The 56,512-nt window shown below is 72.4% G+C and carries 56 protein-coding genes (1 of these 56 running past the window's edge); 24 read left to right on the forward strand and 32 right to left on the reverse strand.

From position 1 onward, the window contains the following. Positions 1–223 precede the first annotated feature (223 nt). The 3 genes from ASG04_RS17685 (at position 224) to ASG04_RS02720 (ending at position 7,948) form a co-directional block, all read left to right on the forward strand. Complete coding sequence (locus tag ASG04_RS17685) at positions 224–385, forward strand: hypothetical protein (RefSeq protein ID WP_181436929.1); 162 nt, start codon at positions 224–226, stop codon at positions 383–385. A 202-nt stretch (positions 386–587) separates the two neighbouring features. After that, positions 588–6,155, forward strand: coding sequence for a glutamate synthase-related protein (locus ASG04_RS02715; protein ID WP_156463485.1), 5,568 nt, complete (start codon positions 588–590; stop codon positions 6,153–6,155). Continuing rightward, on the forward strand, positions 6,152–7,948 hold the full coding sequence (locus ASG04_RS02720) for a sulfite reductase subunit alpha (protein WP_082517745.1): 1,797 nt from the start codon (positions 6,152–6,154) through the stop codon (positions 7,946–7,948). Before ASG04_RS02715 ends, ASG04_RS02720 begins: the two co-directional genes overlap by 4 nt. 227 nt (positions 7,949–8,175) lie before the next feature. Here the strand turns inward: ASG04_RS02720 and ASG04_RS02725 are convergent, their stop codons facing one another. From ASG04_RS02725 to mvk, 6 genes are all read right to left on the reverse strand, one after another. Next, positions 8,176–8,547, reverse strand: a complete 372-nt coding sequence (locus ASG04_RS02725) for a hypothetical protein (protein ID WP_056119803.1) — start codon at positions 8,545–8,547, stop codon at positions 8,176–8,178. A gap of 113 nt (positions 8,548–8,660) precedes the next feature. Further along, entirely contained in the window at positions 8,661–9,824 is a 1,164-nt protein-coding gene (locus ASG04_RS02730; RefSeq protein ID WP_056119806.1) for a hydroxymethylglutaryl-CoA synthase, read from the reverse strand. Then, on the reverse strand, positions 9,821–10,912 hold the full coding sequence (locus tag ASG04_RS02735) for a hydroxymethylglutaryl-CoA reductase (RefSeq protein WP_082517746.1): 1,092 nt from the start codon (positions 10,910–10,912) through the stop codon (positions 9,821–9,823). The genes ASG04_RS02730 and ASG04_RS02735 overlap by 4 nt, the downstream gene beginning before the upstream one ends. Beyond that, positions 10,909–11,988: a phosphomevalonate kinase gene (locus ASG04_RS02740; protein WP_056119809.1), complete on the reverse strand. Its 1,080-nt coding sequence runs from the start codon at positions 11,986–11,988 to the stop codon at positions 10,909–10,911. The genes ASG04_RS02735 and ASG04_RS02740 overlap by 4 nt, the downstream gene beginning before the upstream one ends. Beyond that, the gene (gene mvaD, locus ASG04_RS02745; RefSeq protein WP_056119812.1) at positions 11,985–12,989 is read right to left on the reverse strand and encodes a diphosphomevalonate decarboxylase; all 1,005 of its coding nucleotides are present in this window, start codon (positions 12,987–12,989) and stop codon (positions 11,985–11,987) included. Before mvaD ends, ASG04_RS02740 begins: the two co-directional genes overlap by 4 nt. Then, the gene (mvk, locus tag ASG04_RS02750) at positions 12,989–13,966 is read right to left on the reverse strand and encodes a mevalonate kinase (protein ID WP_056119815.1); all 978 of its coding nucleotides are present in this window, start codon (positions 13,964–13,966) and stop codon (positions 12,989–12,991) included. The genes mvaD and mvk overlap by 1 nt, the downstream gene beginning before the upstream one ends. Before the next feature lie 77 nt (positions 13,967–14,043). On the opposite strand from mvk, the gene ASG04_RS02755 reads away from it, so the two are divergent. The 4 genes from ASG04_RS02755 (at position 14,044) to ASG04_RS02770 (ending at position 16,773) form a co-directional block, all read left to right on the forward strand. Continuing rightward, the gene (locus ASG04_RS02755) at positions 14,044–14,796 is read left to right on the forward strand and encodes an alpha/beta fold hydrolase (protein ID WP_056119817.1); all 753 of its coding nucleotides are present in this window, start codon (positions 14,044–14,046) and stop codon (positions 14,794–14,796) included. Positions 14,797–14,873: 77 nt separating this feature from the next. Further along, entirely contained in the window at positions 14,874–15,329 is a 456-nt protein-coding gene (locus ASG04_RS02760) for a MarR family winged helix-turn-helix transcriptional regulator (protein WP_200938380.1), read from the forward strand. A gap of 25 nt (positions 15,330–15,354) precedes the next feature. Beyond that, on the forward strand, positions 15,355–15,777 hold the full coding sequence (locus tag ASG04_RS02765; RefSeq protein WP_056119820.1) for an organic hydroperoxide resistance protein: 423 nt from the start codon (positions 15,355–15,357) through the stop codon (positions 15,775–15,777). Positions 15,778–15,798: 21 nt separating this feature from the next. Beyond that, positions 15,799–16,773 (forward strand): zinc-binding dehydrogenase, encoded by a 975-nt coding sequence (locus ASG04_RS02770; protein WP_056120273.1) that lies wholly within the window; start codon positions 15,799–15,801, stop codon positions 16,771–16,773. Between the two features lie 228 nt (positions 16,774–17,001). On the opposite strand, the gene ASG04_RS02775 is transcribed toward ASG04_RS02770, so the two are convergent. From ASG04_RS02775 to ASG04_RS02785, 3 genes are all read right to left on the reverse strand, one after another. Further along, entirely contained in the window at positions 17,002–17,466 is a 465-nt protein-coding gene (locus ASG04_RS02775) for a MarR family winged helix-turn-helix transcriptional regulator (protein ID WP_056119823.1), read from the reverse strand. A 96-nt stretch (positions 17,467–17,562) separates the two neighbouring features. Next, positions 17,563–19,020 carry a sugar porter family MFS transporter gene (locus ASG04_RS02780; protein ID WP_056119826.1) on the reverse strand — a complete coding sequence of 486 codons (1,458 nt, stop codon included), beginning with the start codon at positions 19,018–19,020 and terminating at the stop codon, positions 17,563–17,565. A gap of 183 nt (positions 19,021–19,203) precedes the next feature. Then, the gene (locus ASG04_RS02785; RefSeq protein WP_056119829.1) at positions 19,204–19,677 is read right to left on the reverse strand and encodes a hypothetical protein; all 474 of its coding nucleotides are present in this window, start codon (positions 19,675–19,677) and stop codon (positions 19,204–19,206) included. Here ASG04_RS02785 and ASG04_RS17760 point away from each other — a divergent pair. After that, the gene (locus ASG04_RS17760; protein ID WP_235515409.1) at positions 19,676–19,852 is read left to right on the forward strand and encodes a hypothetical protein; all 177 of its coding nucleotides are present in this window, start codon (positions 19,676–19,678) and stop codon (positions 19,850–19,852) included. The genes ASG04_RS02785 and ASG04_RS17760 overlap by 2 nt on opposite strands. A 23-nt stretch (positions 19,853–19,875) precedes the next feature. On the opposite strand, the gene ASG04_RS02790 is transcribed toward ASG04_RS17760, so the two are convergent. The 4 genes from ASG04_RS02790 to ASG04_RS02805 are packed head-to-tail and all read right to left on the reverse strand — an operon-like array spanning position 19,876 to position 25,569. Then, complete coding sequence (locus ASG04_RS02790) at positions 19,876–20,775, reverse strand: NmrA family NAD(P)-binding protein (protein WP_056119832.1); 900 nt, start codon at positions 20,773–20,775, stop codon at positions 19,876–19,878. A gap of 35 nt (positions 20,776–20,810) precedes the next feature. Then, entirely contained in the window at positions 20,811–21,779 is a 969-nt protein-coding gene (locus ASG04_RS02795; protein WP_056120277.1) for an NAD-dependent epimerase/dehydratase family protein, read from the reverse strand. A 5-nt stretch (positions 21,780–21,784) separates the two neighbouring features. Continuing rightward, positions 21,785–24,487: an alpha/beta fold hydrolase gene (locus ASG04_RS02800; RefSeq protein ID WP_056120279.1), complete on the reverse strand. Its 2,703-nt coding sequence runs from the start codon at positions 24,485–24,487 to the stop codon at positions 21,785–21,787. 8 nt (positions 24,488–24,495) lie between these two features. Next, positions 24,496–25,569, reverse strand: coding sequence for a 3-oxoacyl-ACP synthase III (locus ASG04_RS02805; protein WP_056120283.1), 1,074 nt, complete (start codon positions 25,567–25,569; stop codon positions 24,496–24,498). A 181-nt stretch (positions 25,570–25,750) separates the two neighbouring features. On the opposite strand from ASG04_RS02805, the gene ASG04_RS02810 reads away from it, so the two are divergent. Beyond that, positions 25,751–26,656, forward strand: a complete 906-nt coding sequence (locus tag ASG04_RS02810; RefSeq protein WP_156463486.1) for a LysM domain-containing protein — start codon at positions 25,751–25,753, stop codon at positions 26,654–26,656. A 130-nt stretch (positions 26,657–26,786) separates the two neighbouring features. On the opposite strand, the gene pgi is transcribed toward ASG04_RS02810, so the two are convergent. Continuing rightward, the gene (gene pgi / locus ASG04_RS02815; protein ID WP_056119835.1) at positions 26,787–28,505 is read right to left on the reverse strand and encodes a glucose-6-phosphate isomerase; all 1,719 of its coding nucleotides are present in this window, start codon (positions 28,503–28,505) and stop codon (positions 26,787–26,789) included. A gap of 182 nt (positions 28,506–28,687) precedes the next feature. Next, a complete protein-coding gene (locus ASG04_RS02820; RefSeq protein WP_235515410.1) occupies positions 28,688–29,680 on the reverse strand; it encodes a nitronate monooxygenase in 993 nt (330 codons plus the stop codon). Positions 29,681–29,863: 183 nt separating this feature from the next. Between ASG04_RS02820 and ASG04_RS02825 the strand changes: the two genes are divergently transcribed. Together ASG04_RS02825 and ASG04_RS02830 are read left to right on the forward strand one after the other, a co-directional pair. Then, complete coding sequence (locus tag ASG04_RS02825; protein ID WP_056119841.1) at positions 29,864–30,403, forward strand: RNA polymerase sigma factor; 540 nt, start codon at positions 29,864–29,866, stop codon at positions 30,401–30,403. Continuing rightward, on the forward strand, positions 30,393–31,211 hold the full coding sequence (locus ASG04_RS02830) for a hypothetical protein (protein ID WP_156463487.1): 819 nt from the start codon (positions 30,393–30,395) through the stop codon (positions 31,209–31,211). Before ASG04_RS02825 ends, ASG04_RS02830 begins: the two co-directional genes overlap by 11 nt. Before the next feature lie 16 nt (positions 31,212–31,227). Here ASG04_RS02830 and rimK read toward each other — a convergent pair whose 3' ends face one another. Continuing rightward, positions 31,228–32,418 (reverse strand): 30S ribosomal protein S6--L-glutamate ligase, encoded by a 1,191-nt coding sequence (gene rimK / locus ASG04_RS02835; protein ID WP_056119847.1) that lies wholly within the window; start codon positions 32,416–32,418, stop codon positions 31,228–31,230. Between the two features lie 94 nt (positions 32,419–32,512). Here rimK and ASG04_RS02840 point away from each other — a divergent pair, with 94 nt between their 5' ends. The 5 genes from ASG04_RS02840 to ASG04_RS02860 all read left to right on the forward strand — a co-directional run bounded on the left by ASG04_RS02840 (position 32,513) and on the right by ASG04_RS02860 (position 35,551). Then, on the forward strand, positions 32,513–32,995 hold the full coding sequence (locus ASG04_RS02840; RefSeq protein WP_056119850.1) for an ATP-dependent zinc protease: 483 nt from the start codon (positions 32,513–32,515) through the stop codon (positions 32,993–32,995). 88 nt (positions 32,996–33,083) lie between these two features. Further along, positions 33,084–33,623, forward strand: a complete 540-nt coding sequence (locus ASG04_RS02845; RefSeq protein ID WP_056119852.1) for an RNA polymerase sigma factor — start codon at positions 33,084–33,086, stop codon at positions 33,621–33,623. After that, a complete protein-coding gene (locus tag ASG04_RS02850; protein WP_156463488.1) occupies positions 33,613–34,452 on the forward strand; it encodes a hypothetical protein in 840 nt (279 codons plus the stop codon). Before ASG04_RS02845 ends, ASG04_RS02850 begins: the two co-directional genes overlap by 11 nt. Positions 34,453–34,627: 175 nt before the next feature. Beyond that, positions 34,628–34,975 (forward strand): YciI family protein, encoded by a 348-nt coding sequence (locus ASG04_RS02855; RefSeq protein WP_082517747.1) that lies wholly within the window; start codon positions 34,628–34,630, stop codon positions 34,973–34,975. A gap of 141 nt (positions 34,976–35,116) precedes the next feature. Continuing rightward, entirely contained in the window at positions 35,117–35,551 is a 435-nt protein-coding gene (locus ASG04_RS02860) for a phage holin family protein (RefSeq protein WP_056119858.1), read from the forward strand. A gap of 4 nt (positions 35,552–35,555) precedes the next feature. Here the strand turns inward: ASG04_RS02860 and ASG04_RS02865 are convergent, their stop codons facing one another. From ASG04_RS02865 to ASG04_RS02895, 7 genes are all read right to left on the reverse strand, one after another. Beyond that, a complete protein-coding gene (locus tag ASG04_RS02865) occupies positions 35,556–35,888 on the reverse strand; it encodes a hypothetical protein (protein WP_056119863.1) in 333 nt (110 codons plus the stop codon). Positions 35,889–35,895: 7 nt separating this feature from the next. Then, positions 35,896–36,462: a VanZ family protein gene (locus tag ASG04_RS02870; RefSeq protein ID WP_056119865.1), complete on the reverse strand. Its 567-nt coding sequence runs from the start codon at positions 36,460–36,462 to the stop codon at positions 35,896–35,898. Next, positions 36,459–37,298, reverse strand: a complete 840-nt coding sequence (locus ASG04_RS02875) for an alpha/beta fold hydrolase (RefSeq protein ID WP_082517748.1) — start codon at positions 37,296–37,298, stop codon at positions 36,459–36,461. Before ASG04_RS02875 ends, ASG04_RS02870 begins: the two co-directional genes overlap by 4 nt. Positions 37,299–37,307: 9 nt before the next feature. Next, positions 37,308–37,535 (reverse strand): helix-turn-helix domain-containing protein, encoded by a 228-nt coding sequence (locus tag ASG04_RS02880; protein WP_056119868.1) that lies wholly within the window; start codon positions 37,533–37,535, stop codon positions 37,308–37,310. Beyond that, positions 37,535–38,146, reverse strand: coding sequence for a hypothetical protein (locus ASG04_RS02885; RefSeq protein WP_056119872.1), 612 nt, complete (start codon positions 38,144–38,146; stop codon positions 37,535–37,537). Before ASG04_RS02885 ends, ASG04_RS02880 begins: the two co-directional genes overlap by 1 nt. 117 nt (positions 38,147–38,263) lie before the next feature. Beyond that, positions 38,264–38,749 carry a hypothetical protein gene (locus ASG04_RS02890; RefSeq protein WP_156463489.1) on the reverse strand — a complete coding sequence of 162 codons (486 nt, stop codon included), beginning with the start codon at positions 38,747–38,749 and terminating at the stop codon, positions 38,264–38,266. Between the two features lie 71 nt (positions 38,750–38,820). Then, positions 38,821–39,456 carry an MBL fold metallo-hydrolase gene (locus tag ASG04_RS02895; protein WP_056119878.1) on the reverse strand — a complete coding sequence of 212 codons (636 nt, stop codon included), beginning with the start codon at positions 39,454–39,456 and terminating at the stop codon, positions 38,821–38,823. Between the two features lie 101 nt (positions 39,457–39,557). Between ASG04_RS02895 and ASG04_RS02900 the strand changes: the two genes are divergently transcribed. Beyond that, the gene (locus tag ASG04_RS02900; RefSeq protein ID WP_056119880.1) at positions 39,558–40,187 is read left to right on the forward strand and encodes a hypothetical protein; all 630 of its coding nucleotides are present in this window, start codon (positions 39,558–39,560) and stop codon (positions 40,185–40,187) included. A gap of 2 nt (positions 40,188–40,189) precedes the next feature. Here ASG04_RS02900 and ASG04_RS02905 read toward each other — a convergent pair whose 3' ends face one another. Continuing rightward, the gene (locus ASG04_RS02905; protein ID WP_056119883.1) at positions 40,190–41,161 is read right to left on the reverse strand and encodes an AraC family transcriptional regulator; all 972 of its coding nucleotides are present in this window, start codon (positions 41,159–41,161) and stop codon (positions 40,190–40,192) included. Positions 41,162–41,315: 154 nt separating this feature from the next. On the opposite strand from ASG04_RS02905, the gene ASG04_RS02910 reads away from it, so the two are divergent. The 5 genes from ASG04_RS02910 to ASG04_RS02930 all read left to right on the forward strand — a co-directional run bounded on the left by ASG04_RS02910 (position 41,316) and on the right by ASG04_RS02930 (position 45,518). Further along, positions 41,316–42,659, forward strand: coding sequence for a flavin monoamine oxidase family protein (locus ASG04_RS02910; RefSeq protein ID WP_056119886.1), 1,344 nt, complete (start codon positions 41,316–41,318; stop codon positions 42,657–42,659). Positions 42,660–42,692: 33 nt separating this feature from the next. Continuing rightward, complete coding sequence (locus ASG04_RS02915) at positions 42,693–43,535, forward strand: LamB/YcsF family protein (protein WP_082517750.1); 843 nt, start codon at positions 42,693–42,695, stop codon at positions 43,533–43,535. After that, complete coding sequence (locus tag ASG04_RS02920; protein WP_056119889.1) at positions 43,532–44,245, forward strand: 5-oxoprolinase subunit B family protein; 714 nt, start codon at positions 43,532–43,534, stop codon at positions 44,243–44,245. The genes ASG04_RS02915 and ASG04_RS02920 overlap by 4 nt, the downstream gene beginning before the upstream one ends. After that, positions 44,242–45,132, forward strand: a complete 891-nt coding sequence (locus tag ASG04_RS02925) for a biotin-dependent carboxyltransferase family protein (RefSeq protein WP_056119893.1) — start codon at positions 44,242–44,244, stop codon at positions 45,130–45,132. Before ASG04_RS02920 ends, ASG04_RS02925 begins: the two co-directional genes overlap by 4 nt. A gap of 80 nt (positions 45,133–45,212) precedes the next feature. Further along, positions 45,213–45,518: a putative quinol monooxygenase gene (locus tag ASG04_RS02930; RefSeq protein ID WP_056119896.1), complete on the forward strand. Its 306-nt coding sequence runs from the start codon at positions 45,213–45,215 to the stop codon at positions 45,516–45,518. A 195-nt stretch (positions 45,519–45,713) separates the two neighbouring features. On the opposite strand, the gene ASG04_RS02935 is transcribed toward ASG04_RS02930, so the two are convergent. Genes ASG04_RS02935 through ASG04_RS02945 form a run of 3 tightly spaced genes read right to left on the reverse strand, consistent with a single transcriptional unit; the run spans position 45,714 to position 48,536 of the window. Further along, entirely contained in the window at positions 45,714–46,754 is a 1,041-nt protein-coding gene (locus tag ASG04_RS02935) for a DUF2891 family protein (protein WP_056119899.1), read from the reverse strand. Beyond that, entirely contained in the window at positions 46,741–47,832 is a 1,092-nt protein-coding gene (locus ASG04_RS02940) for a DUF979 domain-containing protein (protein ID WP_056119902.1), read from the reverse strand. The genes ASG04_RS02935 and ASG04_RS02940 overlap by 14 nt, the downstream gene beginning before the upstream one ends. Next, on the reverse strand, positions 47,829–48,536 hold the full coding sequence (locus tag ASG04_RS02945; protein ID WP_056119903.1) for a DUF969 domain-containing protein: 708 nt from the start codon (positions 48,534–48,536) through the stop codon (positions 47,829–47,831). Before ASG04_RS02945 ends, ASG04_RS02940 begins: the two co-directional genes overlap by 4 nt. 118 nt (positions 48,537–48,654) lie before the next feature. Between ASG04_RS02945 and ASG04_RS02950 the strand changes: the two genes are divergently transcribed. Then, positions 48,655–49,296, forward strand: a complete 642-nt coding sequence (locus ASG04_RS02950) for a GntR family transcriptional regulator (RefSeq protein WP_056119906.1) — start codon at positions 48,655–48,657, stop codon at positions 49,294–49,296. A gap of 170 nt (positions 49,297–49,466) precedes the next feature. Next, entirely contained in the window at positions 49,467–50,789 is a 1,323-nt protein-coding gene (locus ASG04_RS02955; protein WP_056119909.1) for a fibronectin type III domain-containing protein, read from the forward strand. 76 nt (positions 50,790–50,865) lie between these two features. Here the strand turns inward: ASG04_RS02955 and ASG04_RS02960 are convergent, their stop codons facing one another. From ASG04_RS02960 to ASG04_RS02980, 5 genes are all read right to left on the reverse strand, one after another. Further along, a complete protein-coding gene (locus ASG04_RS02960; RefSeq protein ID WP_056119912.1) occupies positions 50,866–51,441 on the reverse strand; it encodes a TetR family transcriptional regulator in 576 nt (191 codons plus the stop codon). A 75-nt stretch (positions 51,442–51,516) separates the two neighbouring features. Further along, the gene (locus tag ASG04_RS17690) at positions 51,517–52,425 is read right to left on the reverse strand and encodes a glycoside hydrolase family 16 protein (RefSeq protein ID WP_056119915.1); all 909 of its coding nucleotides are present in this window, start codon (positions 52,423–52,425) and stop codon (positions 51,517–51,519) included. A gap of 511 nt (positions 52,426–52,936) precedes the next feature. Continuing rightward, positions 52,937–54,868 carry a beta-L-arabinofuranosidase domain-containing protein gene (locus ASG04_RS02970; RefSeq protein ID WP_056119918.1) on the reverse strand — a complete coding sequence of 644 codons (1,932 nt, stop codon included), beginning with the start codon at positions 54,866–54,868 and terminating at the stop codon, positions 52,937–52,939. Beyond that, positions 54,865–55,830: a carbohydrate ABC transporter permease gene (locus ASG04_RS02975; protein ID WP_056119921.1), complete on the reverse strand. Its 966-nt coding sequence runs from the start codon at positions 55,828–55,830 to the stop codon at positions 54,865–54,867. Before ASG04_RS02975 ends, ASG04_RS02970 begins: the two co-directional genes overlap by 4 nt. After that, positions 55,827–56,512, reverse strand: the 3' portion of a protein-coding gene (locus ASG04_RS02980; protein ID WP_056119923.1) for a carbohydrate ABC transporter permease. The gene runs 265 nt beyond the window's last position; the window shows 686 of its 951 coding nt (coding positions 266–951); the start codon falls outside the window, past its right edge; it ends in the stop codon at positions 55,827–55,829. The genes ASG04_RS02975 and ASG04_RS02980 overlap by 4 nt, the downstream gene beginning before the upstream one ends.

The following is a 56,512-nucleotide window of genomic DNA, read 5'->3' on the forward strand; positions in this document are numbered from 1 at the left end:
CTCGGGGCCCGTGCGAGATCGACGGCCCCGTGCGAGGAAACACCCTCGCACGGGGCCGCGAACGGCGCACGGCCGACGAACCGAGCGCGGTGCCCAGGCGCGCTCGGGCCGACGAACCGAGCACGGTGCGCAGGTACGCACCGTGCGCAGCACGCCACGCCTCAGCACCGCAGCAGCACGCCTGAGTACCGTGGCGTTCCCGACGGCAGCGAAGGAGCCGCACATGACCGACACCACCACGCCCGACCCCGAGGGCACCGAGAAGCCCGGCGGCCTCGGCAAGGACGGCACCATCCCCGACCACCCGGAGGGCGTCGCAGCCGGGTTCACCGACGACGACTCGCACTTCAACCAGGAAGAGGACGAGGCCGGCGACTCCGAGTAGTCCACCTCGCGAACTGCAGCGGGGACCGGCGGACCACCGTCGGTCCCCGCTGTTGCGCCGTCGGTATACCAGCCCGTAGCATCGCCCTACCGCACCACCACACCACAGGGCCCGACTGCCACCCACGGTCCGCCCGCGGCGAGCGCTCCACCGTTGCAGCCTCCGTCGTCCGCTGCCGGCACACGCTCCACTGGACACGCTCGTGAACCCCTCCCCCTTCGGTCTGTACGACCCTGCCCGCGAATCCTCCGACTGCGGGGTCGGCTTCGTCACGCGCCTGGACGGCACCCCGAGCCACGACGTCATCGTCAAGGGCGACGAGGCGCTGTGCTCGATCCCGCACCGCGGTGGCAAGTCCGCCGAGGGCGTCGGCGACGGTGCGGGCGTGAGCATCGACCTGTCGGTGGAGTTCTTCAGCGCGATCACCGGCGTGGAACTGCGCGCCGGCCACTTCGGGGTCGCGAACTGCTTCGTCCCGAGCACCGCAGGACCCACCGGCGGCGCCGAGCGCGACGCAGCCGTGCACACCGTCACCGGAGCCGTCACCGACCAGGGCTTCGAGCTCCTGCTCGTCCGCGACGTCCCGGTGGACCACTCCGTCGCGCGCCCCGAGGCCGAGCAGTACCAGCTCCCGGTGGTGCAGTGGGTCTTCCGCGCGCCCGACGAGTGGTCCCGCACCGAGGTCGACGCCGCCGCGAACCGTGCCCTGCTCGCGATCGAGGCCGTCTCGTACGGACAGGCCGCCGCCGAGCACGCCGACCACGCCGCGCTGTACCCGCTGTCGCTCAGCGCCCGCACCCAGGTCCTCAAGGGACGACTGAACTCGGGCGAGGTGATCGGGTACTTCACCGACCTGCGTGACCCGCGGCACTCGATCCGGACGCTGTACTTCCACACGCGCTTCTCGACGAACACCGAGCCGCACCCGACGATGGCGCAGCCGTTCCGTCTGATGGCGCACAACGGCGAGCTCAACACCGACCGGAAGAACCGGCTGTCGGACGAGGCGCTCGCGCAGGCCCGCACCCGCAGCATCGTCCGCCCGCCCGGGCAGTCCGACTCCAGCCGCCTCGACCAGACCCTGCAGAGCCGTGTGTTCGACGACGGGCTCGAGATCGTCGAGGCCGTCGTGTCGCTCATGCCCCCGGCGTGGGAGAACGACCACACCCTGACGGACGACGTCCGCGCGATGCTCGAGTACTTCTCGCTGTACGAGGAGAAGAACGACGGTCCCGCCGCCGTGATCTTCAGCGACGGAGACGTGGTGGGCGCACGTCTCGACCGCCTCGGGCTGCGACCGCTGCGCACGGTGCAGACGTCCGAGTACCTGATGGTGTCGTCCGAGGCAGGCCAGGTCACGTTCCCGGACGACCAGGTCGTGCACCGCGGCCGCATCGAGGCCGGCGGCATGCTCGTCGTCGACCACCGCACGGGCACGCTCATGCGCACCGACGACGTGCTGGCGATGCTCGCCGCCCGCCGTGACTACGGCACGCTGCTCGACGCCGCGCGCGTGCACCTGGACGACCTGCCCGCGCCGGACTACGACCGCACCACGAACACGCTCGGCTACGACGGCGACCTGTCGTTGCAGGGCCGCTACGTGGCCTACTCGCTGAACCAGGAGAGCTTCCGGTTCATGCTCGACCCGATGCTGCAGAACGGCTCGGAGCGGATCTCGGCGATGGGCTACGGCAACGCCATCAACGCGCTCAGCGACACCGAGGGCGGCATGGCGAAGTACTTCTCGCAGCGATTCGCCCAGGTGACGAACCCGCCGCTCGACTCCATCCGCGAGGCTGACGGCATGAGCATGCGGGTCGCCCTCGGCGCCAAGCCGGACGGCACGGGGTCCACCACCCGCCAGCTCGTCGTCGACTCCCCGATCCTCGGACACCTCGACATGGTCCGGCTGCGCGACCAGACGATCGTGCCGCTCGAGCGCTTCGACATGCTCTACGTGCCGGTGCTCGGCGACGAGCAGGCCAACGCCGACGCGGTGCGGGCCGCCGTGACCGCGCTCAGCGACGCCGTCGAGCGCTTCGCCCGGACGACCGGCGGCATCGCGGTGCTGTCCGACCGCGAGGTCTCGTCCACGCACGCGGCGCTGCCGGTGATCCTGGCCGTCGCCGCGGTCAACCAGCGCCTGATCGAGACCGGACTGCGCCTGCGGGTGTCGGTCGTCGCCGAGAGCGGTCAGCTGCCGTCCTCGCACCACGTCGCGACGGCGCTCGGCTTCGGTGCCGCTGCCGTGTACAGCCTGTCCGCGCGGCTGCGCGCCGAGGAGCAGTACCCGGCCGCTGCCGCACCGGCGGGCGAGCTGACCGAGACCGACGCGGCACTCAAGCGCTTCCGCAAGGCGGCGGAGAAGGCCCTCGCGAAGACGATGGGCCGCGTCGGCCTGTGCACCGCCGAGAGCTACATCGGCGGCGAGTTCTTCGAGCCGAACTACCTGGACACCCGCGACGACCTGTTCGCCCGGGTCTTCCCGCACATGGACGCCCCGGTCGGCGGCGTCGGCTTCGCCCGCATCGCGCAGGCGGCGACGGACTGGCACGAGCGCGCCCGGTCGGTGCAGGGCGATGCCCAGGTCCCGCTCCTCGGCCTGTTCAAGGAGCGGTCGGACGGCGCCGGGCACTCGTTCGGCGTCGCGAGCGTGCGCGGCTTCGGCGGCATGACCGAGGAGCGACCGACCTTCGAGCGCTCGGGCGACTCCGACGCGCTCCGGCTCCTGACGCTCGGCCAGCTCGACGACGCCTTCGGCATCACCGACGCGGCCTACCGCAACACCGGCTACGACCGCCTCAGCGAGTCCGAGATCGACGACTTCCGCATCACGCCCGGCTACCGGACGTTCCTGCAGACCACGCACGAGGAGCGCTCCCGCCGCCCCTCGGCGCTGCGCGACGTCCTGGCGCTGCCCGCGGACGTGACCGGGATCGACACGGCGGAGGACTTCGCCCGCGAGCTCGGCCGGTTCTCGCTGACCGGCAACAGCAGCGTCACGGTGCGCGGTCTGCTCGGTTCACGAGTGGGTGACGGCGGCCAGCTGGGAGGCCCGGTGCGGTTCCGTCTGCGGCTCACGTCCACGGGGTCGCTGGGGAGCGAGCGCCACACGGCACTCGCGGCCGGCCTCGCCCTGCTCTTCCCCGGCCAGGTCGACCTCGACGACGCCGACGACACCCAGGTGACCCTCCGCGCCACCGGCCACGCCGTCGCGCTCCTGGCGCTGCTCGAGAGCGCGCCCGCGAGCGTCGAGCTCGACGACGTCCAGCCCGCGCACGAGATCACCCGCACCCTGGCGTCCGGCGCGATGAGCCACGGCGCGCTCGTCGCCACCGCGCACGAGGCGGTGGCGCACGGCACGAACATGGTCGGCGGCATGTCGAACAGCGGCGAGGGCGGCGAGCACCACTCCCGCTACGGCACGATCCGCGGCTCGCGCATCAAGCAGTTCGCCTCCGGTCGGTTCGGGATCTGGGCCGGCTACCTCGCCGACCCGATGCTGCAGGAGCTCGAGATCAAGATCGGCCAGGGGGCGAAGCCCGGCGAGGGCGGCCAGCTGCCCGCGCCGAAGGTCACGGTCGACATCGCCGCCGCCCGCGGTGGCACGCCCGGCGTCGAGCTCATCTCGCCGCCGCCGCACCACGACACGTACTCGATCGAGGACCTGGCGCAGCTCATCCACGACTGCAAGGCCGCCCGCGTCCGGGTGATCGTGAAGCTGGTGTCCTCGGAGGGCATCGGCACGATCGCCGTCGGTGTCGCGAAGGCCGGCGCGGACGTCATCAACGTCGCGGGGAACACCGGCGGCACGGGCGCTGCGGCCGTCACGAGCCTGAAGTACGCGGGCCGCTCGGCGGAGATCGGCGTGGCTGAGGTGCACCAGGCCCTCGTCGCGAACGGGCTCCGTCAGAAGGTCACGCTCCGCTGCTCGGGCGCCCACCAGACCGGCAGCGACGTCGTCACGAGCGCGCTGCTCGGCGGCGACTCGTTCGAGTTCGGCACGACCGCGCTGATGATGCTCGGTTGCGTGATGGCGAAGAACTGCAACGTGAAGTGCCCGGCGGGCCTGACCACCAACGCCGAGGCGTTCGAAGGCGACCCCCGCGCGCTCGCGCAGTACCTGCTGAACATCGCGCACGACGTGCGGCAGATCCTCGCGCGCCTGGGCCTGCGCTCCCTGCGCGAGGCCCGTGGCCGCACCGACCTGCTCCAGCTGCTCGACCACCCGGCGAGCGTCGGACGGCTCGACGTCCGGAACCTGCTCGCGCAGGTGCCCGAGAAGGTCGTCACCGACCCGGAGTACCTCGAGAAGGACTTCCGCACCGACGACGCCCTGATCGAGCAGGTCCGCGCGGCACTCCTGACGCGGCACGAGCACAGCGTGACGATCGACGGGGTGCACCTCGGCAACGCGGACAAGTCCGTCGGCGGCCAGTTCGGCATCGACGTCGAGCGGATCCTGAACCACGAGCTCCGCGACGCGTCGTTCGACGAGGTGCCCGCCGTCACGACCGACGACCGCGGCCGCCGACGTCTGGTCGACGGCGCGGTGACGATCCGCACCACCGGTTCGGCCGGTCAGTCCTACGGCGTCTTCACCAACGACGGCGTGACCCTCGAGCACACGGGGACCGCGAACGACGGCGTCGGCAAGAGCCAGAGCGGCGGCCGCATCGTCGTCCGCGCGCCCGGGGGCGGCAGCACCGAGCGCGGCGGGAACGTCCTGGTCGGCAACTTCGCGCTGTTCGGCGCGACCGGTGGCCGGACCTTCGTCGAGGGCGAGGCGGGCGACCGCTTCGCCGTCCGGAACTCGGGTGCGACGGCCGTCGTCGAGGGCATCGGGGACTTCGGCTGCGAGTACATGACCGGCGGCGCGGTGTTCAACCTCGGCGGCTACGGCAAGGGCCTCGGCAACGGCATGTCCGGCGGCTTCCTGTACCAGTACGACCCGTCCGACCGCGTGGCCGAGCGGGCGAGCACCGACTCGCTCCTGGTGTTCCCGGTCACCGACACGACCCGGGGCGCCTTCCACGAGGACGCCGCGCGCCTGCTGCTGGAGTGGCACCTCGAGGCCACCGGCTCCGAGCTCGCGGCCCGCCTGCTCGCAGACTGGGACACCACCCGCACGCACGTGTTCGTCGGCATGCCCCGTGCACTCCTGCTCACCCAGGACGCCGAGGCGATCCTCGCCGCCGCGACCCGGAACGAGCTGCTCGACGAGCTCGCCACCTCGACCGCGACCGACAAGCTCCGCGCGTTCAAGGTCGACTACCGCGACCGTCGCACGGTCCTCGACGGCCGGGCTCCGGCGCTCGGGGACCAGGGCGACGACATGTTCTCCCTCCTGTCCTCGTACACGGTGCTCGGCGTCGCGCAGGACCTCGCGCTCCAGAGGGTCCCCGGCGCGACGAGCGCGAACGACCCCCGCGTGGCCGAGGCCGTGAAGAACCTCGTGCTCACCGAGGACTTCTTCGTGAAGCAGCGCGTCGTCAAGTACCTGCGCGGCACGCTCGAGCGGTTCACCGACGACGACCTCGCGACCCTCATCGCGATCAAGCGCCTCGACGACTACAAGCGTGCGCTCACGCAGCGGAACACCCGCAGCATGGACGCGCCCGGGACGACCGGCTGGATCATGCACCAGAACGCCAAGAACGCCGGCCGCGTCCGTGCGGCCCGCTTCGACGAGCTGCTCGCGACCGCGGCGCTCGAGGACATCGCCGGCCGTGCACCGCAGGCGCCCGTCGAGGCGGTGACCGCGTGAGCGTCCTGCCCCCCACCGGCTCGCTGATCCCGGTCGACGCTCCGTTCTCGGCCGCCCAGGAGTCCTGGCTCGCCGGGTTCATCGCGGGCATCGCCGCCGCGGGCAGGAAGTCCGCCCCGCCGGCACCGACGACCACCGTCGACGTGCTGTTCGGCACCCAGACGGGCAACGCGGAGTCCCTCGCGGACCAGCTCGTCGCCGGTGCAGCGGCCCGCGGGCTCGGCGGGCGGGCCACCGCGCTCGACGACGTCTCCCCCGAGCAGCTCGCCGGGATGTCGCACGTGCTCGTCGTCACCTCGACGTACGGCGAGGGCGAGATGCCCGACAACGCCGGCCTGTTCTGGGACGCAGTCCAGGCCAGCACCGTGCCGCGCCTCGAGGGCCTGCAGTACGCCGTGCTCGGGCTCGGCGACACGAGCTACGACGAGTTCTGCCAGGCCGGCAAGCTCATCGACACCCGCTTCGAGCAGCTCGGCGCGACCCGCCTGCACGACCGCGTGGACTGTGACGTCGACTTCGAGGACCCCGCGGCGCTCTGGACGGCCGCCGTCCTCGACCGCGTCGCCGCGGAGACCGGAGCGCAGCCCGGTGTGCAGCCGGGCGCGGCCCCGGGCGGTGGAGCCGGCGCGACGACCTCCGCAGCCGACGTGACGGGCGCGAGCCGGGCCTCCCGGCCGGGTTCCCAGTGGACCAAGCGGAACCCGTACCCGGCACGGCTGGTGGCGAACCGGCTGCTCTCCGACCCGCGCAGCGCGAAGGAGATCCGGCACTACGAGTTCGACCTCGGCGACAGCGGCATCACCTACGCGGCCGGCGACGCCCTGGCGGTCGTGCCGCGGAACGACGACGTGCTCGTCGGCGACCTGCTCGCCCACCTCGGCGCGACGGGCGCCGAGGTGTTCGACGGCCGGACCGTGCGGGACCTGCTGCGCACCGACCGCGAGGTCAGGACGCCGTCGAAGGACCTCATCGCCGACCTGGTGCAGCGCGAGCCGTCGAGCGAGCTGGCGGCCGTCGTCGCGCACGGCGACAAGCACGAGCTGGACCGCTGGCTGTGGGGTCGGGACGTCCTCGACCTGCTGCGTGACGCCGGCCCGAACGCCCCGGGGCTCGACGACCTGCTGCCGTTCCTCCGTCCGCTGCAGGCGCGGCAGTACTCGATCTCGTCGAGCCCGCTCGCACACCCCGGTCGGGTCCACCTGACCGTCGCGTCAGTCCGGTACGGCGACGTCAACCGACGGCACTCCGGTGTGGCCTCCACGCACCTGGCGGACCGGGTCGCGGTCGGCGACGAGGTCGGCGTGTACCTGCAGCCGAACGCGGCGTTCAGCGTCCCCGCCGACGACGACGCGCCGCTGGTCATGGTCGGACCCGGCACCGGCATCGCGCCGTTCCGCGGGTTCCTGCACGAGCGCGCTGCACGTGGCGCGACGGGACGCAACTGGCTGTTCTTCGGCGACCAGCACCGCGACACCGACTTCGTCTACCGGGACGAGCTGACCGATCTGCAGGACTCCGGGGTGCTCACCCGGCTCGACCTGGCCTTCTCGCGCGACCAGGCCGAGAAGGTCTACGTGCAGACGCGGATGCGCGAGCACTCGGCGGAGCTCTACCGGTGGCTCGAGGACGGCGCGACCTTCGCCGTGTGCGGCGACGCGTCGCGGATGGCGAAGGACGTCGAGACCGCACTGCTCGCGGTGATCGCCGAGCAGCGTGGCCGGGGTGACGACGACGCGGCCGAGTACCTGGCAGACCTGCGCCGGGCCAAGCGGTACGTGCGCGACGTCTACTGACCACGGGGTGGTGGCGGTGGGTGGTCGCCGCCCCACCGTGCGGAACCCGAATCCTCTGGTGGGGCGGCGACCTGACCACTCGAGTCCGTGGGAATCCCCTGATCCGGGATTCCCGTGTCCGCGCGGCGCCCTGAGCCGGGAACGGAGCCGTACTTGGAGTGGTCCTCACGAATGTACGCGAAGTGCGGCCGTGATGGAAACCCGTTGACTGGGAATCCATGGTGGTGCTAAGCGTTCGGCTCGTTGGTGTTGCCGGGTGCAACGGCGCGTGACCACGGCGAGTCCTCGCCCACGCTCGTGTCCGACGGCTCCGCGGTGAGGACCAGCCCGGCGCCGGAGGACGCCGAGGCGTAGAGCGCCTCGAGCCAGGAACGGTTGATCGACGGCGTCCGGCTGCCGGCGAACTTGAAGTGCAGGCTGACGTCGGGGTGCAGCCAGATGGTCGAGCGGCCGTCGCCGTGCAGCGCGTCGTCCTTCCACGAGAACACGAACCGGTGGTCGCGGCGCAGCATGTTCACGATCACGATCTGCAGGTGCGTGAGGGCACGGTCGTCGATGTGCAGGTCGAGCGGTTGTCCGGCGTAGATGAGCTGACCCATGGGTCTGTCTACTCCCTCGCGCGCCGCGCGGGCGGTGCCGAGGGCGGCGGGACCGACGGCACCGCGGGGCGGCGAGCCGGACGGGAGGCCCGGGCTCGGGTCCGCCCCGTCCGTCAGGCCTGGTGCGTGGTCGCCTCGTAGTGCCGCGCGCCCCCGAGCACACCCGCGAAGCGGAACGGCGCGTCGGTGACGCGCGCCCGCTCGGTGTCCTCGCTCGTCGCGGCGCCGGCGGCATGCAGCTCCCGGTACTCCGCGACGGTGAGCGGCACACGGGCGTCGAGCTCGGCACGCACCGCGCCCACCCGACGGTGGCGCTGGTGGTCCGGGCGGACGATCCCCGTCACGAGCTCCCCCACGCTGCCCGAGCCGTAGCTGAACATGCCGATGCGCTTGCCCGCCAGGTCGTCGTCGAGGTCGAGCACCGCCGCCAGCGCGATCCAGATCGACGCCGTGTACGTGTTGCCCATCTGCCGGTTGTAGGTGAAGCCGGTCCGCAGCTCGGACTCGTCGAACTCCACCCCGACGTGCTGGGTGAGCTTGCGGTGCGCCTTGACCGCCATCTTCGTGAACGGCTGGTGGTGCACGAACCGGTCGATCTCGGCGTAGGACGGTCCCCCGCGCGACGCGAGGTCGTCCCAGGCGCCGATGAAGGCGTCGACGTAGGCGGTGACCGACAGGCGCCCGTCGACGAGCGCCGTCGAGCGGTCGTTCGGCCGCCAGAAGTCGTCGACGTCGGCGGTGAACAGTCCGGCGGCGGGCTCGATCTCGATCAGGTCGGGGTCGGCGCTGACGAGCATGGCGACCGCGCCGGCGCCCTGTGTGGGTTCGGCGGCGGTGTCGACGTCGTAGCGGGCGACGTCGGCGGCGATGACGAGCACCCGCTCGCGGGGGTCGCGCGCGACGATCCCGAGGGCGAGCTGCAGCGCCGCGGTCCCGCCGTAGCAGGCCTGCTTGAGCTCGACGGTGCGCACGTTCGACGGCAGCCCGAGCAGTCCGTGCACGAACACCCCGGCGGCCTTGGACTGGTCGATGCCGGACTCGGTCGCGAACAGGACCGTGCGGATCCCCTCGACGCCGTGCCGGTCGACGACCTGCTTGGCCGCTGCGGCACCCATCGTGACGATGTCCTCGTCCGGGGCGGGCACGCTGAAGGCGTCCTGCCCGATGCCGACGTGGTACTTCGCGGGGTCCACCCCGAGCTGCACCGCCAGGTCGTCGAGCTCGAGCACGTGGTGCCCGGTCGTCACCGCGATGTCGTGGATGCCGATGGAGGTCATGCTGTGCCGTCCTTCTTCCCGCCACGCTCCATGGCGACGTGTGCCGCCATCAACTCGCCGGGGTTCGTCTGCGCGGCGAGCAGGGACAGCTCACCGCAGAGCACCGTCGCGGCGCAGAGTCCTGCGAGGCGACGGGCGTTCGCGCCGGGCTCCCGGTCTTCGCGGCAGCCGAGACGCGTCAGTGCGTCCTCGACGACGGGCAGGTCGTTGCCCTTGCCGTTGCCGACCGTGCCGACGATGAGGTGCGGGAGGGAGCACGAGAAGTACAGGTCGTCGCCACGGGCCTCGGCGAACGTGATGCCCTGGGAGCCCTCGACGATGTTCGCCGCGTCCTGCCCGGTGGCCAGGTAGAAGCCGAGCAGCATGTTCGCGTAGTGCGCGTTGGCGGAGCGCAGGGCACCGGCGATCGTCGACCCGACCAGGTTCTTCGCCGTGTTGAGGTCGACGATGCGCTGGGTCGAGGTCTTGAGGAACCGCTCGACGACCTGCCCGGGCAGGACGATCTCGGCGATCGTGGCCCGACCGCGCCCGCGGATGCCGTTCACCGCCGTGGCCTTCTTGTCCGAGCAGAAGTTGCCGGAGATCGACACGTACGACAGCTCCGGGTGCCAGCCGAGGATCGTCGGCAGCAGCGTGTCCGCGGCCTGCGTCACCATGTTGTGGCCCGAGGCGTCGCCCGTGGTGAACGCGAACCGCAGGAACAGCAGGTCCCCGACGATCTCCGGGTGCACCTCGATCAGCTTCGCGTAGCGGCTCTGCCCGACCACGACGGCCTCGAGCTCGTCCTGGCGGGCCAGGATGCGCCCGGCGGCGATGTGCGCTGCCGCTGCGCTGTCGGCACGGACGACGACCGAGCGGGTCATGCGCTCGTCGACGACCGTCGCGACGATGCCGCCCTCGACCATGCGGGAGATGCGGGCGCCCCGACCGACGGACGGCCACAGCGGCGACTCGTACGTCGCCAGGGGCACGGCGTGCTCGCCCTCGACGGCGTTGCCGCTGACCCGCAGCGGACCGACCCAGCGCGTCGGGATCGGCGTCTGCGTGATCGTCTTGTCGACGGTGCTCGGATTCGCTGTGTCACTCACTCGATGGGGCCTTCCGGGGGTTGGACGGCGACCGAGAGGTGCCGGATGTCGTGCGCCTCCCACTCGCGGAAGATCACGGCCGGGTCGAGGTCGGCCGGCACGAGCGCGATGCCGCAGTCGCCGCCGCCGGCACCGGACGGCTTGGCCGCCCCGCCGGAGCGCTCGACGACGTCGCACAGGGTGGTCAGTCGGTCGGTCTCGATGCGCGAGCCGACGGAGTCACCGAGCCGCTGCATGAGTCCGCGGGCGCGCCGGAGCGCGTCGAGCGTCTGCTCGGCGTCGCCGGTCCGGAGGCCCGTGGTCAGGTCGTCGACGCAGGCGCGGCTGTCGTCGAGGAACGTCGAGTACCCGCCGTTCCGGTGGCGCCGCACGGCGCCGACGAGCTGCGTGGTGGACGCTGGCGACCCGGTCCAGCCGACCAGCAGGCGCAGGTCCGTCGGCGCGGGGAGCCGCTCGACGTCGAACCCGGCCCACGCGTCGACGTCGTGCAGGATCGCCGAGACCGTGTTGCCCGTGAGCTGCTCGAGCAGGCGCTCGCGGTCCGGCGCGCTGTAGCGGAGCCAGCCGCCGAACGTGCTCGCCGCCAGGTCGCCACCGGACGCCCGCGGGTTGACCCGCACGGTCGCCAGCAGCGCGACCTGGAACCGCTGCCGTTGGGACAGCCCGAGCCCGTAGAACCGGTCGAGGGCGCCGACGGTCGCGACGGTCACGGCGGCCGACGACCCGAGACCGAACTTCCGGCCGCTGGCGTCGTCGAGCTGGCTCGAGATGCGCAGGTCGTGGAAGCGCGGGCCGATGCCCAGTTCGGCACGGAGCTTCTCGACCAGGTCGATCGTCGCCATGACGTAGTCGTAGGGGTGGTGCTCGCGGTCGAGCGCGAGGCCGTCCTCGCGGCGGGTCCACGTCAGCGGCAGGTGCCCGTACTCCTCGGAGTGCACGCTGCCGGACCCGTGGCCCTCGGCGACGCGGGCCGTGATGGCGCGGTCGAGGGCGATGAGCACCGACGGCTGGCCCGGCTCGACGACGGCGTACTCACCGGCGACGAACAACTTGCCGTGGGCGCGGAACTCGATCACTCGGTGGACTCCTTCTGGACGGGGTGCTGCTGCTTCCCCGTTCCTTCGGAGCCGACCAGGCGCGCGGCAGGCCCGGTGCCGGACTCGATGACGGTGCCCAGGTCGGCGAGCGCCGCGGCCACCGCGGCCCGGTCCTGCGGCTGCACGAGCACGACGACGTTCGGGCCGGCGTCGGCGGTGGCGTAGGCCTCGGTACCCGCGGCACGCAGCGCACCGACCGCGTCGAAGACCGCGACGCTGCGGGCGGTGAGGTAGCGGATCGGGGGGAAGGAGCCCTCGATCGTGGCGTGCATGCGCAGGGCGTTGCTCTCGGTGAGCTCGCCGATCCGGGTGAAGTCGCCGGTGGCGCACGCAGTCAGCATGTCGCCGACCGTCTCGGTGGTCGAGGTGACCCAGGCGGGGTAGAACGGCGAGGTCGCGATGGTGCGGCGCATGGCCTCGCGGGACCCGATCGCCTTCGGGCCGTCGTCGATCGTCACCACGACCATGGCCATCGGGGGCGCCGGGATCGTCTCGGCGTACGAGCCCTGGTCGTCGCCGGCGTGCCAGACCGACACCCCGCCGGGGATCGACCGCGTCGCCGATCCGGAACCGCGCCGCGCGAGCCGGGACAGGTCGCGCTCGGACAGGTCGAGCCCGTAGGCCGCCGCCGCCGCGGTCGCCAGGGCGGCGAAGCCCGAGGCGCTCGACGCCAGGCCGGCACCGGTCGGAACCGTGTTGGTCGACTCGACCGACGCACGGGCGTCGCTCCCCGCCAGCTGCCGGACCAGGTCGAGGAACCGCTCGACGCGTGTCAGGGCTCCGTCGGCGACGACGCGACCGTTCAGGACGAACGCGTCCCGGGCCTCCTGGCGGTCGACGAGCGTGACGGACGTCGTCGTCGGGAAGACGTCGAGGCCCATCGAGACGCTGCCCGTCGCGGGGAGCGCGAGGTCGGCGTCCGCCTTGCCCCAGTACTTGACGAGGGCGATGTTGGGGTGCGCGACGGCGGTGGCGGTCATCAGGCGCGGTCTCCGATCCGAGTGGTCCAGGTGGCGGCGGCACCGGCGTCGCGCAGTGCTGCCGCGATGCGGTCCGCGTGCTCGCCGTCCGTGGCGAGTGCGAGCAGACATCCGCCGCGCCCGCCGCCGGTGAGCTTGGCGCCGAGGGCGTCCGCTCGCCTGGCGGCTGCGACCAGGCGGTCGAGGTCGTCGCTCGACACGTCGAGCGTCGCGAGCAGCCCGTGTGCGGCGTCCATCGTGGCACCGAGCGCCTGGGCGTCGCCGTCCACGAGTGTCCCCCGCGCCCGACGGGCGAGGTCTCCGAGGCGGGCGAGGAGGGCGTCGACCGCACGGGGATCGCGGTCGTGGGCCTCGCGCACGGCGGTGACTGCCTGGCGGGTGTGACCGGGGACGCCGGTGTCCGCGACGACGAAGACGAACTCCCCGGACAGCTCGACGGGCTCGACGTGGCCGCCCTCGAACCAGACCGGCACGTCGGCGACGACCCCGCGGGCGTCGAGCCCGGACGGGCGCCCGTGGGCGACGCGCTCGCACTCCTGGATGAGCTCGTGGTGGGTCTCGGCGTCGAGCGTGACCCCGAAGACGTCGGCGACGGCGGCGGTCACGGCGGCGGCGACCGCGGCACTCGACCCCATGCCCCGAGCGGTCGGGACGTCGCTGTCGACCCGGACGTGCACGTGCTGGTCCTCGGCGCCGAGCCACCGCAGCGTCGCGGTCACCGCGGTGACGGTGGGCATCACCGCGGCGGGGGCGAGGTCGAGCGGGCCCGTGTGCACCGTGGAGGTGAGGCCGTGGCCCGTCGCCCGGGGCGTCGGGGTGACCGTCGCGGTGACCCGGACGTCGTTGACCGGCAGCACGAGTGCGGGTTCGCCGTACACCACGGCGTGCTCGCCGATCAGGATCGTCTTGCCGTGGGACGACGACGATCCGACTCGGGGGGTCGCTGTTCGTGCTTCGGCTGGGTGGTTGCTGGTCATCAGTGGTCCGACCAGCCTAACCGCACGGCTGCGGACCTGCTCAGCACCGTGCGCAGGCCGACTCCTAGGCTTGCGGGATGGTCGACTCCACCACGGGCACCCACGACGTCGACGGCGTGCCCGTCTGGTTCCGCCGCCGCCCGGCGACCGTGCCCGATGCCCCGCGCGTCGTGCTGCTGCACGGCGGTGTCTCGGACAGCCGGGTGTTCGACGGCATGCTCGCGGCACTGCCCGACACGCTCGAGCTCTGGACGTACGACCGCCGCGGGCACGGGCGGACACGGGACACGGACGAGCCCTTCGGCTTCGCCGCGATGGTCGACGAGGGCGTCGCGGTCATCACCGAGCGGATCGGCGGTCCGGTGCACCTGGTGGGCCACAGCGACGGGGCGGACCTGGCGCTCCTGCTGGCGATCGAGCACCCGGCGCTCGTCGCGACGGTGACGTCGTTCTCGGGCAACCTCGACCCGTCCGGGTACGAGGCGGGGTCCGTGAGCGTCGACGAGCTGGACGCGGCCGTCGGCGACCACTGGGCACGGGTGGCGCCGCACGAGCGCGGGTACTTCCGCACGGTGGCCGCGAAGACGATCCGGCTCTGGCTGACGGAGCCGCAGATGACCACGGCGGACCTGGGTCGGATCACGGCGCCGGTGCTCGTCGCCGCCGGCGAGCGCGACGTCATCCGGCCCGAGCACACCGGTGCGATCCACCGGGGGATCCCCGGTTCCCGGCTGGCGATCGTGCCCGGGGTCGGCCACATGCTCGTCGAGGACGAGGCCGCCGTCTGCGCGGGACTGATCGAGGAGACGATCGCCCGAGCGTCCAGCTGACCGCCGATCGCGCGCGGGGTCATCGGTGGTCGCGCACCCAGGTTGTGCACAACTCGGTTGCGTGCAATGCTTTGTCCATGCCGGTGACCGACGAGATGGTGTGCTTCTCCCTCTACGCGGCGACCCGGGCCACGACCCAGGCGTACCGCACGATGCTCGAACCCTGGGGGCTGACCTACCCGCAGTACCTGGTCCTCGTGACCCTGTGGGTCGAGGGCGACCAGACCGTCTCCAGCCTCGGCGACCACCTGCAGCTCGACTCCGGCACCCTGTCGCCGCTGCTCCGCCGCATGGAGCAGGCCGACCTGGTGCACCGCGAGCGCCGCAGCACCGACGAGCGTGTCGTCACCGTGACCACCGGCGAGCGGGGCCGGTCCCTGCGCGCCGAGCTCGCCGACATCCCGGGTCGCATCGCCGCCGGTACGGGCCTCCCCGACGCCGACGCGGCAGCCGAGCTCATCCGTACCCTGCAGCGCCTCACCGAGACGATGCACGCCGCCGCTGCGCCCACCCCGGCGCCGGCGGGCCACTGACCCCACGAAGGAAAGGAACCTCCGCATGGACGTCCTCTACACCGCAGAAGCCCTGTCCACCGGCGAGGGCCGGAACGGCCACGTCGCCACCAGCGACGGTCGCGTCGACCTCGACATGGCGATCCCGAAGGACATGGGCGGCTCCGGCAACGGTGCCAACCCCGAGCAGCTCTTCGCCGCCGGCTACGCCGCGTGCTTCCACTCCGCACTGCAGGGCGTCGCCCGCGCGCAGAAGGTCAAGGTCACCGACTCGTCCGTGGGCGGTCGCGTGCAGATCGGCCCGAACGGCCAGGGCGGCTTCCAGCTCGCCGTCATGCTCGAGGTCGTCATCCCCGGCATGGAGCACGACCAGGCCCAGGCCCTCGCGGACGCCGCCCACCAGGTGTGCCCGTACTCGAACGCGACGCGCGGCAACATCGACGTCACGATCACCGTCTCGGAGGACTAGTCCATGAGCACCCCCACCACCATGCGCGCCGTCGTCCACCCCGAGTTCGGCGAGCCCGCCGACGTCCTGACCGTCGAGCAGCGCCCGGTCCCCACACCGGGCCCCGGGCAGGTGCTCGTCCGCACGGTACTGTCCCCCATCCACAACCACGACCTGTGGACCATCCGCGGCACCTACGGCTTCAGGCCGGAGCTGCCCGCCGCCAGCGGCACCGAGGCGCTCGGCGTCGTCGAGGCCCTCGGCGACGGTGTCGACCGCCTGCAGGTCGGCCAGCGCGTCGCCGGCGGCACGTTCGGCGTCTGGGCCGAGTACTACGTCGCCGATGCCGCCGGTCTCGTGCCGGTCCCCGACGCGATGCCCGACGAGTCCGCCGCGCAGCTCGTGTCGATGCCGTTCAGCGCCATCAGCCTGCTGCACTCGCTCGACCTGCACGAGGGCGACTGGATCATCCAGAACGCCGCGAACGGCGCCGTCGGCCGCATGGTCGCGCAGCTCGGCAAGGCCCGCGGCATCAACGTCGTCGGTCTCGTCCGCCGCGCCGAGGGCGTCGAGGAACTCCGCGCCCAGGGCATCGAGCGCATCGTCGCCACCGACGCACCCGACTGGCAGGACCAGGTCACCGCGATCACCGGTGGCGCGCCGATCACCGCGGGCGTCGAGTCCGTCGGTGGCAAGGCGGCCGGCGACATCGCCTCGGTCCTGGGCGAGGACGCCACGCTCGTCGTGTTCGGCGCGATGGCGTCCCCCACGCTCGAGATCCCGTCCGGCAAGGTCATCTTCGGCCAGCTGACGGTCAAGGGCTTCTGGGGCGCCGTCGTCAGCCGGACGATGTCCGCCGACCTCAAGGGCCAGCTGTTCGGTGAGCTCATCTCGCGCGTGCTCGACGGGTCGCTGACGCTCCCCGTGTCGGAGACCTTCGTCTTCGAGGACGCCCGCGCCGCAGCTCGCGCCAGCGACACCGCCGGACGCGTCGGCAAGGTGCTCCTGCGCCCGTAGCGCGACCAGTGCACAGGACGGGAGGCCCGTGGCGGATCCGCCACGGGCCTCCCGTCTCCGTCGTGGACGGCACCAGGGCACGCAGTGCGTCGGCCGGGCCGAGCCAACCGACCGGTCGGCCGGACCCGTCGACGACGGGGAGGCCGCTGGTCTCGGTGGCACCCACCACCTCGGGGACGACGTCCTCCAGCAACGCACTCGACCATGCAACCGACACGACCAGCGTCGTCAGCCGCCGAACGCCGAGATCTCCTCGGGCAGGGGCTCGTTCATCGCACGCCGCAGCGCCGCCATCCCCGCGACGGCCGCCGGGCGCTCGTCGGCCGGCACGCGTCCGAGCACGGCCGCGAGCTCCTGCCGTCGCCGTGCGGTGACCTCGTCGACCAGGACGCGTCCGCGGTCGGTGGCCGCGATGAGGACCTCGCGACGGCTCTCCTCGCTCGGCCGGCGCTCGACCCAGCCGCCTGACACGAGCCGGTCGACGTTGCGGGTGAGCGTCGAGGGTCCGACGGCCAGGCGCTCGGCCAGGTCACCCGACCGCGTCGGGCCCAGGGTCACGACCAGGACGATGAGCCGGAACTGCGGGACCGTGACGTCCTCGAGCGCGGGGGCGAGCGACCGGGCGACGACACCGAGCAGGCCCCGCGATGCGGCGAGCAGCTCGTCGGTCCCCTCGGGGGCGGAGTCAGTCATGCCTCCATCCTGTCTGACGGACAGCAGGCCCGGTGCCAGCTGGCACCGGGCCTCCCGTTCGTCACCAGGTCGCGAGGCGACCCACGGTCACCGCCGTCAGGCGCGACGACCGTGCTTGTCGACCGTGAAGATGTTGCCGGTGGTGACGCCCTCTTCCACCTGCTCCAGCGTGCGGCCGCGGCTCTCCGGGACGAACTTCCAGATGAAGAACAGGGCGAGCAGCCCGACGATGCCGAAGCCGAAGAACGTCCCGGTGATGCCGGTCGCAGCGACGATCGTCGGGAAGTACAGCCCCAGGAAGGCATTCGCGATCCACAGGCAGAACACCGCGATGCCCATGCCGAGCGCACGGATCTGCGTCGGGAAGATCTCGGAGAGCACCACCCAGACGGCGATGTTGAGGAAGGTCTGCATCGACCCGACGAACGCGACGACCAGGAACAGGATCACCCACGGACGGGCCGGGTTGCCGTCGGGCAGCGCGACCGACGCGATGCCGATCAGGAAGTGGCAGATCGTCGTGAGCGTGAACCCGATGATGAGCGTCGTCCGGCGGTTGATCCGCTCCATGTTGGCGAGGGCGATGACGCCACCGACGACCGCGATCACGCCGGGTGCGATGTTGGCGATGAGTGCCGCCGACGCCTGGAAGCCGGACTCGATCAGGACGGTCTGGCCGTAGTACATGATCGAGTTGATGCCCGTGAGCTGCTGCGCCACACCCAGGCCCGCACCGATGAGCACGATCCGGATGAGCCACTTGTTGCCGAGCAGGACGCGCCAGCCGCTCTCGCGCTGGACGTTCGCCTCGAAGGCGTTGGTGCGCTTGATGTCGTCGAGCTCGGCGACCGCACGCTCGTCCGTCCGGATCTGGCGCAGGACTTCGAGCGCCTCGTCATTGCGGCCCTTCGACGCCAGCCAGCGCGGCGACTCCGGCACCCGGAGCATGCCGACGAACAGGGCGATGGCGGGAAGCGCGCACACGGCGAGCATGATCCGCCAGACGCCGTTGCCCTCGCCCCACAGGTTGCCGATGGCGGCGTTGACGAGGAAGGCGGCGAGCTGACCGATGACGATCATCAGCTCGTTGCGACCGGACAGCGACCCGCGGATCTCGTACGGCGCGAGTTCGGCCAGGAAGACGGGGACCACCGTCGAGGCACCGCCCACCGCCAGCCCGAGCAGCACGCGACCGACGACGATCACGCCGAACGTCGGCGAGAAGACGCAGATGAGCGTGCCGAGGAAGAAGGTCACGGCGAGCGCGATGATCGTCTTGCGGCGGCCCCACCCGTCGGCGATGCGGCCACCGAGCATGGCTCCGATCGCCGCGCCGAAGAGCAGCGAGCTCGTGACGATGCCCTCGGTCAGGTTCGTCAGCCCGAGTTCCTGCTTCATCGGCAGGAGGGCGCCGTTGATCACGCCCGTGTCGTAGCCGAACAGGAGCCCGCCGAACGTGGCGACGAGGGCGAGCACGCCGAGACGGCGGCGGTGGGGTCCGGTCCCGACCGGGGGGAGCGTCGTGCTCGGCGATGCCGGCTTGATGTCGACCATGCGGTGACTCCTTCGTCGTCGTTCTCGCGTCGGTGCGTGCTGCCGATGGTAGTCCGGAACTTTGTCCTGTCAACCGGTCATTCTCACGTCAGATGCGATGGACCGGTCCAAGAAAGCCCCGATCAGCGCGGGAGCGCTCCATCGTGCTGCGTTGGGACGCTCGGGAGCTCGGGAGTGGTCGGTCTACTCCGGCTGTCCGGGCTGGTCACCGAGGACGTCACCGAGGCGCGTCATGTCGGCACCGTGGTCGGTGTACCGACGGACCGTCCGGCGCGCGGCCGTGCTGGCGGCGCCGCTGAGGTTGCGGTTGCGCCGTGCCGCGTCGGCGACCCGGCCCGCGTGGCTGGCGGTCGAGAGCACGACGTTCGCCAGGGCCCGACCGGCGCCGGGGTCGGGGACGCCCGCCACGGACCACGCGGCCCGGACCTGCTCGTCCGGGGTGACCCCCCGCTTGGTGCCCATCCGGTGCCAGTCGGACGCCATCGCGCCCTCGGTGCGGTCGGCCGCGCGTGCTGCTTCGTCGACGCGGCTGTGGTCCTGCGGAGCGGACGCGGCGGCGTCGGCGCGGTCGCGGGCAGCGGTGTCGTCACCGCCGGCAGCGGCGATGCGGGCGGCGTGGGCGGCCGCGGCGGCAGCGAGGATCTCGGACCTGTCCATGCACCGACGGTACCGCCGACTGCCGACGTGGGCGGTGTGCTCGTCGTGCGTGCACGTCGCCGCGGGCCTGCGGGGCCGCGGGGCCGCCGAGACGCCGCGTGCCTGCCGAGACGCCGTCCTGCAGCGCGGCGTCTCGGCAGCGCGGCAGCGTCTCGGCAGCACGGCGGCGTCGTAGGGACACCACGGCGTCTCGCCGGGTCAGCGTGCGGCGGCCGGCTCGACCCCGAGGTGGGCGGCGAGCACGTCCTCGACGCTCGTCCACGTGTGCGGCCCGTACCGGTCGTCGTCGACGTGGTGCAGCTCGGCCTCACCGCTGAACATGCTCACGAAGTACTGCATCCCCTGCCACGCGGGGAAGGGCTCGTCCGTCGGCTTCGACAGGCGCCGGCCGACCCGGGCCATCGCGGAGAGCGTCCCAGCGGTCCCCGCCCACTGCAGCCGGAAGGGCGTCCCCGTCAGCCGGGACATCAGGTCCGCGAGGCTGCGCAAGGTGACCCGGTCCCCCGCGACCTCGACGACCCTGGGGGCATCGGCATCGAGGGCGACCTGCGCCGTCACCCACGCCACGTCGTCCTTCGTCGTGAAGTCGAGCACCTGGTCCGCCGACGACCAGAACAGCACGCGTCGGCGGTCGAACAGGACCAGCGGTGCCTGCCCGGTCAGCATGTCCGCGAAGGCACCGTTGAGCACCGACGTCGCACGCACCGGTGCCGCGTCGAGGTCCGCCGCGAACTCCCGGCGCAGCTCGAAGTTGCGGTTCGTCCCCGGCGTGACCGACCGGTAGTCCGCGGCGTAGTCGGACGGGATGAACCGCTGGACCCCCGCGGCGACCGCGGCCGCGAGCAGGGCCCGCTGCGCGTCGACGATCACCGAACGCGTGCCGCTGATCGCCGAGACGACGACGTCGACGCCCTGCATCGCCCGGCCGAGGGCTGCGGGGTCGTCGTAGGCGGCGGTCACGGTCTCGACGCCGTCGACGGCGGTGCCGCTCCCCCGGCTGAGCGCGCGGACGTGCACGTCGTCGTGGTCGAGCAAGGCGTGGACGATGCGGCTCCCGAGGTCACCGGTGGCGCCGGCGACGAGGACGGTGGTGGTCATGTCCTCGACAGTACGGGCGACGGGGCCGACCGGTCTCAGCGCGCCGCGGCCAGGCGGCGCAGGCCCTCGTCGATCGACACGGACGGCTGCCACCCGAGGTCGGCACGTGTCCGGCGCTGGTCGAACCAGTGCGACGTCGACAGCTGCTCGGCGAGGAACCGTGTCATCGGGGGCTCGTCGACGCCCGGGCGCACGCGCCACACGGCCTCGACGAGCGAACCCGCGGCGCGGGCGACCGCGGCCGGGACGTGCAACCGTGGCGACGGGACACCAGACGCCCGACAGATGCCGTCGAGCAGGTCGCCGACGGGACGCGGTTCGCCGTTGGTGACGACGTACGCCTGCCCGTGCACCCGGTCGTCGGCGGCCCGGTCGAGCGCGGCGACCATGGCTGAGGCGGCGTTGTCGACGTAGCAGGAGTCGATCAGGGCGGCGCCGGAGTCGAGCAGGGGCAGCCGACCGCGACGGGCCCGGTCGACGATCCGCCCGATCAGCTGCGTGTCGCCAGGGCCCCAGACCAGGTGCGGCCGGACCGCGACGACCGCGAACCCCGGCGCGTCGGCAGCCAGCGCCAGCAGCTCGGCCTCGGCCTTGGTGCGGGCGTAGTCCCCGCGGGCGTGTGTCGGGTCGGCAGGCGTGGCCGCTGCTCCCGCGATCGAGGACCCGGTGTGGGCGACCGACGGCGACGAGACGAACACGAACCGCGACGCACCCGCCGACCGCGCCGCGGCGAGCAGCGTCCGTGTGCCGTCGACGTTCACGCGCCGGAAGTCCGCCGGGTCCCCCGCGAGCGAGACCTTCGCGGCCAGGTGCACGACGGCGTCGACCCCGTCGACCGCGCGGACCACGGCACCGGCGTCGGTCATGGTGCCGAGCACGTCGGTGACCCCGGGGACGCCGGAGGGCCGTCGCTGGAAGGTCCGGACCTCGTGCCCGGCGTCCCGCACGGCGGCCGCGACGGCCCGCCCGAGGAACCCGCTGGCGCCCGTGACGAGCACCCGCAGCCCGCTCACGGGCGGGTCATCCGTCCTCCGCCGAGCACGGTCGCCGACCACCGGGACAACCGTGCCCGGTCGACCTTCGAGTTGTGGCGGATGTCGGTCGGCAGCACCGGGACGACGAGCACCGCCGCGACGGGGACCCCGGCGGCGGCACGGACGGCGGCGGCGAGGGCGGCGGGAGCGAGGGCCGGACGACGGGCCGGCGGCACGGTCTCGACGACCGCGACGACCTGCTGCGTGCCGGCGGGACCGATCCCGGCGACCCCGACCCGGCCGACACCGGTGACCTGCTCGACGCGCTGCTCCGGACCCACCGGGGTGAGGACACCCGCGGGCGTGGTGACCACATGCTGCAACCGTCCCTCGACCCAGAGCTGCCCGTCGGCGTCCAGGTGCCCGACGTCACCGGTGCGGTGGCCTCGCGGGTCGGTGAGTCCCCGGCGGGACGCCCGGTTCGTCCGCCAGAGCCGGTCGTAGCCCTCGCGCACATGCGGTGCGGCGACGACGATCTCGCCGGTGACGTCGGGGGCCGTGGTCAGGGTGTCGGCCGGCACCCCCGACGCGGAGAGCGGCGCGATGCGGACGTCGACGCCGCGTGCGGGTCGGCCGACGCAGACCCCGCCGACGCCCGACACCGTCGAGGCTGCCGCGCGCACGGCGTCGAGGTCGACGTCGGTCATGAGCAGCCCCTCGGTCATGCCGTAGGGCGTGTGTGCCGACGCGTTCGGCATGAGCTCGGTCGCGGCGGCCAGCAGCGTCGCCGAGACCGGGGCACCGGCCGACAGGAACAGCCGAACACGAGCCAGGGCGGCCCGGTCGGCGCCCGTCAGCGCCGGAGCGGTCGCGACGACGTTCGCGAGCGCCGCGGGTGACAGGAACACCACCGTGGCGTCAGCGGCGGACACCGACGCGGCGACCGCACGCGCCGTCAGCGTCCGCGGTGCCGTGACGTCCATGTCCGGAGCCACCGACCGTGCGCCGAGCGCGGGCCCGAGCAGCGCGAACGGGGCGAACCCCGCGACCAGTCCGGTGCCCACACCGATGCCGTACTGCGCTGCGAGCACGTCGCGGACGGCGCCGAGCTGGCCGTGCGTGTACACGACACCCTTGGCTGGACCGGTCGACCCGCTGGTGAACAGCACGGCAGCGGGGGTCGTCGGCGCCGGCGCATCGGGCAGGGCGGCACCGGCCGCGAGACGACGGGCACCACGACGCGCGACCGAAGCGAGCGTGTGCTCGACCCGGAGCGCCGCACGGGCCGGAGCCGGCAGCGCGAGCGTCGCGATGCGTCGCCCGGGCCACCCCAGGGCACGGGCCGCAGCGAGCCCGGGCAGTGCGCCGATCACCCAGTCCGGACGGGCGCCCTTCACGGCGCGCGTGAGTCCGCGAAGCCCCAGACCGGCATCCGCCACCACGACGGTCGCGCCGACCCGGATGCTGGCGTACAGCGCCGCGGTCAGGTCGGCACCGGGCGTCACGAGCAGCGAGACCCGGTCACCGGGGTGGACGCCGATGTCGACGAGTCCGGCGGCGACCTCGTCGACCCGTCGGGCGAGCAGCCGCCAGGTGATCGTGCGGGTGCCTCCGGGGGCGGCCATCTCGACCAGGGCCGGTTCGTCGGAGTCGCGCAGGTCGTCGAGAGCGGCCCAGAGCGGGCGGCTCACGTCCGGTGCGGTGTCACCGGCGGACGGGAGGCCCCCCTCGGCTCCGGCAGGCGCATGGCCGTCCGGCAGGCGGTCGCCCAGCCAGTCGAGGACCGTCCCGGCGACGTCGGCGTCCTCGGGCAGCAGGTGCCCGGCGCCCTCGAAGCGGTGGACGTCCGCGTGCGGCAGGCGCTCGGCCAGGTCGTCCAGGTAGCGCTCGAGGAACACCGGGTCACGCGGGCCCCAGAGCAGCAAGGCGGGGACGTCGAGCGCAGCGACACCCGACGAGATCCGGGCGAGTTCGGGGGCGCTGTCGTGCCGGGCGTCGACGGGGATGTCCGCCACGAAGCCGCCGATGCCACCGCGACGGGCAGCGCCGCGGTACGGCGCACGGAAGGCGTCGGCAACGAGGCGGTCGAGCTTCGGATGCGCGATCGCCAGGGTCGTCTCGAGGAACGCCGGCGTGACGACGGTCGCGCGGCCGAGCAGCTGGGGACGGAGCGCGAGCCGGAGCGGGGCCGGGATCGGGGCGTCGACGGGCTGGTGCACGGCGGTGTTGCACGTCGCGACGCCCACGACCAGGTCGGGGTGGTCGACGGCCCAGCCGAGCGACACGACGCCGCCCCAGTCGTGGCCGAGGGTGACGACGGGTCCGGCCAGGCCGAGCTCGTCGGTCAGCGCGCCGAGGTCGGCGACCCGCTGCGGCAGCCCGCGCGTGACCCCGGTGCGCTCCGAGAAGCCCATGTCGAGCTGGTCGACGGCGACCACGCGCCAGGCGGGTCCACCGGCGGCAGCCACCGCAAGCGACGTGCGGAGCACCGAGCGCCACAGGTACGACCACGTCGGGTTGCCGTGCACGCACAGCAGGGTGCCGACCGGTTCCACGCCGAGGTCGGCCAGGGACCCGGCCGTGTCGAGGAGGTGCCAGGTGCGCTCGGAGTGATCCGAGCCTCCCGGACGGACCGAGCGGTCTGCTGGCACCGTGACCAGACGCGACCACGCGGGGTCGAGTCCGGGCAGCGAGGGCGGCAGCGTGGCCGGAGCGGTGCTCGCAGCCACGCGGGGCAGCCCGGAGGTCACCAGCGCAGTTCCATCATCGCCGTGTTGATGCCAGAGCCCACGCCGCCCAGGAAGACGCGGTCCCCCGGGCGGATCCGGCCGGCGGCGGCCTCGTCGGCCAGGGTGATCGGAATGGACGCCGGGCCCACGTTGCCGAAGCGCTCGTACGTGGTGGGGACCTTGTCGCGCGGCACGCCGATCGCCTCGACGAAGGCGTTCGTGTGCACGTCGGAGACCTGGTGCAGGACGTAGCGGTCCATGTCCGCCCAGTCGAAGTGCGAGCGCGCTTCGTTCCAGGCGGCGACGACGAGTTCCATGCCGCCCTTGAGCAGCATCTTGGCGTCCGTGAACATGCCGTCCACGCTGCCGACGCACAGGTCGTACCACTGGGTGGCCGCGCGGGTGACGCCACCGACGATGCGGTGCCCGCCCGGGTGCATATCCGCCGGGCCGAGCACGGCTGCGGCCGCACCGGAACCGAGCGTCAGGCTCGCGAACTCGCTCATGAAGTCCTTGCGGTTGCGGCCGCCCTGGTTCAGCCGCTCGATCGTGTTGAGCTGCACCTGGTCGGCGTCCTCGCCGTCGACCACGAGCGCGTACTTGATCTGCCCGGAGTCGATCATGCCGGCGGCGACGCTCATCGCGTTGACGAACCCCAGGCACGCGTTCGCGATGTCGAAGTTGATGGCGGACGACGGCAGGCCGAGCCCGTGGTGCAGTCGGACGGCCACCGAGGGCTCGAGGTGCGGACGCGTGACGGACGTGTTGATGAGCAGGCCGACGTCCTCGGGGCGGATGCCCGCTTCAGCCATCGCACGGCGTCCCGCGTCGATCGCGGCGTCCTGGAAGGACTGCCCCTCGCCCCAGTTGCGACGCTCCTTGACACCGGCCACGCGCTCGAGCAGACCCATCGGCAGACGCAGGCGGCGCAGGACGCCACGCAGCTTCTCCTCGATGTCCGCAGAGGTCGTCACACGCTCGGCCACGGTGGTCGCGACCGAGAGCAGGGCGACGTTGTCGTGCTTGGCCGTCGCGTTGCCCGGGCGCTCGATTTCGCTGCTCGTCGCCTGGTCGACCGGCCGTTCCGTCATGATCGTCACCGATACATACTTCCGCATCCGGCCTGGATGCGCGATCCGGATGCGCTGTGCGACGCTCCGCGACGGTGCTCGACGGAGCGTCCCGCACCCTTGTGGGCCGTTGGACACAGTCCGATCACACCGTTCCGGAACCGACGATCCGTCCGTTACGCTGCCGATCCGAGGGGGCATCGTGCACAGAGGACTCGCGATCGGACTGGTCGTCGTGGCAGCAGTGGGGCTGTCGGGGTGTTCGTTGCTCCGTGGTGAGTCCGGCGGCGTGCCGGCGCCGTCACGGTCGTCCTCGGCGACGGTGACGCCCTCCCCGACCGACACCGCGACGTCGGACGCCGACAGCGAGGCCGAACGGCTGCGCGAGTCCGCCTCGCCCCGTCCACCGACGGCCGAGCCCACCCAGGCGTCGATGCCGGCACCCACCATCTCGACGATCCCCGACGGCACCGTGCTGGCCGAGGCCGACGTGACCTCGCCGAAGGGCAGCGTCCACTTCCACTACCGCGTCGTGGCCGCAGGCGAGTCCTACGCGATCGAGTACTCGGGCTTCACGTCGACGCTGCCGGTCCCCGTGGGCGTGATGCTCGTCGACACCGCACCCGCGGTCGGTGACGGCATCACCTACCACGGCGTCGGCGACCACCTGCTGGGCGGACCGACCTCGGCGCCGGCAGCCGCGGCCTCGACCCCGCTGACGGGCTCGTCGTACGACCCGTCCTGGCTCGGCTCGATCGTGACGTACTCGGACGCCACGAGCGACCCGTCGATCCCGGTCGAGATCGGCCCGGGGAAGGTGCTCGCGGTCAGCAGTGTGCGGTGGTCGGTGCCGGCACGGACGACGAACGTGCACCCGGTCGACGGTGGCGCCCGCTCCGGAGCGTCCGGTGCCGTCACCGCGACGTCGTCCTCGGGTGCACCGACGTCCTACGAGATCGCGCCGGACGACCTGATCGGCGACGTCGCCGCGCGCTTCGGGATCTCGGTCGAGGCGGTCATCTGGCTGAACCACGACCTGCGCGTGTACGGACAGCAGCAGTACCTGTACGAGGGCACCACGCTCAACCTGGACCCGATCCGGCGCTGAGCGGGCGCGGCGTCGACGAGCGGCGTCGTCGGGCGCGGGCGGGCCCGCGCGGAACCACGGAACCACGAAACGGACACGGCACCACGGGGATCCGCGGTGCCGTGTCCGTTCTGCAGTGCTGTACCGGGCGCTACTTCCGCAGCTCGAGGTACTTCGCGATGAGCGCCTTGGTGGACGAGTCCTGCGACTCGAGCACGGACTGGTCACCGTCGACCGCGGGAGCGATCTGCAGCGCGAGCTGCTTGCCGAGCTCCACGCCCCACTGGTCGAACGAGTCGATGCCCCAGATCGTGCCCTCGGTGAAGACGATGTGCTCGTACAGCGCGATGAGCTGTCCGACGACGCTCGGGCTGAGCTCGGGCGCGAGGATCGACGTCGACGGCTTGTTGCCCGTGAAGGTGCGCGCCGCGACGATCGCTTCGTCCGTGGTGCCCTCGGCGCGGACCTCGTCAGCGGTCTTGCCGAACGCCAGCGCCTTGGTCTGTGCGAAGAAGTTCGCCAGGAACAGGTTGTGGACGTCCTGCCCGGGCTCGACCGCCTTGCCGTCGCCGGTCTCGTCCTTGAGCGGACGGGCCGGGTTGGCGACCGTGATGAAGTCGGCGGGGATCAGGCGCGTGCCCTGGTGGATGAGCTGGTAGAACGCGTGCTGACCGTTCGTGCCGGGCTCGCCCCAGAAGACCTCGCCGGTGTCGGTCGTGACGGGCGAGCCGTCCCAGCGGACGCGCTTGCCGTTCGACTCCATAGTGAGCTGCTGCAGGTACGCGGCGAAGCGGTGCAGGTACTGCGTGTACGGCAGGACCGCGTGGCTCTGCGCGCCGAGGAAGTTCGAGTACCAGATGTTGAGCAGACCCATCAGCACGGGCACGTTCTGCTCGAGCGGGGTGGTGCGCATGTGCTCGTCGATGGTGTGGAAGCCGGCCAGGAACTGCTTCCAGTTGTCCGGCCCGATCGCGATGACGACGCTCGTGCCGATGGCCGAGTCGACCGAGTAGCGACCGCCCACCCAGTCCCAGAAGCCGAAGGCGTTCTCGGGGTCGATGCCGAACGCGGCGACCTTGTCGAGGGCGGTCGAGACGGCGACGAAGTGCTTGGCGACGGCGTCGTTCTTGGCCTCGTCAGCGGCGTCGGTGAGCGACAGGCGCTCCCAGAGCCACTGGCGCGCCAGACGGGCGTTCGTCAGGGTCTCGAGCGTGCCGAAGGTCTTCGACGCCACGATGAACAGCGTGGTCTCGGGGTCGAGGTCCGCGGTCTTCTCGTAGATGTCCGACGGGTCGATGTTCGACACGAAGCGGGCTTCGATGCCGGCCTGGACGTAGGGCTTGAGGGCTTCGTAGACCATGACCGGACCGAGGTCGGAGCCGCCGATGCCGATGTTGACGACGGTCTCGATGCGCTTGCCGGTGACGCCCTTCCACTCGCCCGAACGGACCTTGTCCGCGAAGGCGTAGACCTTGTCGAGCGTGGCGTGCACGTCGGCGTCGACGTCCTGGCCGTCGACGACGAAGCCCTTGGCTGGCACGAGCTCGCCCTGTGCCGGACGACGCAGCGCGGTGTGCAGGACGGCGCGGTCCTCGGTGGCGTTGATGTGCTCGCCGGCGATCATCGCCTGGTAGCGCTCGGCGACGCCGGCGTCCTGGGCGAGCTGCAGCAGCGCGTCGAGGATCTCCTTCGTGACGAGGCCCTTCGACAGGTCGACGGTCAGGTCACCGGCCTGGAACGTGTACTGCTCGGCGCGGCCGGGGTCGCTGTCGAACCATCCACGCAGGTCCGGGGAGAAACCGTCGGCGATGCCGGCGAGGGTCTTCCAGGCTGCGGTCGTCGTGGGGTCGACGGGTGCGGATTCGGTCACGGATTCCTCCTGAGCGCATGGGGCTGACTGGTCCGCAGACCTCCGCAACGCTGCGACGCGGGCCGCATCCGAGCGTAGTGCGCTCCGAGGGAGCGCGCGCACAGCGGACGGGACCTGTGGAGAACCGTCCGGAGGGCCGCCCGGAGGCTGCTCTGGAGGCACGGTGCCGTGACCGGCGCGCCTCAGGTGAGCAGGGCCTCCAGGGTGTCGGCCAGGGGGCCGTCCGCCGCGGCCCGCCAGGACCGGCCGGCCCACAGGTGCAGCGCGTGCGGGTCGCCGTCCGCCGCAGCCGCCCGGCGGATCGGTCGGGTCAGGTGGTGCAGCGCCGGGTAACCGAGCGGCGCGTCCTCGTGCTCGCGGACGAAGCGGTTCACCAGCGCCCGTGCCGGTCGTCCGGTGAAGGCACGCGTGAGCGCAGTGCGGTCGAAGACCGGGTCGACGAGGGCCCCACGGTGCGTCGTCCCGGTGCCCGCTTCGTCCGTCCGCAGCACGAGCGTGCCGACCATCGCAGCGGCGGCGCCCGCGAGCCGGACGGCCTCGACGTCGTCCGCGCTCCCGATGCCACCCGCGGCGACCACGGGCACGTCGACCTGGGCCAGGACCGCGCGCACCAGGTCGGGCAGGGGCTGCCAGACCGGCGACTGCTCCGGGTCGAGGACCGCCGAGTGACCGCCGGCGGCCTCGCCCTGCACGACCAGGACGTCGATCCCCCGCTCGGCCGCGGCCCGGGCGTCGACCGGGTTCGTCACGGTCTGCACCGTCACCGTGCCGCGACGGCGCAGGTCCGCGACGGTCTGCGCGGCGGGCAGCCCGAACGTGAAGGACACGACCGACACCGGGTCGTCGAGCAGCAGCGCGAGCTTCTCGGCCCAGCCGTCGTCGTCCTCGCGCTTGTCCGGCAGGTCCGGGAGCCCGAGGGAAGCGCGGTAGCGGTCGTAGTCCACGTCGCTGATCGGGACCGGGTTCGGTGCGAAGAGGTTGACGCCGAAGCGGTCCGTGCGGGTACGGACCTCGGCGATCTCCGACGCGAGCTCCTCGGTCGTGCGGTACCCGGCGGCGAGCGACGCGAACTGGGCGGACCGGGCTGCGGCGATGACGAGCGCCGGGGTCGACGGCCCGCCTGCCATCGGTGCGACGTGCAGCGGGGACCGGAGGACCTCGGGGAGTTGGTTCACCCCTCGATCCTGCACCGCCCGGGGCCCCGACGAACTCACGAGACGCCGCATTCGACGCGAGACGCCGCCGGACACGGCGGCGTCTCGGCGCGACGGCGGCGCCTCGCCACGACACGCCGCGGCTGCACACCGCCTGTCAGGATCGCGTCGCCCCCGACACTTCTGAGGTGAGAGGGGGCAATCGTGGATGAGGACACCGAGGCGGACGGCGCACTGACACGTCGGCTCGCGGAGGGGGACCGCGCGGCACTGGCCGACGCGTTCGACCGGTTCGCGCCGACCTTGACGCGCTACGCGTGGGCACAGGCTGCGAGCCGCCAGGACGTGGAGGAACTCGTGCAGGACACGTTCCTGACGCTCTGGCAGAAGGCTGCGACGATCGACCTGGCGACGAGCGCGTTGCTGCCGTGGTTGCTGGTCGTGTGCCGCAACCACGCTCGCAACCAGGCACGACGGGTGGCGAAGAACGCCGGCGACGAGCTGCCGCCGGAGCTGCCGGCGCGGACCGACACCGACGACGCCCGCGAACGCCTGCGCTGGGTCCGCGACGAGATCGCAGCACTTGCCCCGCTGGACCGGCGCATCTGCGAACTCTGCCTGCTCGACGGGCACTCGTACGCGGAAGCGGCCTCAATGCTCGGTCTGAGCGTCGGCGCCGTCACACAACGCGTCTCCCGATCTCGCGCCCGACTGAAGAAGGCGGTGACCAACGATGAACACTGAACCCCCCACCGGAGACGACCTGCAGCGCATGCTCGTCACGATGAAACAGAGCGTGCTCGACCGCGCCGGCGACCGAACGCCGGCACCCCGCCGACGCGGCCGTCGCGCCGGGATCATCATCGGCGTCATCGCGCTCCTCGGCCTCGGCGCCACCAGTGGCGGCGTCGCCCTGGGGATGATCCCGCAGCCGTTCGCCGCAGCACCGGCGCCGGCGCCGAGCCCCACGACCATCGAGCCCTCCGAGACCCCCACCGAGTCCTCCGCTCCGGTGATCGAACGACCCACTGTCACACCCACCCCGACATCGACCCGGAGGCCCTACGCGTTGGACGACCCGTCGACGTGGACGATGTCGGGGAGCGAGGTCGGGCCGATCGCCCTGGGCGGGGACTTCGCAGCCGAGACCGACGACCTCCAGCCGACGTACACGCTCGACTCCGCTGCGAACTGCCCGAACCCCGATGTCGCGTTCTTCACTCGGGGCGACGCTCCCCGGCTCGTGGTGACCCGCGTGGACGGGAAGGTCGACGGGGTTCAGGTCGGTCTGAACGCGCCGTCCGACACCACGTCCGGCAGGGCACCCACGACGGCCGAGGATGCTGGTCTGGGATCGACCGTCGAGCAGCTCAAGGCGCTCTACCCGGACCTGCACGACGCCGGGGCCTACGGCACCGACGGCGCGTTCGCCCTGTGGAGCATCGAGCGAGGCGGCCGCTTCATCACGTTCGAGCTCGACGGCGACGGTGCGCGAGTCGGAACGGTGTGGGTCGGCTCGACCGAGAAGCCCCCGTACGAGTTCTGCGGGTGACCGGGCCGGGGAGCGCTCACCCCTCGGGCAGGTGCTCCTTCGGCAGCTTCCGGAGCTTGGCGCGGCGCTTGCGGCGCTCGGGGATCATCGAGCGCATCTCCTCGAGCTTGCCGAAGCACAGCAGCCGGTCGCCCGGCTCGAGGGCGACGCCGCTGCGCGGGTTCGGGATGACGCTCGAGCCACGGTGCAGCGTGAGGACGGTGATGTCCCGGTCCCAGAGGCCGGACTCCTTGATCGTCTTGCCCACCAGGTCGGCGTTCGTGTGCACCAGGAGCTCGGCGACCCCGTAGCCCGTCGACACCGACAGGCGCTGGCGGACGTCGATCTCGGGGAAGGCGACCTGGTTGGCGATGAAGTCGATGACGGCCCCGGCGATGTCGAGCCCGGTCGCACGCTCGATGCCCTCGAGCCCCGGCGACGAGTTGACCTCCATCACGAGCGGACCGTCGTTGCCCTCGAGCATGTCGACGCCGGCGACGCGCAGCCCCATGATCTGCGCCGACCGCACCGCTGCCTCTTCGTACTCGGGCGTGAGCGTGACGGCCTCGACGGTCCCGCCACGGTGCACGTTCGACCGGAACTCGTCGCCCGAGGCACTGCGTCGCATCGCCGCCACGACCCGGTCGCCGACGACGAGCGCGCGGATGTCCTTACCGCGGCTCTCCGAGATGAAGCTCTGGATCAGCACGTTCTGCTTCGTGGAGTGCAGGGTCTCGACGATGGACTCGGCGACCTTGGCCTCGGGCGCCAGGATGACGCCGATGCCCTGGGTGCCCTCGAGCAGCTTGATGACGACGGGCGCCCCACCGACGCGCTCGATCGCCCCGCGGACGTCCCCGCGCCCGGCGACGAACGTCGTCGCGGGCATCCCGATGTCGTGGCGGGACAGGATCTGGTTGGCGCGGAGCTTGTCGCGGGAGTTCGTGATCCCGTTCGCGGTGTTCGGCGTGTAGACGTCCATCTGCTCGAACTGCCGCACGACGGCGGTGCCGTAGTAGGTGATCGAGTTGCCGATCCGGGGCAGGACCGCGTCGTAGTCGGAGATGAGCTTGCCGCGGTACTGCAGGTCGGGGGCGTCGCCCGTCAGGTCGATCGCGAAGCGCAGCGTGTTGAGGACCTTGACCTCGTGCCCGCGGTCGAGCGCGGCGGTGCGGAGCCGCTCGGTCGAGTACGCCTGCGGGGCACGCGACAGGATGGCGAGTTTCATCGGGAGGCTCCGCTGATCGAGGGCTGGCGACGGCGACGCTCCATGCTGGCAGAAGGATGACGCACCGTGCGCGCCGTCCTGCCAGGATGGGCACATGCCCGACGGTCCGAAGCGCCCCACGCGCACCCCGATCGTCGCCGGGTGGCGCGAGTGGGCCGGGCTGCCGGACCTCGACATCCCGTGGATCAAGGTCAAGCTCGACACCGGTGCCCGCACCTCCGCGCTGCACGCGTTCGACCTCGAGGAACTGCCCGGTGACCGCGTGCGCTTCTCGGTCCACCCGTGGCAGGAGTCCGACGCCGACCCGACGACCGTCGAGTGCGCCGTGCACGACCGCCGCGTCGTCCGGAGCTCGTCCGGGCACACCCAGGAGCGCATCGTCGTGCTGACGGCCATCGAGCTGGCGGGCCGCACGGTGCAGGCCGAGGTGACGCTGAGCAACCGCGACCAGATGGGCTTCCGGATGCTCGTCGGGCGCGAGGCCCTGCGCCAGGGCTTCGTCGTCGACCCGGCCCGGTCGTTCCAGGCCGGTCGCGCGCCGAAGGAGATCCGACGCCGCAACCGGGGCCGGATCTGACCACTCGACGACACCCGTTGGTCACGGATCGGTCACGACGTGTCAGGTCCGGGCATCCCTCGACACTTCTGGGGTGAGAGGGGGCACCGTGAACGAGACCGACGATGCCGACGCCGCACTCGCGCGGCGCATGGCACGACACGACACCGGAGCGCTGGCCGAGGCGTTCGACCGGTTCGCGCCGACACTGACCCGGTACGCGTGGGCACTGGCCGGCAGCCGGCAGGACGTCGAGGAGCTGGTGCAGGACACCTTCCTGACGCTCTGGCAGAAGGCCGCGGACATCGACCTGCCCACCGGCACCCTGCTGCCGTGGCTGCTGGTGGTGTGCCGTAACCACGCCCGCAACCAGGCACGGCGCATCCAGAAGAACGCCGGCGACGAACTCCCGGCCGAGCTCGCGGCGCCGACCGACGCCGACGACGCCCGAGAACGGCTGCGCTGGGTCCGCGACGAGATCGCGGCGCTGCCGCCGGTCGACCGCCGGATCTGCGAACTCTGCCTCCTCGAGGGGCACTCCTACTCCGAAGCCGCCACGATGCTCGGGCTGAGCGTCGGCGCGGTCACCCAGCGGGTCTCACGGTCCCGCGCGCGACTCAAGAAGGCGGTGACGCACGATGAACACTGAACCTCCCACCGGAGACGACCTGCAGCAGATGCTCGTCTCGATGAAGCGCGAAGTCCTGACGCGCGCCGACCAGCAGCGCCCCGCGCCCAGGCGACGCGGACGTCGTGCCGGGATCGTCATCGGCGTGATCGCCGTCCTGGGCATCGGCGCCGCCAGCGGCGGTGTCGCCCTCGGCATGATCCCGCAGCCGTTCGCGGCGGCGCCGGCGCCCGCTCCGAACAAGCAGTCGCCGACCGTGACGCCGACACCCTCGTCGGCGCCCGTCGTCGAGGAGCCGAGCAGCACACCGACGTCGACGTCGACGCCGACCCCGACCCGACCGCCGTTCGACCTCGCCGATCCGTCCTCGTGGACTGTCTCCGGTGACGAGTTCGGCCCGGTCGCGATCGGGGGAGCAACGGCAGCCGAGACCGACGACCTCACACCCGCGTACCTGCACGACGGCGCCGACGACGTCTGCGGCCCCGAGTTCGGGAGCTACTGGGTGCGGGATGCTCAGCCGACCCTGATCGTCTGGTCCGAGAGCGGGAGCGTCATCGGAGTCTCCGCCTGGGTGTCATCCGGGGCCGGCGCGTACGGGACGATCGGTCCGACGACCTCGTCGGGCATCGGGATCGGCTCGACGCTGGCCGAACTCCGCGCCGCGTACCCCGCCGCGGCCGAGGACCCGGAGCGCAGCAGGTACGTCGATCCGCCGACCGCCCCGAACGCCTTCACGGCGTGGAAGGCCGACACGGGCACCGGCCCCGTCTGGTTCGGGCTGGACGAGGACGGCATCCACGTGGTCTCGGTGGACATCGGACGGTTGTCCGGGATCTCCTGCGACTGACGCCGCGACGCGCTCGCGTGACCCGACCGGCTCTGGGGGGCGGGCGGTGCACGCGAGCAGGTCGGGACGGGAGGCGCGGTGCGGGCCCGCACCGCGCCTCCCGTCCGGTGGGTCTGGACACCAGCGCCGGGCGCGCGCAGGATGAGGCGCACCAGACCCAGGGAGATGGTGCGCCGTGCAGTTCCTCGTCAACGTCATCGACACCGGCCAGGCCGCGGCCGCCGGCCGGACCGACTCCGCGACCGCGGCCGAGTACGAGGCGGTCGGAGCGCTCAACGAGCGCCTGCAGGCGGACGGGCACATCCTGTTCGCCGGCGGCCTGACCGCACCACAGGACGCGGTCGTGGTCGATGCGCGGGGCGAGTCCCCCACGGTCAGCGACGGGTCGCTGTTCGGCGGCGACGAGTACATCGCGGGGTTCTGGGTGCTGGACCTGCCGGACGTCGAGACCGCGCGGGCCGTCGCGACCGAGGCCTCCGTGGCGTGCAACCGGACGATCGAGCTGCGCGCACTGCAGGGCTGAGGGTCTCCACCAGGCGACGTCAACCTGCGAGAAGCCCGGGCACAGCGGGCTGCCGCGTGACGATCATCGAACGAGGTGCGTCCCGTTGGTGGGCGCACCGTCCGCGCCCCCGCACCGTCCGCGCCCCCGACAGGAGACACCATGACGAACACCGACCACGACGACCAGCCGACCGGGAAGTCCTCGTTCCGCGACACCGTCACCGCCGGGCTCGTGCAGAAGGCCCTCGAGCCGGTGCTGCGTGCCGTGCGCGACGAGGTGGCGTCCGCGCGCCGAGAGGTCAGCGAACGCGCCAGCGGCGCCAAGAACGGCCTGGTGCTCACGGGGGTCGCCGTGGCGTTCGCGCTCACGACGCTGATCCTGCTGGCGGGCTTCGTCGTGACGCTGCTGGCGCTGGCACTGCCGGTGTGGGCCGCGGCGGGCATCACGTTCGCCGGGTTCGCGGTCATCACCGCGATCCTGCTGGCGGTGGGCATCCGCGGCATCCGTCGGGGCATCCCCCCGGTGCCGAAGGACACGCTGCGTTCCGCGAAGGACCGGGTCACGCACCGGGACGGCGAGGGCACCGCGAGCTGACGCCTCAGCGCGCGGTGATGCCGAACAACGCGCTGAGGAAGCCGAAGCGCCCGCGCGGTCGGACCGTGCGCACGCTGCGGGTGGGTGCCGGGAACGCGACGTCGTGCAGGTTGTTCCGCTTCGAGCCGTCCCAGTTGGCGAACAGGTAGGCGCTGCCGAGCACGCTCAGGCTGCGCACGGGGGCGCGGCGCCAGTCGCCGGCACGTACGAAGTAGCCGGAGTGGCCGGAGTGGATGTTCCGGATCACGGTGTCCACGTCGATGACGCCGGTCTCGGTGATGACGGCGGTGATGCCCGTTCGGTCTCGGGCCACGTACTCGATGATGTGTTCGGGCATGCTGCGTTCACGATGGTGTGCCACGTCTCGACGCCGGGTGGTCGGCCTGTGCGCGGGACTCTGCCGGAACCGCCGTTGCTTCCTCGTCCAGGATACGACGCCGTCGGCGATCGAGCACCAGGATGGCCAGAGAGAGCAGTGCGCCGATCGCGGCACCGATCGTGTTCGTCCACCAGTCGTTCGTGTCGCAGGCCCGACCGAGGTCCGGCACCAGCATCTGCACGGTCTCGATGAGCGCGGACAGGCCCGTGCCGGCGAGGAACACCGGCAGCGGCCGTCCGGTCGACAGCGCGGCGAAGAGCACGGCCGGCAGCAGGAGTGCGATGTTCGCCAGGGTGTCGAGGCCTGCGAAGGGGACCGAGAACTGGACGGTGCACGACACCGGGCCCGGATCTCCTGACGGGGAGAACGTCAGCGCGGCGACCCCGAGCAGAGCGACCGCGGTCAGCGCGGTGAGCGTCGCCCGGGCCTGACGGCGGTGCAGCCACCACCCGAGCGCCGCGCAGAGGACCACCAGCACGGCGAAGAGCACCCGGACCAGGGTCGGGTGCTCGGCGAGCAGCGTGCTGATCACCGAGCTCGGAGCGCGTCGCGGACGAGGTCAGCGACGACGGCCGGCTGCTCGAGTCCGGGCAGGTGCGCGACACCCGGCAGGACGCGCGCGGGTCCCTGTCCGAGCCGCCGGGCGGTCTCCTCGTAGAACGGCAGGTCGGCCGGGATGTCGAGGTCGCCCCAGGTGGTCAGGACCGGCACGGCGACGTCGCCGAGTCGTGTCCACGCGCCCACCCCGGCGTCGCCGGCGCTGTCCGGCGCGGCGACCTCGAGGATGCGCCGGTTCATCGCGAGGAACAGGTCCCGAGCCGCGCCGCCGACCCTGCCCTCGGGAGCCACGGGGCCGTCGAGCCACAGGTGCGCGAGGGCGGCGAGTCGGTCGTCCACGGGGCCGTCGGCGTCCTCGGCGCGGTCGAGCAGGGGTTCGGTGGCCGGGTCGAGCTCCCAGTCGAAGGGGGTGTCCTCGTCGGTCATGCCCGACACCCCTGCGCCGATGAGCAGGACGCCGGACACCCGCTCGGGGTGCAGCAGCGCCGCGTCGAGGGCGAGCGCACCGCCCATCGAGTTGCCGACCAGCAGCGCCCGCTCGAGCCCGAGGTCGTCGAGCACCACGAGCAGGTCGTCCACGTGGGTGAACGACGACGGGTCGGTGGCCGCCGGGGTGTCCCCGTAGCCGCGACGGTCGTACGCGACCAGGTCGAGACCGTCGTCGGCGAGCTCCGTCGCGACGGTGTCCCAGGCGCGCCGGTCGGCGACGCCCGCGTGCAGGAAGACCACGGCGCGGTCGCCGCCGTGGTGTCGGGTGACGGCGATCGGGGTGCCGTCGGGGGCCGTGATGCTGCGCTGCTCCGCGTCCATGCGCCGAATCTAGCGCTGGACGGAGAACACGTCACCCGGCTGACACCCGAGCACCGCGCACAGCCGTGTCAGCGTGGAGAACCGGATCGCCCGCGCGCGGTTGTTCTTCAGCACGGACAGGTTGACGACGGTGACGCCAACCCGGTCCGCCAGCTCGGTCAGGGTCATCCCCCGCGCGGCGAGCAGGTCGTCGAGGTGACAGACGACCGCATGCGGTTCCTCGGACTCGGGCGGCATCAGACCAGCCCGGCCTGGTCGCGCACCATCCGCTGCGAGGCGGTCAGCGCGAACCGGAAGCAGATCACGAGCAGCAGCCCGAGGTAGACCGGCACGTACGGCGGGTCGAGCACGGGGTCGGGCAGTCGGCCGTCCCAGCCGAGTCCGGACACCACCCAGTTCCAGCCCATCCGGCGGACGAACGCCGGCACGAACCCGGCGACGAACACCGCGACGGCCAGCACGTCGAGGACCTTCGCGGTGGACGCGTCGAACAGGCCGCCTCGCGAGATCCGCCACGCGACGGTGGCGACGAGACCGATCAGGGCCGCGACGAACACGAGTTCCAGGGCGTCGCCGACGCGGATGTACCCGATCGCGCCGGCCGGCACGTCGGCGGTCCGGACCAGCAGCGAGAGCTGGTCGGCTCGCACGGTCGCCCCGCCGGGCGGCTGCGGGACGGCGCTGGTCGGGTCGACGTGCACCGGGACGGTGACGGTGCCGGTGCGGATCGACAGAGCCAGGTCGGCGACGTAGCGCCAGACCAGCAGTCCGATGCCGATCACGCAGGCGGCGACGTAGCCCAGGTAGGAGTTCCTGCCGCGGGGCGGGTCGTAGACGGGTGTACTCATCGGTCCCTCTCCTGTCCGTCAGCGGTACCATCGATCATCGGTACCATCGAATGTCGATACAACGATGATCGATATGTGCCGGCGTGTCAAGGGGCGTGGTCCCAGCCGACGTCCCCGTCAGCGCTCGGTGTCCTCGGTGATCCGTTCGCCGGTCTCCGGGTCCCACCCGAGCGTCTTCGGCTCGACGCGGCGCGGACGGCGCTCGGCCTTCGGGAACCACCCGCGCGCCGACGGCAGGTAGCTCAGCACCGCGGCGACGATGAGCGCGACGGGCTCGAGGGCGCCCCACGTCGGCGGTGCCGTCAGGAGCGCGATGCCGAACGAGACCGCTGACAGGCCCGCGAAGATCGCGAGCCACATGCGCGCGTTCGGCCCCCCGCGCCCCATCCGGTAGGCGAGCCAGACGAACAGCGCCGACCACGCGAGGACGACCACCACCCCCAGCAGGGCACCGAACAGCGCGCCGCCGGCCTCGCGGACCGCACCGACCAGACCGGGCACCGACACTGCGATGTGGACGGCGAAGACCACCCACCAGATCGCCACGGCGATCGTGACGGCCGTTGGCCTTGCCGTCCTGGTCGGTGATTCCTGCGTGCTCATGACTGCACCATGGCAGGACTGGAGGCGCGGTGCCAACCGGCCTCGCGCCTCCAGTCCGGGGGATGGTCGCGTCAGAGCGTGATGGTCTCGCCGTCCGCCAGCGTCACCAGCTCGGTCCCCGTGAGCTGCTGTGCGAACTGGGCGAACGAACCCTTGCCCGCGTCGCTGAGCATCAGGTCGTGGATCTGCACGGCGCGGGACGGGTGCACGGCACGGACGAAGTCGACGAGCTCGCTGAGCTTCGCCCACGGCCCCGACGTCGGGACGAGCAGGGTCTCGACGGCGACCTCGGGCACGAAGTACGCGTCGCCGGGGTGGTACACGGCGCCGTCGACGACGTAGCCGACGTTGCTCATGAGCGGGATGTCCGCGTGGATGACCGCGTGGTCGCCGCCGACGACCTGCACCGAGAAGCCCGCGGCGTCGAACGTGTCCCCGGGTGCGACGGTCGTGACGCGACCGTCGTGGTCCCCGAGCGCCTCGGTGACGCTCGCCGGGGCCCAGACGCGCAGTTCGGGCCGGGCGTCGAGTGCGGCGGTCAGCACGTCGGCGTCGAGGTGGTCCAGGTGGTCGTGCGTGACGAGGACCGCGGTGGTGCGGGCGACCAGGTCCGCGGAGTTCGGCGTGTAGGCGCCCGGGTCGATCACGAGGGTGGTGTCGTCCTTGGTGAGCACGACGGTGGCGTGGGTGTACTTCGTGAGGTCCATGCACACGATTCTGCGCCCTCGTCCTCTGAGCACGTGCCGCCCGCGGCGTTGCCACGCCCTGCCCAGGGTGGTTCGCTGGGCTCGACGACGTGGGGGATGACATGCAGTCGATGGAACCGATGCCCGGCAACCCGTGGCCGCACGACATGGTGATCACGATCACCGACGACTCGCACGCACTGCTCGACCTGCTGTGGGTCCGGCAGGCGTGGGAGCTCGAGCCCGTGGGCGACGACCTGCCGCCGCTGCTGATCGACACGCCCGCCGTCGAGCACCCGACGGCGGACACCCCGATCGCGGCGTGGACGGCTGCGTGGCCGGGACTGTGGCACGCCTGCCTGCGCCACGCCGCGCTGCCCCGCGACACGACCGTGGTCGAGCGCCTGTCGAGCCCGACGCTCGACCAGGACAGCCGGCACACGCTCCTCACGCAGCTGATCGGCCCCTCGCTGGAGGAGACGTTCGGCGACGACGCGTTCACGCCGGGTCGTGACGCATGGAACAGCGCCCGGTTCGAGGAGCGGACGGCTCCCGGACGGCTGCGTGCCCAGCCAGAGCACACCAGCCTCGACGCGCTCTTCCCCGCGTGGCGCGCGGGTCTGACCACGATCATCGAGCTGCCGTGCCAGGGCGCGTTCACCCGCCGGGTCGGCGACCACGCGCTCGTCGTCACGACGCTCACCCGTGCCGATCCCGACGCCTACGCCGCGGCGCTGCGGTCCTTCGCCTGAGGTCAGGACGAGCGGCGCAGCGTGTGCCGCGGGTACTCCCCGAACCGGGCGGCGTACTCCGCCGAGAACCGCCCCATGTGGGTGAAGCCCCAGGCGCGCGCCACGTCGGCGACCGACGCCTCTCGCGGGCCGGTGAGGAGCAGCTGATCGCGGGCGCGCTGCAGCCGCAGTTCGCGGAGGTAGGCCATCGGGGTCTGCTCGAGCGAGCGTTGGAACGAGTCCTGCAGTCCTCGGATGCTCAACCCGGCGGCATCGGCGACCGCACCGACGGTCACCGCTTCGTGGGCGTGTGCCTCGAGGTACTCGAGCGCGGTCCGGAGCCGGGCACCGGCGCGCTGCGACGGTTCGGCCGCGAGCGGCCCGGCCTGCAGCGGGTACAGCCGGAGCAGGGCACGGGCGACCTCGCGCTGCGCCTCGTGCCAGGCGAGCGATCCGACCCCGCCGGCGTGCAGTGCGCGCATCGCCCCGGCGACGGCCGTGCGCCAGGCCGCGATGCTCGTGGCGTCGGGCGTGACGCGGTGGTCGAACGCGAGCGGACCGACGGCGGACAGCCCCGCCTCCTCGGCCACGGTGCGCACCAGGTCCTGTCCGAGGTGCACGAGTCGCTGGTCCCAGTCCTGGTACTCCATCCGGAAGCGTCGTCCGACCGGGAACAGCGTCGGGACGCCCGGTTCCATCCGGACCTCGTCGCGTCCGACGTCGACCCGGGCGGTGCCGCGGTCGAGCCACTGCACGACGACCTCGCCCTCCGTCACCACGTCCCCGCGCAGGTAGCCGTGCATCTGCGAGCGACGGACGCTCAGCTGGTCGTCGCCGACCGCGACGTACTTGTACCAGTACTGCTGGTCCAGCGCGGACGAGTACCAGGTCCGGCCGGCGTACATGCCCGCGAGTGACGTGATCGCCGAGTCGGTGTCCTGCCCGGAGACGGCGACCAGCGCCGTCGTCGGGGGTCGTGGGCTCGTCTCGTGCACCCTTCCACCATCCTCGGCAACCAGGGAATCCGCCAGGCTGTCCGCGTTTCGTGGACCGTCGGGACGGCACCGCCTGGAGGCCCGGTGCCGGTCCGTCGGGCCGGCACCGGGCCTCCAGGCGGTCACCGTAAGTGCGGTCGTGTTGACTGCGGCCATGGAACGGTTCGACACCATCGTGGTCGGGGCTGGCATCGCCGGACTGACCGCCGCACGACTGCTGACGGCATCCGGTCAGCACGTCGTCGTGCTCGAGGCCCGCGACCGGGTCGGTGGCCGTGTCTGGACGGACCGGTGGGACGGCCGGGTCACGGACCTGGGCGCATCGTGGATCCACGGGGTCGACGGCAGCCCGGTCGCGGCCGCGGCGCACGCGTTCGGCATGCCCACGGTCGAGTTCACCGTCGGCGGCTACCAGACGGACAGCCGGCCGATCAGCTACGCCGGACCCGACGGCCGCCTGCTCGACCCCGCGGCGACCCGGCGCTTCGTCGCGGACGTGCGCGCCGTCGACGCCGCACTGGTCCCGGTGATCGCGGCCTCGGCACCGGACGCCACCTACCGCGACGTGACCGAGGCGGCGCTCGCCCAGCAGGACTGGCCCGCGGACCGTGTCGAGCGGGTCCGCGAGCACCTCGCCCACCGCAGCGAGGAGCAGTACGGGGTCACGATCGCGGGACTCGCCGCGCACGGGCTCGACGACGACGCGATCGACGGCGACGAGGTCGTGTTCCCCGAGGGCTACGACAGGCTCGCGACGCACCTGGCCGAGGGACTCGACGTGCGGCTCGGCCACGTGGTCGAGCGCGTCGCGTGGTCGGGGTCCGGCGTGGTCGTGTCGGTCGGGGCGACGTCGTTCGCCGCGGACGCCGTCGTCGTGACGGTGCCCGTCGGGGTCCTGCAGTCCGGTGCGTTCGTCATCGAGCCACCCCTGCCCGACGCACACCGGGCGGCGCTCGGCCGCCTCCGGATGAACGCGTTCGAGAAGGTGGTCCTGCGCTTCCCGACGCGGTTCTGGGCCCCGATCGACGGCTCCGACGTCTACGGCATCCGGCAGCTCGGCCCCGAGGGACGCTGGTGGCACTCCTGGTACGACCTGACCCGGCTCGACGACGAGCCGACCCTGCTGACGTTCGCCGCCGGTCCCGCCGCACTGGGCATCCGCGGGTGGAGCGACGAGCAGGTGACCGCGTCGGTGCTCGAGCAGCTGCGGCGACTGTTCGGGCCCGAGGTCCCGGAGCCCACGAGCGTGCACGTCACCGCGTGGCAGGACGACCCGTTCGCACGGGGGTCGTACGCCTACATGACCCCCGGCTCGCACACGAGTGACCACGACGACCTGGCCGTCCCGATCGGCGGCGGCGTGCTGCACCTGGCTGGCGAGGCCACCTGGACGGACGACCCGGCGACGGTCACCGCGGCGATGCGCTCCGGCGAGCGCGCGGCCGGCGCGGTGATCGGGCACCCGGTCGCACTGGAGTTCCCGGAGCCACCTCGGTAGATTGTTGAACAACTTCGGCGACAGGGAGCCCTCGTGACGACGATCGACCTGAACAGCGACCTCGGCGAGGGCTACGGTGCCTGGCCGATGGGCGACGACCCCGCGATGCTCGACGTCGTCTCGAGCGCGAACATCGCCTGCGGGGCCCACGCCGGCGACCCCGTGATCATGCTCGCGACCGCCCGCGCCGCCGCTGCCCGCGGTGTGGCCGTCGGCGCACACGTGGCCTACCGCGACCTCGCCGGCTTCGGTCGACGCCCGGTCCACGTCACGCCGGACGAGCTGTACGCCGACGTCGTCCACCAGCTCGGCGCGATGACCGCCGCCGCCCGGGTCGCGGGGACCGCCGTCACCTACGTCAAGCCCCACGGAGCGCTCTACAACACGGCCTGCGCCGACCCGGTCCAGGCCGAGGCCGTCGTCCGCGCGGTCGCCGACGTGGACCCGGCGCTCGCGGTCCTGGCGCTGCCCGACTCGGAGCTGCTGCACGCGGCCGACCGCCGTGGTCTCCGTGCGGTCTCCGAGTCCTTCGCCGACCGGGCGTACGAACCCGACGGCTCGCTCGTGTCGCGCAGCACAGCGGGCTCGGTGCTGCACGACCCGGACCAGGTCGCCGCCCGGGTGCTCCGGATGGTCACGGAAGGGGTGGCCACGGCGATCGACGGTTCGGAGATCCGGGTGCACGCCGAGTCGGTGTGTGTCCACGGGGACTCCCCCTCGGCGGTCGCGATGGCGCGGGCGATCCGGACGCTGCTGACCGCTCAGGGCGTCGGCATCGCGCCGTTCGCCCCCGCTTCGCCGGTCGCGCCGTTCGCGCCCGCGGTGCCGGTCGCGCCGGTCGTGCCGGTCGTGCCGGTCGTGCCGGTCGTGCCGTGACGCTCGACCTGCGTCCGGCGGGCGGCGCCGCGCTGCTGGCCACGTTCGACTCGCTCGCGGCGGTCGTCGCCTTCCGGTCCGCGCTGCCCAGGGGTCTGCCGGGCGTGACCGAGGTCGTGTCCGGCGCCCGCTCGCTGCTGTTCCGGTTCGACGCCACCACCGACGCCGGACGCCTCGCCGCGGCGCTCGACGCGGTCCCGTTCGACGCCGCCGTCGTCGAACCCGCGGTCGCCGGTGAACCCGGGGCCGCCGGTGAACCCGCGGCCGCCCTGCAGCCCGGGGCCGCCGTGCAGCCCGGGGCCGCCGTGCAGCCCGACGTCACCAGCGAGCCCGTCGTCGTCGCCGTGACCTACGACGGTGAGGACCTCGCCGCCGTCGCCGCCCTCGTCGGCATGTCCACGTCCGACCTCGTCGCCTGGCACACCGGTCAGGTCTGGACGAGCGCGTTCTGCGGGTTCGCGCCCGGCTTCAGCTACCTGACGGGCACGGCGCCGTCCCTCGACCTGCCCCGACGGTCCAGCGCCCGGACGGCCGTCCCGAGCGGGGCGGTGGCCATGGCCGGCGAGTTCAGCGCCGTCTACCCGCGGACGTCTCCCGGCGGGTGGCAGCTCATCGGGCGCACCGACGTGCCGATGTGGTCACTCGACCGCGACCCGCCGGCGCTCGCTCCCGCAGGCACGCGGGTCCGGTTCGTGGCAGTGCACCCATGAGCACGCTGACGGTCGTCCACGTGGGCTACGGCGTCACCACCCAGGACCGAGGCCGCCCCGGCTTCAGCGACATGGGCCTCGGTGCGGCCGGCGCCGCTGACCGCGGTGCGGCGGCACTGGCCAACCGGATGGTCGGCAACCGTCCCGACGCCGCCGTCCTGGAGGCCCTGCTCGGCTCCGTCGCACTGCGGTCCGATGCGCACGTGGTCGCTGCGGTGACCGGCGCACCGTGCCCGGTCGAGGTCGAGCACGCGGACGGCCGGGTCCGCGGCGCAGCCTCGCACGAGGTCGTGCTGCTCGCCCCCGGGGACACCCTGCGCATCGGGATGCCGCCGAGCGGGCTGCGCGCGGTGGTCGCCGTCCGGGGTGGGATCGCCGTCGAACCGGTCCTGGGCAGTCGCTCGTGGGACTCGCTCGCACGGCTCGGCCCGGCACCCCTTGCCGCCGGTGACGTCCTGCCGATCGGGGCGGATGCCGACGCATGGTCCTGGCCGGTCGTCGACGCCGTCGCACCGCCCCTCGGGCCGACCCCGGGCGAACCGGTCGTGCTCGACGTCACCGCCGGCCCGCGCGACGACTGGTTCACCCCGTCGTGGCGGTCCGTCCTGACCGAGCAGGACCACCACGTCAGCGCCGACAGCGACCGGGTCGGCGTCCGGACCACGGCCGAGACCGCGCTCGTCCGGGCCGTCACGCATGAACTCCCGAGCGAGGGGGTCGAGCTGGGCTCGCTGCAGGTCCCACCCGACGGCCACCCGGTGCTCTTCCTCGCCGACCACCCGGTCACCGGCGGCTACCCCGTCGTCGCGGTCATGACGCCGGCGTCCGTCGACCGGGCAGCGCAGCTCCGCCCGGGAGACCGCGTCCGCTTCCGGCTGCTCCGGTGAGGAACAAGCGCGGGTCTCCCCGAGTTGGCTCGCAATGCGGGGCCTGATCGGGTCACGCACCACGACCGGAAGGTGTCCCCATGTCGATGACAGTGTTCCTCGAGGTCCGCTTGCGCGACGACCTGTCGACCGAGACGACCGAGTCCGCGATCCGCGAGACCCTCGCGCAGACGGCGGAGTTCCCCGGCAACGAGTCACTCGAGGTCCTGGTCGACGACGCCGACGCATCCCGCCTCGTGGTGCTCGAACGGTGGGCGAGCACCGCTGACCACGACGCATACGTCGCCTGGCGCGCCACCTCGGAGGGCCGGGCCGAGGCACTCGCAGCAGTGCTGGCCGAGCCGCCCGTCACGCGCACCTTCGACCGGAGCATCACGCTGGCGTAGCGGACCCGCAGGCATCTCCGTCCGCGTGGTTGACGAATCTGGTCGACGGGATCCGGGTCGACACCACCGGATTCGTCAACCAGCGCAGCGGACGCGACCGTCCGCGTCGGACGCGACCGTCCGCGTCCGACCCGAACGTCAGCGTCGGACCCGACCATCCGCGTCGGACCCGACCGTCAGCGTCGGACGCGACCGTCAGCGGGCGTCGTGTTCCCGGGCCTCCATCGCGTCCCAGGCGAAGCTCGCCAGCCAGTGGGTGGAGTAGTACTCCTCGCCCACGCTCGCCTGCAGCCCCGACGCCAGCAGCCGGTCGGCCGCGCCGCCGAGCAGGTCCGCCAGCGTGACGTCGGCCGGGTCAGCTGACCGCAGCGCGTCCGCGATGCGTCGGGCAGCACCGGCACGCGACAGGTCGAGCCCGAACAGGTGCACCTGCTGTGGGTCGTTCTCGTCGCGCACCACGGTCGGGGTCAGGACCGCGTCGCCGGCACCGACCTCGGCGAAGAACGCGCGGGCCCACGGTGCGAACTCCGCCACGGGCAGCACGGCCCGCATCAGGTCGGCCTCGGCGAACCCGGCGGACAGGAAGTCGTGCCCGCTGCGCTCCCAGGCGAACGGCCAGCCGGCGTCGTCGCCGAACCAGTCGCGCGCAGCCTGGGACACCGTCGCCGCGAGCTCGTCACGGCCCAGGGAGCGTGCGGCGTCGAGCACGAGCAGCAGCCCGAAGGCGGAGTTGCTGTGCACGCCGTGCCGGACGGGGTGTGCGGCGCCGGAGACCCAGCGGGTGACGAGGTCCTCGAGCACGTCGACGACGGGGACGAACCCCGGCGCGAGGGCGCGGATCGCCGGCGCTTCGGACCCGGTGACCTCGGCCGCCAACTTCATCAGCCAGGCCCACCCGTACGGGCGCTCGTAGTGCGGGGTCTGCCGGAGGTAGGCCGCCTCGGTGGCCAGGTGCTCTGCGCGCAGGTGGGCCTGCAGGACGGGGACGAGCCGTGCCTCCAGGGTGGGTGCCAGCCTGGACGCGACCAACCGCGCGGCGAGCCAGTGCATGTGGACCGACGAGTGCCAGTCGTACGAGGTGGCGAACGACGGGTGGAGTTCGACGGGCAGGGCCCGGTCGTCCGGACTCACCGTCGTGTGCTGCGCCGCGTACGGGTACTCGCGGGTGGTGTTCTCCGCGGCGACCGCGGCGAACCGTTCGGCCCAGACCGCGCGGTCGAGATCAGAATGCGACAAGGTACATGACCCCCATGTTGACGACGAGCAGGATGGCGGCCGTCGGGATCTGGGCCTTGATCGGGCCGTACTTGTCCCGCATCTCGAGCAGCGCGGCCGGGACGAGGTTGAAGTTCGCCGCCATCGGGGTCACGAGGGTGCCGCAGAAGCCGGCGAGCATGCCGATGGCGAAGATCGCTGCGGGGTTGCCGTCGAAGCCCTGCACCAGGACCGGCCAGCCGATCGCGGCGGTCATGATCGGGAACGCAGCGAACGCGTTGCCCATGATGACGGTGAACAGCGCCATGCCGAGGCAGTAGACGACGACCGCGGCGAGCAGCGAACCGCTCGGCAGGATCGTCTTGATGATCGTGCCGACCGCGTCGCCGACCCCTGCCTGGGTGAACACGATGCCGAGCGTGGAGAGCATCTGCGGGAGCAGCGCTGCCCAGCCGATGGCCTGCAGCAGCCGGCCGCCCTCGCGGATGGGGGTGGCGATCTTCGGTGGGCGCAGGACGAACACGGCGACGACCACGGCCAGGACCGATCCGATGCCGAGTCCGGTCAGGGTCGCGCTGCCCTCGGCGAGCAACGGCGTGCCACCGATCTGGACGAGCGGGCCGAGCGTGGCGACCAGGACGGCGACCACCGGGACCACCAGTGCGGGGATGAAGAGCCGGTTGCCGAAGCGCGTTGCGGAGGCTGCGCGCTCATCCGGGCTGGTGGTCGCGAGCACGCTCGTGCTGTCGCTCGACTGGCGGGCCATCGCGCCGGTGGGTTCCGCCGGGCCGGTCTCGGCGCCGACGCCCGCGCCCGGGATGCTCGCGACGCGGGTGCGGCTCGGCCGGCCACCCCTGGCCGTGGTGCCGGTGAAGCCGAGGCCGGCGAGGGCCACCATCACCAGGACCGCGATGCCGAGCACCCACGACGGAGCGGTCTTGGCGGCGACGAACGTGCCGTAGAAGAAGGAGACGCCGAGGATGCCCCAGAAGGCCGCGTTGCCGAGGCGCTTGGCGTGCTCCCGGTCCGTGACGATGAGGACCGCGACGGCGATGAAGAACGCGCCGATGAGCCAGTAGAGCCATTCGCTGGTGATCACGCTGCGACCTCCGTGGTGGTCGGGGCGCCGCGCATGTCCGCTGCCATCCGGTCGAGCTTGCGGTCGAACAGCAGCAGCCGTGTGCCGTGGACCAGCAGCGCGACGATGCCCGTCGGGATCGCCCAGAGCGCGAGGTCGATCGGCTCGAGCGCCAGGTCGTACGTCGCGTCGACGAAGGTCGTGATGAGCAGGATCGAGCCGACCGCGACGAAGACGTCCTCACCGAAGAACACGCCGACGGTGTCGGAGGACGCGGAGAAGCCCTTGATCTTCTCGCGCATCGGGTCGTCCACGCGGCCGTACTTCTTGATGGCGGCGCCCTCGGCCATCGGGTACACCAGCGGGCGCACCGTCTGGGCCGGGCCACCGATGCTCGTCAGGCCCACGGCGGCGGTGACCTGCCGGATCGCGAGGTACCCGGCGAGCAGGCGCCCGGTGGTCAGCTTGTCGAGCTTCGCGATGAGCCGCTTGGCCTGGTCTTGCAGACCGTAGCGCTCGATCAGGCCGATGACCGGCAGCACGAGCGCGAAGGTCGTGACGCTGCGGCTGGAGGCGAAGCCGTCGCCGAACGCGGTGAGGATGCCGACGGGACCGATCCCGCCGATGGCCGCGGTGACGATCCCCGCGACGGTGACGACGAGCAGCGCGTTGACGCGCAGTGCGAAGCCGACGATGACGACGGCGACGCCGATGAGGACGAACATGCGGGACAGTCTGGACTGCATTGTTCAACAATCACAAGGCCCTTCCGCGACTTGTAACACGCCGGTCACACGAGCCCCCTGTGGAGGACCCGCCCCCCGGGCATGTCAGGATCGGGGCATGAGCCGAACCGTCAGCGGCGCCGAGTCCTCCGCGACCCGACTGCGCACGATGATCGCGTCCGGCGACTTCGCACCGGGGACGCAGCTGTCCGAGGAGCGCCTGAGCGACCAGCTCGGCGTCTCGCGGAACACGCTGCGCGAGGCCTTCCGCCTGCTCGCACGCGACCGGCTCGTCGAGCACGTCTTCAACCGCGGCGTCTTCGTCCGACGCCTCTCCGGGGCCGACGTCGCCGACCTCTACGCCGCGCGCCGCGTGCTCGAGGAGGCCGCGATCCGGTCGTCCACGCCGGACTCCCCCGCCCTCGCGGAGGCCGCCGGCGCCGTCCGCGCCGCGCGCGCGGCAGCCGCCGACGGCGACTGGCACATGGTCGGCACCGCCGACATCCGGTTCCACGCGGCCCTCGTGCGCGGTGTGCCGAGCGAGCGGATCTGGGGCCTGATGGACGGTCTGCTCGCGGAGATGCGCCTGGCGTTCCTCGAGACCGACGACCCCGCCACGTTCCACGCCGGGTTCGTGGACCGCAACGAGGCCATCGTCGTCGCACTCCGGACGGGCGACCGGGACGCGGCATCGGCGCTGCTCGCCGACTACCTCGACGACGCGGAGCAGACGCTGCGCTCGGCCGCCGCCCGGGACTGACGGACTGGAGGACCGGTGCCGGCCCGCGCCGCGGTCACCGGTTCCCGCACACGGGCAACGTGCGGTGCGGGTTACCGCACACCACTCTCCCAGGTGTTCCCCTGCTGACTCTGCGGGTGCCAGCATGAGCCGCCCGCCGTCCGATGCGTCCGGGCAGAGGGGAACCAACCATGAACAGGGTCGTCGTCGTCGCCGCCACCGCGGCGGCGCTCGTCCTCGGAGCAGCCGCTCCGGCGGCAGCAGCTCCCACGCAGTCGGTGCCCAGCGCACCGACGAACGTGCACGTGTCCGGGTCCGCGGACGCCGCCACCGTCACCTGGTCCGCTCCGCGTCGCAGTGCTGCGATCACCGGGTGGACCGTCACCATGAAGCCCTACGAGCAGCAGCCGGACAAGGGCGTCGACCGGCTCCCGGCCTCGGCTCGGTCCGACCGCTACGGGTACCTGACCCCCGGCGTCACCTACACGTTCACGGTGAAGGCCACGAACAGCCACGGTCGCGGGCCGGCAGTGACCGCAATGTACACGCGTCCCGCGCCGACGCCGACCACCTCCGCGCTCTTCGGGCTCGACACGGCGGGCAACGTCGTCCGGTTCCCCACCGACGGGTCGTCCACCGCGGTCACGGTCGCTCCGGACGGGGCCGGCTACACCGCGGACCACCAGGGTGACGTCTTCGTCCCCTCGGCCGACCGCACCAGCATCGTCGAGCACCCGCGCGACGGCTCGGCGGCACGCACCGTCGCGACCGGCCTGCACCTCACGCCGGACCTGCGGACGGACGACGCCGGCGACCTGTTCTGGGTCGACTCGGTCTCCGGCGCGATCACCCGACTCCCGGCCACGGGCGGCGCACCCGCCGTCGTCCCGGGCCTCGGCACCCCGGGCTCGCTGTGGGCCGTCTCCGCGAAGGGCGCCGTCGCGACGTTCCGCCACGCTTCGTCGGGTGACGTGCTCACCGTCCGGACCGCGGCGGGTGTCGTGACGACCCGCACGCTGAACGGCACGGGCCCGTTCCCGTCCGGCCGCGCCGACGCGATGGCCCTCGAGGCGGACGACGACGTCTACATCCACTCGTGGACCGTCGGCGCCTCCGGCTACAACACCTGGTACCTGCTGCCCCTCGGGGTCACGGAACCGACCAAGCTGGCGGACCGTCTCGCGTTCGAGATCGGCGCGCTGAGCAAGGACGGCTTCGTGCTCGTCGAGTCGAAGCAGTGGTGCGCCGCCCCCGCCGAGTACCCGACGCCGTGCGCGATCGACCGGTCGTTCTCCGACGAGCTCGTCCGCTCCGGCACCACGACGACCACGCACGCGGTGTCCGGCATCACCGCGGAGGACCGTGGCCCGGTCTTCGGTGTGACCGACAGCGCCGGTGACCTGTTCGCCGACATCCCCGGAGGTGCCACGCCGGGCCTCTGGCGGGTGCCGGCCGGTGGCGGGGCAGCGCAGCAGCTGTCCGTGAACCAGTTCACCCGCCTGCTCGCCGCCTGACCGCGAGCACCCGGCAGCACAGCACGCGGAACGCCCCGCCGTCACATGACCGCGGGGCGTTCTGCGTGCTGACCGGTCACGTGCCGAGCAGCGACCGGACCGCGTCGACGACGACCTGTCGACGCCGGGGCGCGGTGACGGCCTGCACCAGCGGGTCGAACTCGGCCGAGGTGGTGCTCCAGAACACGGCCAGGTGCATGACGAGCCCGAGCAGCACGGCCGGTCGGTACGAGCGGGGCAGCACACCGGCTCGTTGGGCGTGCTCGACCGCGGCGACCAGGTCGGCGTCGCGGGTGAGGATCGCTGGCAACGGCACCTCGGTCGCGCGTTCCAGCCGGTGCCACGTGAGCAGACGCGGCATCCATGGTCGTGCAACTGCGGCGTCGTGCAGCCGTCCCGCCCAGCCGGGCAGGTCGTCGACGTCCAGGGGCACCTCGGCGAGCGTCTCGGTCACCGTCCGGGTGACGAGGGCGTCGAACAGCCCTTCCTTGCTGCCGAAGTAGTGGAAGAGCTGCGCCTTGTTGCTCGCGGCGGCGGCGCCGATGCGCTCGGTCCGGGCACTCGCGAGGCCGACCGCTGCGAACTCGTCGCGTGCCGCGAGCAGCAGGCGGGCGCGCACGGCGTCGGCGGCGGGCGGCGTGAAGGTGGCCATGGCCACCACAGTAGTGAGCTGTGACGGGAGGCCCGGTGCCAGCTGGCACCGGGCCTCCCGTCATGCGTCAGGTCGTCACTCGGTGGTGGAGACCCAGTCGATCTGCAGGGTGCCGGACGCACCCCAGTTGCCGGTCTGGAACATGAAGCGGTGCGGCGTGGTCGGCACGTCGTGCGTCACGGTCTTCAGGACCGTGCCGTCGACGCTGTACGTGACGGACTTGCCGGGGACCCAGTTCACCGTGTAGGTGTGCCAGTCACGCCACGACACGTTCGTGCCGATCTGCTCGCGCTCGGCGCCGCGGCCGGGGACCATCGAGTGCTGGAAGCCGGACGGGCTCGACTCGAAGTTGCCCTCGGGGAAGTCGATCTCGCCGTCGGACCAGTTGTTCGAGGACGGCCACAGCATGAAGGCCGCGCCGTTGCCGTCGCCGCCCTCTGCCTTGGCACGGACCGAGAAGGTCCCGCCGACGTGCCCCCACGCACCGGCGGAGGTGCCGAAGGTGCCGGCCGAACCCGCACCGCCGAGGGCGACGTTCATGACGCCGTCAGCGACGGACACGGTCTTGCTCGGGGCGTAGATGCCCGAGGTGCCGTCCGGGTAGGGCTGCCACGCCTGCTTGTACAGCGACGAGACCTGGCCGAGCAGCGCCGGGGTGTTGAAGTCCTCGACGAACGAGGCGGCAGGCGGCGTCGCGGCGGAGTCCGCCTGGACCGCCGGCTGGGCGGTCACGTCGTCGGACGGCGCGGGGCTGGGGGTCGTGTCCTCGACGGGCGCCGACTCCTCGGTCGGCTCCTCGGTCGGGGTCGGTTCCTGGGTCGGGGTGGGCGACGGGTCCTCGGTGGGGGTCGGCGCCGGCGTCGGGCGGGAGTGGTGGGAGCCACCGTCCCAGCCCCACCATGCGCAGGCGTTGGCGGCGGTCGGGGCACCGACCAGCATGAGGCTTGCGGCGGCCACCGCGATCATCTTGGCGCGGCGGTTCATCGGGCGTTCCGTTCGGTGGGGGACGTCTGGGTCGTCAAGCGCAGGGACGTGCGCGTGCTTCGAGTGGAGATGTCGGGCTCCTTGAGGGGCTCGGGCGCGGGAAGCGGCATACGGAAGGGACGCGTGCAGGCGGCGGGATGCCGGTGGGTTCGGTGACGCGTCCCCCAGACATGATGCATCATGTGTGCCCCGTTTGGGGGGCGCTGCACAAATCGGCGTCTGAACTCCCGGTGTCGTCCGGCCGGCGCGCGCACGTCGCGGGCTGGCCGGACGGCACCGGTCGGCGTGCGTTTTCCGTCGGTTCGCGACCCTGTCTGGGAGGCCGACGCGCGCTGCACCGTACTGTCGACCGCGCTACTCCGTGGTCCCTAGCCGCGGATGCCCGACCCCTGGACAGGGTGGACATCGTCCGACGAACCACGTCGTACCCGACGGCGTCGTAGCGCGAGGGCGTCTGCACAGCCCCGAACACGTGGCAGGCGCCCCCGCACCCCTCGCGCGATCCCTCGCATCACCGACGGACGGGCTCGTCCGGGTCGTCGACGTCCCGCCAGTTCCCGATCACCGGGAACTCCGTGACCCGGATTCGCGCCGATCCGTAGGGCACCAGTCGCAGGTCGTCGTCCGGACCGTGGTCGAGCACCGGGCTGCCGGGCGGGACGTCCGCCTGCGCCCCGGCCGTCCTCCAGCCGGTCGCTCGCGCACCGGGTGCGTGCAGCACGACCGGTGCACCGCGCCGGCCCACGAGCGACCAGGGAGCGTCGGGGACCGTGTCGCGCGTGACCCGCCACCCGTCTGCGGCTCCGACCTCGGCGAGCGCCCAGTTCCACGATCCGCGCGGGTGGACCTCCCACTCCCCGAGGCCGGGCGCGTCCTCGTGGGACACCCACCGCTCGCCCGGGGCGTACACCATCACGAGCGGCCCGAGCCGGACCGCCGCTGCCTGGCGCTCGCGCCGGACCACCCGCGCGCGCATGGGCAGGACGAGGACGACGTCGCCGGCCGCGGACCAGTCCCGCTCCAGGGTCACGTACCCGTCCGCGGAGGCACGGGCGAGTGCGACGGCCTCGCCGCCGACCGTCAGGACCGCGTCCGTCGCCCACGCCGGGATCCGCAGGCGCAGTGCGAACGGTGCCGTCCGGTCCGTCGCCACCTGGATCGTGACGGTCTCGTCGAACGGGTACGCCGTGTCGACGACGATCGACACCGGGTCACCGTCGACGTCCGTCTCGACCGCGGACGGTGCGTACGCGACCACCCGCAACCCGTCGTCGTCGCGCAGCCACAGGTGCGCCACGAACTTCGGCCACCCCTGGTGCAGGTTCGCCGTGCAGCACCCGAAGTGCGGTTCCAGCCCGAAGATGCCGGCGTCGTCGGACGAGAAGCTCCAGTCCCGACGCGCGACGGACACCTCGACCTGGTTCGCCTGCTGGTGGTACTGGTGTCCGCGCATCTCCGGGTCGCTCGATGCCGGCAGCAGGTTGTACGCCAGGGACTCCAGCCGGTCGCCGTCCACACCTCGGCTGTACACCTGCGCGTGCACCGCGGCGGTGAACATCATCTCGACGACCTGGCAGGTCTCGATGCCCGCCGTCGCCTCGCGTCCGCCCAGCCACTCGTCGCCGGAGAACCACCCGTTGGCCTGTCCGTGCCAGCGGTCGAGCGCCCCGAAGGACGACTCCGTCCGGGCAGCGTGCCCGGCCAGGTCGTGGTCGCGGAGTGCGTCCACCGCACCGGTCTTCAGCCCCATGGCGACGTTCGGTCCGTGGGTCCGGTGCGAGAACGTACGAGCGGGCCCGGTGATCAGTCCGTCCGCCAGGTAGTCGTCCCACCGCGTGGTCTGCGCCGCGAGCAGGTCGACCAGGTCCAGCAGCCAGGCATCACCGGTCCGCTCGTACAGCCACCAGACCGACAGGGCGTTGTCGGCGCCCCGGGCACGCCCCCACGACGTCAGCGGCCGGCCGGGGAGGTGGTCGAGCTGGTGCCGGAAGTACCGTTCGAGGAACGGGGCCACCCGGTCGTCCCCGGTGGCGTCGGCGTGCTGGGTGAGCACCTTGAGGGCGACCATGCGGGGCCACCAGTCGTCGTTCCCGGCCGGTCCGAAGAACCCGTCGTCGCGCTGCGACCCGAGGATCCACTCGATCCACGGTCCGGCGAGCGCGAGCAGCGTCTCGTCGTGCAGGACGTGGGCGAGCGGGACCAGCCCGTCCAGGTAGTACGGGCCGCGCTCCCAGTTCTCGCCCGGACCACCGTGCCAGCCGCTGTCCGGACCGACGTCGGGCCAGATCGCCTCGAGCTGCCCGGTGATGTTGTCGGCCTGCAGCCGCAGCTGGTCGAGCAGCCAGCCGCGCGGGGTGATGCTGCCGAGCGGGAGCGGACGGTGCGATCGGCCCTCGGTGGTGGCGACGGTGCCGTCGGTGGTCGGGATGTCCTGGATGGTCATTTGATGGATCCTCCGATGAGACCTCGGGTGTAGTACCGCTGCAGGGCGAGGAACAGCACGACCACCGGCACGGTCGCGACGCACGCGACGGCGGTGAGGAGCCCCGGGTCGATCACCGGGACGCCGGGGATCTTGAAGGACGTGCTGATGCTCGAGAGTGCGAGCGGCAGGGTGTACTTGCTGTCGGTCGACAGGAACGTCACCGAGCTGAGCAGGTCGTTCCAGCCGGCCATGAAGCCGAACAGGGCGGTGGTGACGAGTCCGGGCCACGCCAGCGGCAGCATCACCGAGCGCAGGATGCGCCCCGTGCCGGCACCGTCGATGGCCGCGGCGTCCTCGAGCTCGGGCGGGATGCCGTCGAACGTGTTCCGCATGACGAACACCGAGAACGGCAGCTGCAGCGTCACGAGGACGAGCACCACCCCCGCGAGCGAGTCGAGCAGCCCGAGCTTGCCCAGGATGATCGACAGCGGGGTCAGCAGCCCCTGGAACGGGACGACGAGCGGCGCGAGCAGGAGCACGAACACGACCGACGAACCGCGGAACCGGATCTTCGACAGCGCGTAGGCGGCGAGCGTCGACACGAGGGCGACGAGCACGGCGACCGCGATGGCGACGACGAACGAGTTCACGATGTTCTGCCGGAGGTCCACCGAGGGGTCGAACACCTTGGCGTAGTTCCGGAGCGTGAGCGTCGCGATCGACTCGAACCCGATCCCCCGCGCGTCCGCGTCCGCCGGCAGGAACGACCGGAACAGGATGTAGACGATCGGTGCGATGAACAGCAGCGCGAGCACCGTGCCGACGGCGATGTAGGCGACGTCGCCCGCATGCACGCGACGTCGGCGTGGTGGGGTCACGCCCGGCGCGTCCGCCCGGTCCGCGGCATCCGACGTGGAGGCTCCACCCGCGCTGCGTCGGGAGGCTGCGGTCGTGCGCCCGGTGACGTCGGTCGCGCTCATCGGTCGTCCTCCGCTCCGGTCGAACGCAGCGCCCGCAGCTGGACGACCGCGATGGCGAGGATGATCACGGTGAGGATCATCGACAGGGCGGCGCCGTACCCGAGGTCGTAGCGGACGAAGGACTGCTGGTACGTGTACATGACCGTCGTGGTGGTGGCCCCGCTCGGACCGCCCTTCGTCAGCACGTAGAACTGGTCGAAGACGAGGATCGAGCCGGACACCGCGAGCAGCAGGCACAGCGCGAACTGCCGCCGGACCAGCGGGAAGACGACGGACCCCTCTCGCCGCCACCACCCGGCGCCGTCGATCTTGGACGCCTCGATCACCTCGGTCGGCACGGCCTGCATGCCGGCCATCAGCAGGATCATCGCGACGCCCATCGACTTCCACACCGTCAGGACGATGACCGCCCAGAACGCCGGGCCGGGCGCCGTGAACCACGCGGTGTCACCGTCGGTCAGCCCGACGGACCGCAGGAGCACGTTGATCACGCCCGTGCCGGGGACGAGCAGCACGTTCGCCATGTAGGCCGCCGCGGTGAAGCCGATGACGACCGGCATGAAGAACGCGGTCCTGACGAACGACACGAACCGGCCCTCGCCGCGGACCATCGTCGCCGCCGCGTAGCTCACGGCCATCCCGAGCGGCACCGCCACGACGGTGAACAGCAGTGAGAAGACGA

It is taken from the genome of Curtobacterium sp. Leaf183, from assembly GCF_001424385.1.
Lineage (GTDB): Bacteria > Actinomycetota > Actinomycetes > Actinomycetales > Microbacteriaceae > Curtobacterium.

Bases quoted from the DNA above. Each gene is read 5' to 3' on its own strand.
- ASG04_RS02830 (WP_156463487.1), top strand. From the start codon at position 30,393: ATGAACACTGAACCCCCCACCGGAGACGACCTGCAGCGCATGCTCGTC.
- ASG04_RS02955 (WP_056119909.1), top strand. From the start codon at position 49,467: ATGAACAGGGTCGTCGTCGTCGCCGCCACCGCGGCGGCGCTCGTCCTC.
- ASG04_RS02775 (WP_056119823.1), bottom strand. From the start codon at position 17,466: ATGACTGACTCCGCCCCCGAGGGGACCGACGAGCTGCTCGCCGCATCG.
- ASG04_RS02890 (WP_156463489.1), bottom strand. From the start codon at position 38,749: ATGAGCACGCAGGAATCACCGACCAGGACGGCAAGGCCAACGGCCGTC.
- ASG04_RS02860 (WP_056119858.1), top strand. From the start codon at position 35,117: ATGACGAACACCGACCACGACGACCAGCCGACCGGGAAGTCCTCGTTC.
- ASG04_RS02970 (WP_056119918.1), bottom strand. From the start codon at position 54,868: ATGACCATCCAGGACATCCCGACCACCGACGGCACCGTCGCCACCACC.
- mvk (WP_056119815.1), bottom strand. From the start codon at position 13,966: ATGACCAGCAACCACCCAGCCGAAGCACGAACAGCGACCCCCCGAGTC.
- ASG04_RS02950 (WP_056119906.1), top strand. From the start codon at position 48,655: ATGAGCCGAACCGTCAGCGGCGCCGAGTCCTCCGCGACCCGACTGCGC.
- ASG04_RS02930 (WP_056119896.1), top strand. From the start codon at position 45,213: ATGTCGATGACAGTGTTCCTCGAGGTCCGCTTGCGCGACGACCTGTCG.
- ASG04_RS02780 (WP_056119826.1), bottom strand. From the start codon at position 19,020: ATGGTCGACATCAAGCCGGCATCGCCGAGCACGACGCTCCCCCCGGTC.
- ASG04_RS02895 (WP_056119878.1), bottom strand. From the start codon at position 39,456: ATGGACCTCACGAAGTACACCCACGCCACCGTCGTGCTCACCAAGGAC.
- ASG04_RS02960 (WP_056119912.1), bottom strand. From the start codon at position 51,441: ATGGCCACCTTCACGCCGCCCGCCGCCGACGCCGTGCGCGCCCGCCTG.
- ASG04_RS02790 (WP_056119832.1), bottom strand. From the start codon at position 20,775: ATGACCACCACCGTCCTCGTCGCCGGCGCCACCGGTGACCTCGGGAGC.
- ASG04_RS02770 (WP_056120273.1), top strand. From the start codon at position 15,799: ATGCGCGCCGTCGTCCACCCCGAGTTCGGCGAGCCCGCCGACGTCCTG.
- ASG04_RS02925 (WP_056119893.1), top strand. From the start codon at position 44,242: ATGAGCACGCTGACGGTCGTCCACGTGGGCTACGGCGTCACCACCCAG.
- ASG04_RS02975 (WP_056119921.1), bottom strand. From the start codon at position 55,830: ATGAGCGCGACCGACGTCACCGGGCGCACGACCGCAGCCTCCCGACGC.
- ASG04_RS02910 (WP_056119886.1), top strand. From the start codon at position 41,316: ATGGAACGGTTCGACACCATCGTGGTCGGGGCTGGCATCGCCGGACTG.
- ASG04_RS17760 (WP_235515409.1), top strand. From the start codon at position 19,676: ATGCACCGACGGTACCGCCGACTGCCGACGTGGGCGGTGTGCTCGTCG.
- ASG04_RS02885 (WP_056119872.1), bottom strand. From the start codon at position 38,146: ATGAGTACACCCGTCTACGACCCGCCCCGCGGCAGGAACTCCTACCTG.
- ASG04_RS02840 (WP_056119850.1), top strand. From the start codon at position 32,513: ATGCCCGACGGTCCGAAGCGCCCCACGCGCACCCCGATCGTCGCCGGG.
- ASG04_RS02900 (WP_056119880.1), top strand. From the start codon at position 39,558: ATGCAGTCGATGGAACCGATGCCCGGCAACCCGTGGCCGCACGACATG.
- ASG04_RS02725 (WP_056119803.1), bottom strand. From the start codon at position 8,547: ATGGGTCAGCTCATCTACGCCGGACAACCGCTCGACCTGCACATCGAC.
- ASG04_RS02880 (WP_056119868.1), bottom strand. From the start codon at position 37,535: ATGCCGCCCGAGTCCGAGGAACCGCATGCGGTCGTCTGTCACCTCGAC.
- ASG04_RS02730 (WP_056119806.1), bottom strand. From the start codon at position 9,824: ATGACCTCCATCGGCATCCACGACATCGCGGTGACGACCGGGCACCAC.
- ASG04_RS02765 (WP_056119820.1), top strand. From the start codon at position 15,355: ATGGACGTCCTCTACACCGCAGAAGCCCTGTCCACCGGCGAGGGCCGG.
- ASG04_RS02850 (WP_156463488.1), top strand. From the start codon at position 33,613: ATGAACACTGAACCTCCCACCGGAGACGACCTGCAGCAGATGCTCGTC.
- mvaD (WP_056119812.1), bottom strand. From the start codon at position 12,989: ATGACCGCCACCGCCGTCGCGCACCCCAACATCGCCCTCGTCAAGTAC.
- ASG04_RS17685 (WP_181436929.1), top strand. From the start codon at position 224: ATGACCGACACCACCACGCCCGACCCCGAGGGCACCGAGAAGCCCGGC.
- ASG04_RS02945 (WP_056119903.1), bottom strand. From the start codon at position 48,536: ATGTTCGTCCTCATCGGCGTCGCCGTCGTCATCGTCGGCTTCGCACTG.
- ASG04_RS17690 (WP_056119915.1), bottom strand. From the start codon at position 52,425: ATGAACCGCCGCGCCAAGATGATCGCGGTGGCCGCCGCAAGCCTCATG.
- rimK (WP_056119847.1), bottom strand. From the start codon at position 32,418: ATGAAACTCGCCATCCTGTCGCGTGCCCCGCAGGCGTACTCGACCGAG.
- ASG04_RS02805 (WP_056120283.1), bottom strand. From the start codon at position 25,569: ATGACGGAACGGCCGGTCGACCAGGCGACGAGCAGCGAAATCGAGCGC.
- ASG04_RS02755 (WP_056119817.1), top strand. From the start codon at position 14,044: ATGGTCGACTCCACCACGGGCACCCACGACGTCGACGGCGTGCCCGTC.
- ASG04_RS02865 (WP_056119863.1), bottom strand. From the start codon at position 35,888: ATGCCCGAACACATCATCGAGTACGTGGCCCGAGACCGAACGGGCATC.
- ASG04_RS02875 (WP_082517748.1), bottom strand. From the start codon at position 37,298: ATGGACGCGGAGCAGCGCAGCATCACGGCCCCCGACGGCACCCCGATC.
- ASG04_RS02760 (WP_200938380.1), top strand. From the start codon at position 14,874: ATGCCGGTGACCGACGAGATGGTGTGCTTCTCCCTCTACGCGGCGACC.
- ASG04_RS02785 (WP_056119829.1), bottom strand. From the start codon at position 19,677: ATGGACAGGTCCGAGATCCTCGCTGCCGCCGCGGCCGCCCACGCCGCC.